At 59.2% G+C, this 57113-nt stretch carries 48 protein-coding genes, 1 tRNA gene, 2 rRNA genes, 1 other RNA gene and 1 riboswitch (2 of these 53 running past the window's edge); of the genes, 26 read left to right on the top strand and 26 right to left on the bottom strand.

The annotated features are described in order from the left end of the window. From CFBP4996_RS13525 to polA, 3 genes are all read right to left on the bottom strand, one after another. A protein-coding gene (locus tag CFBP4996_RS13525) for a sensor histidine kinase (protein ID WP_065654778.1) crosses the window boundary here: on the bottom strand, positions 1-220 show its start. 1583 nt of this gene lie to the left of the window's left edge; 220 of the gene's 1803 nt are visible here — the first part of the coding sequence; its start codon is at positions 218-220; its stop codon lies beyond the left edge, outside the window. Between the two features lie 186 nt (positions 221-406). Continuing rightward, positions 407-592, bottom strand: a complete 186-nt coding sequence (gene rpmF / locus CFBP4996_RS13520; protein WP_003507205.1) for a 50S ribosomal protein L32 — start codon at positions 590-592, stop codon at positions 407-409. 266 nt (positions 593-858) lie between these two features. Next, positions 859-3858, bottom strand: coding sequence for a DNA polymerase I (gene polA, locus CFBP4996_RS13515; protein WP_080852878.1), 3000 nt, complete (start codon positions 3856-3858; stop codon positions 859-861). 415 nt (positions 3859-4273) lie between these two features. On the opposite strand from polA, the gene CFBP4996_RS13510 reads away from it, so the two are divergent. Together CFBP4996_RS13510 and CFBP4996_RS13505 are read left to right on the top strand one after the other, a co-directional pair. Next, positions 4274-4708, top strand: coding sequence for a MarR family winged helix-turn-helix transcriptional regulator (locus CFBP4996_RS13510; protein ID WP_035259662.1), 435 nt, complete (start codon positions 4274-4276; stop codon positions 4706-4708). A 166-nt stretch (positions 4709-4874) separates the two neighbouring features. Then, positions 4875-6266, top strand: coding sequence for a dipeptidase (locus CFBP4996_RS13505; RefSeq protein WP_080852879.1), 1392 nt, complete (start codon positions 4875-4877; stop codon positions 6264-6266). Between the two features lie 403 nt (positions 6267-6669). Here the strand turns inward: CFBP4996_RS13505 and CFBP4996_RS13500 are convergent, their stop codons facing one another. Beyond that, a complete protein-coding gene (locus tag CFBP4996_RS13500; protein ID WP_003492998.1) occupies positions 6670-6879 on the bottom strand; it encodes a cold-shock protein in 210 nt (69 codons plus the stop codon). Positions 6880-7349: 470 nt separating this feature from the next. On the opposite strand from CFBP4996_RS13500, the gene CFBP4996_RS13495 reads away from it, so the two are divergent. The 3 genes from CFBP4996_RS13495 (at position 7350) to CFBP4996_RS13485 (ending at position 11269) form a co-directional block, all read left to right on the top strand. After that, a complete protein-coding gene (locus CFBP4996_RS13495) occupies positions 7350-7808 on the top strand; it encodes a YbaK/EbsC family protein (protein WP_003524322.1) in 459 nt (152 codons plus the stop codon). A 147-nt stretch (positions 7809-7955) separates the two neighbouring features. Continuing rightward, positions 7956-10250, top strand: a complete 2295-nt coding sequence (locus CFBP4996_RS13490; protein ID WP_080852880.1) for a transglycosylase domain-containing protein — start codon at positions 7956-7958, stop codon at positions 10248-10250. 290 nt (positions 10251-10540) lie between these two features. After that, positions 10541-11269, top strand: coding sequence for a sugar transferase (locus CFBP4996_RS13485; RefSeq protein WP_003524319.1), 729 nt, complete (start codon positions 10541-10543; stop codon positions 11267-11269). 96 nt (positions 11270-11365) lie between these two features. Here CFBP4996_RS13485 and CFBP4996_RS13480 read toward each other — a convergent pair whose 3' ends face one another. Then, positions 11366-11941: a c-type cytochrome gene (locus tag CFBP4996_RS13480; protein ID WP_059758943.1), complete on the bottom strand. Its 576-nt coding sequence runs from the start codon at positions 11939-11941 to the stop codon at positions 11366-11368. 149 nt (positions 11942-12090) lie between these two features. On the opposite strand from CFBP4996_RS13480, the gene CFBP4996_RS13475 reads away from it, so the two are divergent. Together CFBP4996_RS13475 and CFBP4996_RS13470 are read left to right on the top strand one after the other, a co-directional pair. Further along, positions 12091-12846 carry a 3-deoxy-manno-octulosonate cytidylyltransferase gene (locus CFBP4996_RS13475; RefSeq protein ID WP_080852881.1) on the top strand — a complete coding sequence of 252 codons (756 nt, stop codon included), beginning with the start codon at positions 12091-12093 and terminating at the stop codon, positions 12844-12846. Between the two features lie 11 nt (positions 12847-12857). Further along, positions 12858-13721: a prephenate dehydratase gene (locus CFBP4996_RS13470; RefSeq protein WP_003524315.1), complete on the top strand. Its 864-nt coding sequence runs from the start codon at positions 12858-12860 to the stop codon at positions 13719-13721. Between the two features lie 15 nt (positions 13722-13736). On the opposite strand, the gene nudC is transcribed toward CFBP4996_RS13470, so the two are convergent. Next, entirely contained in the window at positions 13737-14699 is a 963-nt protein-coding gene (gene nudC, locus CFBP4996_RS13465) for an NAD(+) diphosphatase (RefSeq protein ID WP_080852882.1), read from the bottom strand. After that, positions 14699-15127, bottom strand: coding sequence for an HIT domain-containing protein (locus CFBP4996_RS13460; protein ID WP_065654787.1), 429 nt, complete (start codon positions 15125-15127; stop codon positions 14699-14701). Before CFBP4996_RS13460 ends, nudC begins: the two co-directional genes overlap by 1 nt. A gap of 65 nt (positions 15128-15192) precedes the next feature. On the opposite strand from CFBP4996_RS13460, the gene ffs reads away from it, so the two are divergent. The 3 genes from ffs (at position 15193) to CFBP4996_RS13445 (ending at position 17592) form a co-directional block, all read left to right on the top strand. Further along, positions 15193-15289: signal recognition particle sRNA small type (ffs, locus tag CFBP4996_RS13455), an RNA gene on the top strand. An 80-nt stretch (positions 15290-15369) separates the two neighbouring features. After that, on the top strand, positions 15370-17244 hold the full coding sequence (locus tag CFBP4996_RS13450) for a DNA polymerase III subunit gamma/tau (protein ID WP_080852883.1): 1875 nt from the start codon (positions 15370-15372) through the stop codon (positions 17242-17244). Positions 17245-17268: 24 nt separating this feature from the next. Further along, positions 17269-17592, top strand: a complete 324-nt coding sequence (locus tag CFBP4996_RS13445) for a YbaB/EbfC family nucleoid-associated protein (RefSeq protein WP_003507179.1) — start codon at positions 17269-17271, stop codon at positions 17590-17592. Positions 17593-17649: 57 nt separating this feature from the next. Here CFBP4996_RS13445 and CFBP4996_RS13440 read toward each other — a convergent pair whose 3' ends face one another. Next, positions 17650-18285, bottom strand: coding sequence for an MOSC domain-containing protein (locus tag CFBP4996_RS13440; RefSeq protein ID WP_162935952.1), 636 nt, complete (start codon positions 18283-18285; stop codon positions 17650-17652). A 37-nt stretch (positions 18286-18322) separates the two neighbouring features. Between CFBP4996_RS13440 and recR the strand changes: the two genes are divergently transcribed. Together recR and CFBP4996_RS13430 are read left to right on the top strand one after the other, a co-directional pair. Continuing rightward, a complete protein-coding gene (gene recR, locus CFBP4996_RS13435) occupies positions 18323-18928 on the top strand; it encodes a recombination mediator RecR (protein WP_080852884.1) in 606 nt (201 codons plus the stop codon). 34 nt (positions 18929-18962) lie between these two features. Continuing rightward, positions 18963-20228 carry a lytic murein transglycosylase gene (locus CFBP4996_RS13430; protein WP_080852885.1) on the top strand — a complete coding sequence of 422 codons (1266 nt, stop codon included), beginning with the start codon at positions 18963-18965 and terminating at the stop codon, positions 20226-20228. A gap of 186 nt (positions 20229-20414) precedes the next feature. Here the strand turns inward: CFBP4996_RS13430 and CFBP4996_RS13425 are convergent, their stop codons facing one another. Continuing rightward, the gene (locus tag CFBP4996_RS13425; protein WP_003524308.1) at positions 20415-22043 is read right to left on the bottom strand and encodes an MFS transporter; all 1629 of its coding nucleotides are present in this window, start codon (positions 22041-22043) and stop codon (positions 20415-20417) included. A gap of 286 nt (positions 22044-22329) precedes the next feature. On the opposite strand from CFBP4996_RS13425, the gene rimP reads away from it, so the two are divergent. The 9 genes from rimP (at position 22330) to CFBP4996_RS13380 (ending at position 33858) form a co-directional block, all read left to right on the top strand. Then, positions 22330-22926 carry a ribosome maturation factor RimP gene (gene rimP / locus CFBP4996_RS13420; RefSeq protein ID WP_059758925.1) on the top strand — a complete coding sequence of 199 codons (597 nt, stop codon included), beginning with the start codon at positions 22330-22332 and terminating at the stop codon, positions 22924-22926. 64 nt (positions 22927-22990) lie between these two features. After that, positions 22991-24607, top strand: a complete 1617-nt coding sequence (nusA, locus tag CFBP4996_RS13415; RefSeq protein WP_059758923.1) for a transcription termination factor NusA — start codon at positions 22991-22993, stop codon at positions 24605-24607. Continuing rightward, entirely contained in the window at positions 24604-25305 is a 702-nt protein-coding gene (locus CFBP4996_RS13410) for an RNA-binding protein (protein WP_080852886.1), read from the top strand. The genes nusA and CFBP4996_RS13410 overlap by 4 nt, the downstream gene beginning before the upstream one ends. 102 nt (positions 25306-25407) lie before the next feature. Then, entirely contained in the window at positions 25408-28146 is a 2739-nt protein-coding gene (infB, locus tag CFBP4996_RS13405; RefSeq protein WP_080852887.1) for a translation initiation factor IF-2, read from the top strand. 274 nt (positions 28147-28420) lie between these two features. Continuing rightward, positions 28421-28837: a 30S ribosome-binding factor RbfA gene (gene rbfA / locus CFBP4996_RS13400; protein ID WP_080852888.1), complete on the top strand. Its 417-nt coding sequence runs from the start codon at positions 28421-28423 to the stop codon at positions 28835-28837. A 3-nt stretch (positions 28838-28840) separates the two neighbouring features. After that, entirely contained in the window at positions 28841-29788 is a 948-nt protein-coding gene (gene truB, locus CFBP4996_RS13395; protein WP_080852889.1) for a tRNA pseudouridine(55) synthase TruB, read from the top strand. A 225-nt stretch (positions 29789-30013) separates the two neighbouring features. After that, a complete protein-coding gene (gene rpsO, locus CFBP4996_RS13390; RefSeq protein WP_004439050.1) occupies positions 30014-30283 on the top strand; it encodes a 30S ribosomal protein S15 in 270 nt (89 codons plus the stop codon). Between the two features lie 276 nt (positions 30284-30559). Then, positions 30560-32707, top strand: coding sequence for a polyribonucleotide nucleotidyltransferase (pnp, locus tag CFBP4996_RS13385; protein WP_080852890.1), 2148 nt, complete (start codon positions 30560-30562; stop codon positions 32705-32707). A gap of 134 nt (positions 32708-32841) precedes the next feature. Beyond that, the gene (locus CFBP4996_RS13380) at positions 32842-33858 is read left to right on the top strand and encodes a class I SAM-dependent methyltransferase (protein ID WP_080852891.1); all 1017 of its coding nucleotides are present in this window, start codon (positions 32842-32844) and stop codon (positions 33856-33858) included. Positions 33859-33875: 17 nt separating this feature from the next. On the opposite strand, the gene CFBP4996_RS13375 is transcribed toward CFBP4996_RS13380, so the two are convergent. After that, positions 33876-34820 carry an AEC family transporter gene (locus CFBP4996_RS13375; protein ID WP_080852892.1) on the bottom strand — a complete coding sequence of 315 codons (945 nt, stop codon included), beginning with the start codon at positions 34818-34820 and terminating at the stop codon, positions 33876-33878. Positions 34821-35298: 478 nt separating this feature from the next. On the opposite strand from CFBP4996_RS13375, the gene CFBP4996_RS13370 reads away from it, so the two are divergent. Further along, positions 35299-36291 (top strand): adenosine kinase, encoded by a 993-nt coding sequence (locus CFBP4996_RS13370; protein ID WP_080852893.1) that lies wholly within the window; start codon positions 35299-35301, stop codon positions 36289-36291. On the opposite strand, the gene CFBP4996_RS13365 is transcribed toward CFBP4996_RS13370, so the two are convergent. After that, positions 36284-36817, bottom strand: coding sequence for an SH3 domain-containing protein (locus CFBP4996_RS13365; RefSeq protein ID WP_026363850.1), 534 nt, complete (start codon positions 36815-36817; stop codon positions 36284-36286). The two genes, CFBP4996_RS13370 and CFBP4996_RS13365, sit on opposite strands and share 8 nt — an antisense overlap. A 180-nt stretch (positions 36818-36997) precedes the next feature. On the opposite strand from CFBP4996_RS13365, the gene CFBP4996_RS13360 reads away from it, so the two are divergent. Together CFBP4996_RS13360 and CFBP4996_RS13355 are read left to right on the top strand one after the other, a co-directional pair. After that, the gene (locus CFBP4996_RS13360; protein WP_080852894.1) at positions 36998-38002 is read left to right on the top strand and encodes a 2-hydroxyacid dehydrogenase; all 1005 of its coding nucleotides are present in this window, start codon (positions 36998-37000) and stop codon (positions 38000-38002) included. 45 nt (positions 38003-38047) lie between these two features. Then, on the top strand, positions 38048-38737 hold the full coding sequence (locus CFBP4996_RS13355) for a hypothetical protein (RefSeq protein ID WP_080852895.1): 690 nt from the start codon (positions 38048-38050) through the stop codon (positions 38735-38737). A gap of 45 nt (positions 38738-38782) precedes the next feature. Here the strand turns inward: CFBP4996_RS13355 and CFBP4996_RS13350 are convergent, their stop codons facing one another. Genes CFBP4996_RS13350 through recF form a run of 3 tightly spaced genes read right to left on the bottom strand, consistent with a single transcriptional unit; the run spans position 38783 to position 41170 of the window. Then, positions 38783-39256 (bottom strand): GNAT family N-acetyltransferase, encoded by a 474-nt coding sequence (locus CFBP4996_RS13350; protein ID WP_080852896.1) that lies wholly within the window; start codon positions 39254-39256, stop codon positions 38783-38785. Next, on the bottom strand, positions 39253-40020 hold the full coding sequence (locus CFBP4996_RS13345; protein ID WP_080853282.1) for a molybdopterin-synthase adenylyltransferase MoeB: 768 nt from the start codon (positions 40018-40020) through the stop codon (positions 39253-39255). The genes CFBP4996_RS13350 and CFBP4996_RS13345 overlap by 4 nt, the downstream gene beginning before the upstream one ends. A 22-nt stretch (positions 40021-40042) precedes the next feature. After that, on the bottom strand, positions 40043-41170 hold the full coding sequence (gene recF, locus CFBP4996_RS13340; protein WP_080852897.1) for a DNA replication/repair protein RecF: 1128 nt from the start codon (positions 41168-41170) through the stop codon (positions 40043-40045). A 152-nt stretch (positions 41171-41322) separates the two neighbouring features. On the opposite strand from recF, the gene CFBP4996_RS13335 reads away from it, so the two are divergent. Next, on the top strand, positions 41323-42426 hold the full coding sequence (locus tag CFBP4996_RS13335) for an alpha/beta hydrolase (protein WP_080852898.1): 1104 nt from the start codon (positions 41323-41325) through the stop codon (positions 42424-42426). 29 nt (positions 42427-42455) lie between these two features. Here the strand turns inward: CFBP4996_RS13335 and nrdF are convergent, their stop codons facing one another. The 8 genes from nrdF to CFBP4996_RS13295 all read right to left on the bottom strand — a co-directional run bounded on the left by nrdF (position 42456) and on the right by CFBP4996_RS13295 (position 50604). Continuing rightward, a complete protein-coding gene (gene nrdF / locus CFBP4996_RS13330; protein ID WP_080852899.1) occupies positions 42456-43430 on the bottom strand; it encodes a class 1b ribonucleoside-diphosphate reductase subunit beta in 975 nt (324 codons plus the stop codon). A 16-nt stretch (positions 43431-43446) separates the two neighbouring features. Next, positions 43447-45609 carry a class 1b ribonucleoside-diphosphate reductase subunit alpha gene (gene nrdE, locus CFBP4996_RS13325; protein WP_233283550.1) on the bottom strand — a complete coding sequence of 721 codons (2163 nt, stop codon included), beginning with the start codon at positions 45607-45609 and terminating at the stop codon, positions 43447-43449. 11 nt (positions 45610-45620) lie between these two features. Then, on the bottom strand, positions 45621-46019 hold the full coding sequence (gene nrdI, locus CFBP4996_RS13320) for a class Ib ribonucleoside-diphosphate reductase assembly flavoprotein NrdI (protein ID WP_080852901.1): 399 nt from the start codon (positions 46017-46019) through the stop codon (positions 45621-45623). Between the two features lie 12 nt (positions 46020-46031). Then, a complete protein-coding gene (nrdH, locus tag CFBP4996_RS13315) occupies positions 46032-46253 on the bottom strand; it encodes a glutaredoxin-like protein NrdH (RefSeq protein ID WP_003524283.1) in 222 nt (73 codons plus the stop codon). Between the two features lie 256 nt (positions 46254-46509). Beyond that, a riboswitch (cobalamin riboswitch) is annotated at positions 46510-46732 on the bottom strand. A 133-nt stretch (positions 46733-46865) separates the two neighbouring features. After that, on the bottom strand, positions 46866-47495 hold the full coding sequence (locus CFBP4996_RS13310) for a nucleoside triphosphate hydrolase (RefSeq protein ID WP_080852902.1): 630 nt from the start codon (positions 47493-47495) through the stop codon (positions 46866-46868). Further along, the gene (locus CFBP4996_RS13305) at positions 47492-48274 is read right to left on the bottom strand and encodes an ATP-binding cassette domain-containing protein (RefSeq protein ID WP_080852903.1); all 783 of its coding nucleotides are present in this window, start codon (positions 48272-48274) and stop codon (positions 47492-47494) included. The genes CFBP4996_RS13310 and CFBP4996_RS13305 overlap by 4 nt, the downstream gene beginning before the upstream one ends. Then, positions 48274-49356, bottom strand: coding sequence for an ABC transporter permease (locus CFBP4996_RS13300; protein WP_003524280.1), 1083 nt, complete (start codon positions 49354-49356; stop codon positions 48274-48276). The genes CFBP4996_RS13305 and CFBP4996_RS13300 overlap by 1 nt, the downstream gene beginning before the upstream one ends. A gap of 225 nt (positions 49357-49581) precedes the next feature. After that, a complete protein-coding gene (locus CFBP4996_RS13295) occupies positions 49582-50604 on the bottom strand; it encodes a sugar ABC transporter substrate-binding protein (RefSeq protein ID WP_003524279.1) in 1023 nt (340 codons plus the stop codon). A 264-nt stretch (positions 50605-50868) separates the two neighbouring features. Between CFBP4996_RS13295 and CFBP4996_RS13290 the strand changes: the two genes are divergently transcribed. Further along, positions 50869-52101: an ROK family transcriptional regulator gene (locus tag CFBP4996_RS13290; RefSeq protein WP_020812694.1), complete on the top strand. Its 1233-nt coding sequence runs from the start codon at positions 50869-50871 to the stop codon at positions 52099-52101. Positions 52102-52157: 56 nt separating this feature from the next. Here CFBP4996_RS13290 and recQ read toward each other — a convergent pair whose 3' ends face one another. From recQ to CFBP4996_RS13270, 4 genes are all read right to left on the bottom strand, one after another. Beyond that, positions 52158-53966, bottom strand: a complete 1809-nt coding sequence (gene recQ / locus CFBP4996_RS13285; protein ID WP_080852904.1) for a DNA helicase RecQ — start codon at positions 53964-53966, stop codon at positions 52158-52160. Between the two features lie 176 nt (positions 53967-54142). Further along, positions 54143-54219: transfer RNA gene (locus CFBP4996_RS13280), tRNA-Met, on the bottom strand. Positions 54220-54319: 100 nt separating this feature from the next. Then, positions 54320-54434: ribosomal RNA gene (rrf, locus tag CFBP4996_RS13275) — 5S ribosomal RNA — on the bottom strand. A gap of 390 nt (positions 54435-54824) precedes the next feature. Next, positions 54825-57113 (bottom strand): 23S ribosomal RNA (locus tag CFBP4996_RS13270) (it continues 508 nt past the right edge of the window).

The raw sequence follows: 57113 nt of genomic DNA, 5'->3' as shown, positions 1-57113 counted from the left end.
GTTCGGCATCCTTGGGATGTGCGACCAGTTCCTCAATATCGTCGTGATCGGCAATCAGCGCCGGCAGCGGCTCGTAACGGTTCAAAAGCCCACCGAGGGCGGAAACGGCCAGCCGCAGCGTCGTGCGGCCCTGCTCGGACATTTCGCCGAAATAGCTTTCCGCGATGATACCGCCACCTCTCGTCACGGCGCCATAACCGAGACCGAGGCTGAGAAGCATCAATAAAATCCAGCGATATTTCACCGAAGCTCCCCTCCTGTGGCAGGCATCAAACCTGCTCTCCCTGAAAGAGTGTAGGAGGAGTGGCCGAATTTTCCAAGTGAGCGGAAAAGGCAGGTGGACGGTCCTGAAAACAAAAAACCGGCCACGAGGACCGGTTTTTTGCAAAGATGATTTCAGAAAAGCTTATGCGCTTTCCTTCGGCGTCAGAACCTGACGGCCGCGATACATACCGGTCTTCAGATCGATATGGTGCGGACGGCGCAGTTCGCCGGAGTTCTTGTCTTCAACGTAGGTCGCAGACTTGAGACCGTCAGCCGAGCGGCGCATACCGCGCTTGGACGGGCTTGTTTTTCTTTTTGGTACAGCCATTTTTGTTACTCCACTTAAGCGGCGAAACAACGGAACCGGCCAGAACCAAAGGCCGAATGTCGGATGTCTCGATATCGGAAATTTGGCGCGCTTATACATGCCCAAACGGGCTTTGACCAGCCCTGACGCGCATTTTTTCCGATTCAACGGAATCAGCGCGGCGAGCTGCCCTCAGGCATCGCATATCATGCCTCACCTCTTATCGAAAACGACACGCTCGTTGAAGTGGTTCATGTCCCGGAATTCCCAGAAAGCCGGCTCGCCAGTTAGTGCGCCTCATCCCAATTGTCAGCCGCGCGGGCATCCACTTTCAGCGGCACCCTCATGGAAATCGCCGGCATGGCCGCGTTTTCCATCACCGAGACGACGACCGGCAAGGTCTTTTCGATTTCCGCTTCCTCGACTTCGAAGATGAGTTCGTCGTGCACCTGCAAAAGCATGCGGGCGGAAAGCTTTTCCGCCTCCAGCGCAGGCTCGATACGAACCATGGCGCGGCGGATGATATCGGCGGCGGAGCCCTGGATCGGCGCGTTGATGGCCGCGCGTTCGTTGAAGGCTTTTACCGAAGGGTTGGAAGAGCGAATTTCCGGATAATGGGCACGGCGGCCGAAAATCGTTTCGACATAGCCGTTTTCGCGGGCGAAGGCTTTGGTTGCCTCCATGTAGTCGCGAATGCCGGGAAAGCGCTCGAAATATTTCTTGATATAGTCGCCTGCCTCCGAGCGGGCGATGCCGAGCTGGTTGGCGAGCCCGAAGGCGGAAATGCCGTAGATGATACCGAAGTTGATGGCCTTCGCGCGGCGGCGTACTTCCGACGGCATGCCTTCCACCGGCACGCCGAACATTTCCGATGCCGTCATGGCGTGAATGTCGATGCCGTTTTCAAAGGCGTTACGGAGCTGCGGAATATCGGCGACATGGGCCAGCACGCGCAGCTCGATCTGGCTGTAATCGGCCGACAGAAGCTTGTGACCGGGCGTGGAGATGAAAGCCGTGCGGATCTTGCGGCCTTCGGCGGTGCGGACCGGGATGTTCTGGAGGTTCGGCTCCGAGGAGGACAGACGCCCCGTGGTGGTGGAGGCAAGCGCATAGGACGTATGCACCCGTTTCGTCTCGGGATGGATATATCCCGGCAGCGCATCCGTATAGGTCGATTTCAGCTTCGTCAGCTGCCGCCAGTCGACGATCTTGCGCGGCAGTTCGGCGCCTTCCGCTGCGAGATCTTCGAGAACCTGCGCAGATGTCGACCATTGCCCGGTCTTGGTTTTGGAACCGCCCGGCAGGCCCATCTTGCCAAACAGAATATCGCCGAGCTGCTTTGGCGAGCCGATGTTGAAGCGCTCACCCGCCAGCTCGTAGATTTCCTCTTCGAAGGATGCAGCCTTCTGGGCGAGTTCGCCGGAAAGACGCGAGAGAATCTGCCGGTCGACGGTGATGCCGCGCTCTTCCATATGCGCCAGAACCGGCACGAGGGGACGCTCCAGCCGCTCATAAACCTTGGTCAGCCGTTCCGAGACAAGCCTCGGCTTCAGCGCCATCCAGAGCCGCAGGGTGACATCGGCATCTTCCGCAGCATAAGCGGTTGCCTTGTCGATATCGACAAAATCGAAGGTGACGCTCGACTTGCCCGATCCCGCCACGTCCTTATAGGCGATCGGCGTGTGGCCGAGCCAGCGTTCGGACAGGGAATCCATACCATGCGTTGCCTTGCCGGCCTCAAGGACATAAGAAATCAGCATCGTGTCGTCGAAGCTCTGCATGACGACGCCGTGGCGTTTCATCAGCAGATAGTCATATTTCAGGTTCTGCGCGACCTTCAGAACGGCTTCGTCCTCGAGCAGGTCCTTCAGACGCGCCAGCGCCTCGGCAAAGGGCACCTGCCCTTCGGCCAGTTTGATGCCATCGCTGAAGAGATCGCCGCCGGAACCGGTCTTGTGCGTCAAAGGAACATAAGCGGCCCGGATATCGGTGCCCGTGGCATCCTTGCCGTTGTCGGCAATGGCCAGAGAAAAACCGACAAGTTCCGCCTGCATCGGGTCGAGCGAGGTCGTTTCCGTATCGAAGGCGACAACGCCTGTCTCGCGGGCCGCCGCGATCCAGCGGTCGAGCGTCGCAAGGTCCCTGATCGTTAGATAAGCGGTCGTATCGATCTTGGCGGCGGAAAAAAGCGCCTGTCGCGCTGTGGCGAGATCAGCGGGCGCGCTGCCCTCCCCCGTTACTTTCCTTGCCGGAGCGGCAGGCGAAGCCGCAGCGCCCGTCGCATCAGCGGCCACTTCGCCAGCCTTCACGGCAGCGGCCGGCGCATCGAGATCGGGACCATGGGCATCGGCACCCCATTGTACCGGCACATTGGCAGGGTCGATGGCGGAAGCGTCGGTTTCGGTCGCCTCGGCCACCCGGCGTGTCAGCGTCGTGAACTCCATCGCCTTCAGGAAGGCGATCAGTTTCGGCCCGTTCTGCGGTTCGAGCACCAGCGCTTCGAGAGATTGATCCAGCGGCACATCGGTTCTGAGCGCCACGAGCTGTCTGGAAAGGCGGGCAAGCTCCGCATTGGCGATGATATTTTCCCGGCGCTTCTGCTGCTTGATTTCGCCTGCCCGCGCCAGCAGCGTATCGAGATCGCCGTATTCCTCCAGCAATTGCGCCGCCGTCTTCGGCCCGATGCCGGGAATGCCCGGAACATTATCGGTCGAGTCGCCGGTCATCGCCTGCAGGTCGATCATTTTTTCGGGGCCTACGCCCCACTTTTCGACAACGTCCGGAATGCCGATCTGCTTGTCCTTCATGGCGTCGTACATATGTACATTGGCCGTAACGAGCTGCATCAGATCCTTGTCGGAGGAGATGATCGTGACATCGGCGCCGATCGCCTCGGCCTGCCGGGCATAGGTGGCGATGATATCGTCCGCCTCGAAGCCTTCGGTCTCGATGCAGGGAAGGTTGAAGGCGCGCGTCGCCTCACGGATCAGGCCGAATTGCGGCACCAGATCTTCCGGCGGCGCGGTGCGGTTGGCCTTGTAGAGATCATAAAGTTCGTTGCGGAAGGTCTTCGACGAATAGTCGAAAATCACCGCAAAATGGGTCGGCGTCACGCCGACATCGGTATTGCGCGCATCCTTCAGCAGCTTCCACAGCATGTTGCAGAAGCCGGAGACGGCGTTGACCGGCAGCCCGTCCGACTTGCGGTTCAGCGGCGGGATTGCATGGAAGGCCCGGAAAATGAAACCGGAACCGTCAACGAGGAAGAGATGATCGCCTTTTTTCATGGGTAGCATGGATAGCGCGGGGCCGTTTTGACGTCTACCGAAACTTCGCACAACGCACCGTAAAGAGCGGGGAATGAGGCGGTACCACAGGCCTGCAAAATTCACCTGAACGTTACCGATTTGTAATCCGCCCTTCCCTTGAAAAGCCGCATTTGCAGACACATTTCATAAGGGACGGCGCCTGATCACGCCGTAGTCTGATAGCTGGCTCGTCCCCCGCCGCGTCAGACCGGACAAAGGCCTTTCCCCCTCTCCGGGCCTTTGTCCTCCAATATGACCGCCATGGCCGACCCCTCCCGGCCATGGCGGTTTTATTTTATGCGCCGTTTCAGGCTGGCATAAACATATCATGCGATATATATCGCGCTATCGACTTGCCGGGCTGAGCCGGCCGTGATGCTTTATGGGCGGAAAAATGGGATTTTCCCGGGACGAATCGGCAATCTATCTCGCTTCGAAAATGGCGCGGGAATTCACCATGGCGCTGCAGAAAAGAGCCGCCGCCCTGGGTTTCTCGCCCGGGCAATTCCCCATCCTCATCGAGCTCTGGCATGAGGACGGCCTGACCCAGAGACAATTGCTCGATAGAATCGATGTCGAACAGGCGACGCTCGCCAATACGCTCTCGCGCATGGAACGCGACGGGCTGATCGTCCGCAAATCCCATCCAAGCGACCGCCGCGCCCAGATCATCGAACTGACCCAGCGCGGCAGGGATCTGGAAGCCAACGCCATTGCCGCCTCCGAAGCCACCGAAGACGCGCTGCTCAAGGATTTCCGGCGCTTCGAGAGGCAACTGCTGCTGGAATATATGCGCCGGGCGATCGAAAGCGCCAAAAAAGCGAAATAGCATTTACAGCCCGAAACCGCTTCGCACTTTCCCTGAACTGCTCTATCGTTCCGGCGGCCGCACGTTTGCCGATTCACGACGCGCCGGCCCCCTTGTTTCCCGCGATGCGCGATGCCCGGATGTTTCGTCTTATCGCCGGGTCACGACAGACATGACAGGATCAGCGATGACAGACCTTTCCCCCATTCTTTCCACCGCCGACGATAATCTCACCTCCAGCCTTGAACGACTGTTCGAGCTTGTACGCATTCCGTCGATTTCGACGGACCCCGCTTACAAGGCGGAATGCCGCAAGGCGGCAGAATGGCTGGTCAGAACGCTTTCGGCGCTCGGCTTTACGGCCTCCGTGCGCGATACGGCCGGCCACCCCATGGTGGTGGCGCATCACGATGCGGCCACCAAGGACGCGCCGCATGTGCTTTTCTACGGTCATTATGACGTACAGCCGGTCGATCCGCTCGAGCTGTGGGAAAACGATCCGTTCGAACCCGCCGTCAAGGATATCGGCGCCGGTCGGCAGGTGATTACCGGACGCGGAACGGCAGACGACAAGGGCCAACTGATGACCTTCGTGGAGGCCTGCCGGGCGTACAAGGCTGTCAATGGCGGCCTGCCGGTGCGCGTCACCATTCTTTTTGAAGGCGAAGAAGAATCCGGCTCGCCGTCGCTGAAGCCTTTCCTCGAAGCCAATGCGGAAGAACTGAAGGCCGATTATGCGCTGGTCTGCGATACCAGCATGTGGGACCGGGATACGCCAGCCATTGCCGCAGCCCTTCGCGGCCTGGTCGGCGAAGAAGTCGTCATCACCGCAGCCGACCGCGATCTGCATTCCGGTCTGTTCGGTGGGGCGGCGGCAAACCCCATCCACATCCTCACCGATATTCTCGCCGGCCTGCATGACGCGACCGGCCGGGTAACTCTTTCAGGCTTTTATGACGGCGTGGAAGAAACCCCAGCCAACATCAAGGCCTCCTGGGAGACGCTGGGCCGCACGGCCGAAGCCTTCCTTGGCGAAGTCGGCCTTTCGGTTCCCTCGGGCGAAAAGGGCCGCTCCGTGCTGGAGCAGACCTGGGCGCGGCCAACGGCGGAAGTCAACGGCATTATCGGCGGCTATACCGGCGATGGTTTCAAGACCGTGATCGCCGCCAAGGCCTCCGCCAAGGTGTCCTTCCGCCTCGTCGGCGAGCAGGACCCTGCGGCTATTCGTGAAAGCTTCCGGGCCTATGTGCGCTCGAAGATTCCCGCCGATTGCTCCGTGGAGTTCCACGAACATGGCGGTTCGCCCGCCATCCAGCTGTCCTACGACTCGCCCGTGCTGACCAAAGCCAAAAACGCGCTTTCGGAAGAGTGGCCGAAACCAGCCGTCGTCATCGGCATGGGTGGCTCTATCCCTATCGTCGGCGATTTCCAGAAGATGCTCGGAATGGATTCGCTGCTTGTCGGCTTCGGACTTACCGATGACCGTATTCATTCGCCGAATGAAAAATACGACCTGCAGTCCTTCCACAAGGGCATTCGCTCCTGGGTCCGTATTCTCGACGCCCTCGCGGCGAAATAATCCTGAAAAAAAGAGGAGGTGCCGAATATTCGGCACCTCCTCGGCACATAAAACAAAAAGGCCGGGCAAGCCCGACCTTTCCATCCGTTTTCCGTCAATGCCAGTACATCCGTGGTCAAAGCGTTTAAACGGTCTGATGCTCCAGAGCGCGTCAAGGATATCGACGCTGCTTTCCGGCTCAGGATCGGCTGCTTTGGTTAATCTTTGGTTAACGCAACAGCAGCGGCACTTTTAAAAGCGCCATTCCCGGCAGTTCCGGTCCGGAGCACTGTTGAACCCTATATTGGTATGTGACCTGGCTTTTTCAAGGGCAACCGGTCCAGCCCCTTCCTGCAAAAGAAAAAGGCCGGAAAAATCCGGCCTTTCCATTCATGCGAATGACCCTTTCGGGCCAAAGCGCTTATCAGGCAGCAACGAGGTTGCCTGCGGACATCTTGCCCGAGCGACGATCCTGCATCAGCTCGTAGGAGAGCTTCTGGCCGTCGTTGAGGGCGGTCAGACCAGCGCGCTCAACAGCGGAGATGTGAACGAATACGTCCTGCGAACCGTCGTCAGGCTGAATGAAGCCGTAGCCCTTGGTTGCGTTGAACCACTTTACTGTACCAGTCGCCATAACGATTTCCTTCCGTTGGCAATTGTATTTGCACTGCGAGCAGTGCGGACTTGGGTCGAATTTGAAGGAAAAGATCGTCGTGAGCGTCTAAAAAGACGCCGAAGCTCTGGTCGTCAAACAAATATCGATGGCGAAGTACCTAGGTTGGAAGGGGCTGAAAGTCAAGTTTCTTTGAGCACGACCATCTGGCCAGGGTTCAGCGGGGAGCCAGACAACAGGAACGCCAAAAAGCAAAAACCCGGCGCGGGAGGAGGTGCGCCGGGTTCTTGAAACTGACTGACAATTGGGAGGAGGAGTATTGTCAGTCCAATCGGGCGACGCTGGGAGGAGGAGTGCGTCGCTTCGATGATTTGAAGATACAGGATCGCCGCTTAAAAAACAGACGTTTCATCGCAGCGCAGCATTGCGCATAATGCATAGCTATTTCAAGGTGACTTGAAGCTTCTCCGCGTAACGCCTAATAAATACGCATGTCTATCGAATCCGTCAGAGCCTTTTTCACCGAAAAGTCGCCCGAGGTCGCCGTGATCGAAACGGAAACGAGTTCGGCGACGGTTGCGTTGGCCGCCGAAGCGCATGGTGTCGACCCCGACCAGATTGCGAAAACCATCTGCCTGAAGGCGGGTGAAACCATTCTGCTCGTCGTCGCCGCCGGCACGAAGCGGCTCGACAACCGCAAATTCCGCGATCATTTCGGCGCAAAGCCGCGCATGCTCGGACCAGAAGAGGTGGTTGCGGTGACCAGCCATCCCATCGGCGGCGTGTGCCCTTTCGGCCTGCCCTCCCCGCTTCCGGTGTTTTGCGACGTCTCGCTGAAAAACTATCATGAGGTGGTTCCCGCGGCCGGCGCCACCAATGCGGCGGTGAAGATTTCGCCGGAGGTGATGGCCGAGCTGACGGATGCGGAATGGGTCGACGTCTGCCAATGACGCCGATTTGATCCGGCCAGGACTTAACCCCGCCTTAAATTGCCGCATTTAAACTCTTCATCCTGGATTAAGGATCGCGCAGGCATAGAAGCCTGAAAACCCGAACGGGATGCGCGCGGTTTCGCGAATAGGAGCGACTTCGGCTGGATGGCAGGCAAGGGTAAATCACGCGAACGGGTAGAACCCTCCTTCGGGGATTTCCACGAATCCGGTGATGACCTGCGCCTCGACGCCAGCGAACGCATCAGCGGAACCACAAAGCAGCAAGTCAGAAAACCGAAGCAGACATCCGGCCGCACCAAATCCAGGAAAAAAGAAAAGCGCACCCGCGGCTCCGGCCGCGGCGCGACGGGCTTCATTCGCTCCCTCGTCTATTGGTGCATCGTACTCGGCATCTGGGGCGGCATCGGTGTTGCAGGTCTCGTTCTCTATTACGGCGCGCGCATGCCGAGCGCCAGCAGCTGGTCCATTCCCGAACGCCCGCCGAATGTGAAGATCGTTTCGGTGAATGGCAGCGTGCTCGCCAATCGCGGCACCACCGGCGGCGAGGCGCTCGCGCTGGAAGATATGTCGCCCTATATTCCGCAGGCCGTCATGGCGATTGAGGACCGGCGGTTTTATTCGCATTTCGGGGTCGATCCGCTCGGTCTCGGACGCGCCATCGTCACGAATGTGCTGACGGGACGAACCGTGCAGGGCGGCTCGACGCTGACGCAGCAGCTCGCGAAAAACCTGTTCCTCTCGCCGGATCGAACGCTGGAACGCAAGGTTCAGGAAGTGCTGCTGTCCTTCTGGCTGGAGCATAAGTTCACCAAGGACCAGATTCTCGCGATGTATCTCAATCGCGTCTATTTCGGCTCCAATGCCTACGGTGTCGAGGCGGCCTCGCGACGCTACTTCAACAAGTCCGCGCGCGACGTCAATCTGGGCGAGGCGGCCATGCTGGCCGGGCTTCTTAAAGCGCCCTCGCGCCTTTCGCCGGCGCGCGATCCGCAGGCGGCGGAAGAACGGGCGCAGGTCGTGCTGCAATCCATGCGCGATGTCGGCTTCATCACCGACGATGAAATCAAGACCGCCATGTCGCAGCCGCCGACCAAGGCGAAACGTTTCTGGTCCGGCGCCGAACATTACGCCGCCGATATGGTGCTGGAGGAAGTGCGCAACCTCGTCGGCGAGGTCAAGCAGGACATTGTCGTCGATACGACCATCGACCCCAATCTCGAGCGCGACGCCGAAAAGGCGCTGACCCACGTGCTGCAGGGTGACGGCAAGAAGCAGGGCGCTTCGCAGGCGGCGCTGGTTTCCATCGATGGCACGGGCGCGATCCGGGCCCTGGTGGGCGGGGCGGATTATGCCGAAAGCCAGTTCAACCGCGCCACCAAGGCAAAACGGCAACCCGGCTCCGCATTCAAGCCCTTCGTTTACGTCGCCGCACTCGAATCCGGGCTCACCCCCTATACCATCCGCAACGACGCGCCTGTTCGTATCGGCAACTGGACCCCGGAAAATTACGAGAAGAAATATCGAGGCGAAGTGACGCTCGCCACCGCGCTCGCCAATTCGCTGAACACCATTGCCGCGCAGCTGGTGATGGAAGTGGGTCCCGATCGTGTGACCCAGGTGGCGCATCGCATGGGTATCGAATCCGAACTGCAAAACAATGCCTCCATCGCGCTCGGCACCTCGGAAGTGTCGCTGATGGAGCTGACGGCCTCCTACGCCCCCTTCATGAATGGCGGCTACAAGGCGACGCCGCATATCGTCAAACGCATCACCGATGCGGATGGCAAGGTGCTTTACGAAAACAAATACGACAATCCGCCGCGCGTCCTGAGCGAAGAGATCGCCGCGACCATGAACAGCATGCTGTCGCGCGTCATCACCGAAGGCACCGGCAAGGCGGCACGGCTGCAGGGCTGGCAGGCGGCAGGAAAATCCGGCACGACGCAATCCTTCCGCGACGCCCTTTTTGTCGGCTACACAAGCAACCTGACCACCGGCGTGTGGTTCGGCAATGACGACGGCACATCGATGAAGAAGGTCACCGGCGGCGGGCTTCCCGCAAAGGCCTGGAAAGATTTCATGACCGCCGCCCATTCGGGCCTCTCGCCCTCGCCGCTCTTCGGGCTTGGCGCAGGCGGCGTGCCGCCGCTTGGGGAAATGCAGCAGCCGGCGCCGGAAAGCGCGCCCTCCTCCATCGGCGATATCATTTCCAATGCGCTCGGCGGCGGAACGGTGGATACGCGCGCCTATCCCGAAGCCCCGGTTGCGCCGAATCCGAATCAGCCCGGTGCACCGATGCCGCCGGCAAATATCCCTTCCCGCGATATCGAACCCGGCTATTCAGCCGGCAACGGGCCTGTACCACCCGCCGATATCGGCGGTCAGGCGCCATCCGGACCGAAGCAGACGACCCTGCTCGATATTCTGATGGGAAACTGACGGCTTAGAGTGGTCGAAAGACGCTGCTCTCAGGGCCGATGGCGATTTCGCCAGTACTGCACGAAAATTCCCGATTTTGCAGGATTTGGTTCCATGGGACAGGCCGTCTCCGCAGCCACGAGCGGAGAGGATGCCTCCCCTGCAACATCCGCGTGCAGTCGCATTAACCGTAGATTGCCATTTGCGCCGGGGCGGTTACATTTCGGATGACTTTTTACGGTAAATGAATTATTAATCGTTCATATAAATTAATTTTCTTCTATCAAAATAACTTTTCAGGGCTTTATATTATGCTGGGTACTAAAGGCTCATCGCATGCCGTTTTTTACGGTGCCTCCTATTCCGCAGCCACCACTTTCGAATCGCCGGAAACGCAACCTTCCTCTTCGGAAAAAACCGTCTCCGCATTCCTGCGCGGCCAGTTCGCGCTCAAAAGAACGATTGACATCGCAGGGGCGTCCATCGCCCTTGTCGCACTCGCGCCGGTGCTGCTCACCGTGGCAGTGATGGTCAAACTCGACAGCAAGGGACCGGTCCTGTTTTCGCAGGTCCGCTGGGGCATGAACGGGCGGAAAATCCGTGTCTATAAATTCCGCTCCATGAGGACCGATCTTTGCGACGCCACCGGCGTGGCGCAAACGGTGAAGAACGACCCCAGAATAACCCGGATCGGCGCGGTTCTTCGCCGCACGAATATCGATGAACTGCCGCAGCTTCTGAATGTGCTGAAAGGCGATATGTCGCTGGTCGGGCCCCGCTGCCATGCCATCGGCATGCTGGCGGCCGGCCGTCTTTATGAGGAGCTGGTGCCGCACTACCATATGCGGCACCGGGTGCGGCCGGGCATTACCGGCCTTGCCCAGATGCGGGGGTTGCGCGGCCCGACGGATCGCAGCGACAAGGCGCGCGCCCGAATCGTCTCCGATCTTTATTACGTCGACAATTTTTCGCTCTGGCTGGATATCAAGATCATGGTCGGAACGGTGATTTCCGAATTGCGCGGCGGCAAGGGGTTCTGATTTTTCAGGCGCCATTGCCGCAGCCGCAATCCGGCGCTGCAAAAATAAAAAGCCCGGCAGCGATGCCGGGCTTTTTTCATGAGATCATCGTAACGATCAGTTTGTCGGCGCGGGAGCCGCAGCGGGATCCGGAAGCGGTGCCGGGTTTGCCGACAGCGTCCGCAGATAAGCGATGAGATCGGCGCGTTCCGTCTCCTTCTTCACGCCCGCAAAGCCCATGGCCGTGCCGGGAACGTGTTTCTTGGGAGCTTCGAGGAAGAAGCTGAGATGATCGTAATCCCAATGCACGGAACCGCCCTTGGAGAAATCCTTCATCCCTGCGGAGTAGCTGAAACCTTCATGGCTGGCGATCGGCCGGTTGACGATATCGAAGAGATTGGGGCCGACCTTGTTTGCACCACCACTCTCTCCGGTATGACAGCTCGTACACTTCTTGAAGACCGTCTCGCCCTTGGCGGCATCGGCGCTGGCAAGCAATTGTGCGATCGGCGTCGCCGCGGCAGCGGCTTCTCCGCCGGCTGCTTCGCCGCCACCCTCTGCCGCAGCGATGGCATAACCTTCCTTTTCGGGCGCAGGCGCATGGAAAATGCCCTCAGACGCAATCGACACCGACATCAGGACGAAAACCGTGCCAAGCAACGCCCCAACGCCCATATTTACATAAGAATTCATCTATATGCGCTCCCTCGCATCCGCTTGATATAACGGGCATCTTGAAATTGCTCGAAAGCTATGGCTTTTGCACAGCCTGCGCAACTTGAATAATGCTCCCCACACCGTGACGTTTTGACACTTTTCGGGCGGGATTTGAAGGGTGTCGGATGAAGAATCGGGATTTCGAGAAAGCTGTCGTCCTCATACCGGCGCGGATGGCATCCACGCGCCTGCCGGGCAAGCCGCTCGCCGACATCGGCGGCAAGCCGATGATCGTGCAGGTGGCGCTGCGCGCACGCGAGGCCGGCGCAGAGCGAATCGTTGTAGCCGTCGACGACGAACAGGTGTTTTCGGCCGTCAAAAATGCCGGTTTCGACGTGATGATGACGCGCGACGACCACCAGTCCGGCTCGGACCGCATTTTCGAAGCGCTGCAAAAGGCCGACCCCTATGGCAAGGCGGAATATGTCATCAATGTCCAGGGCGATCTTCCGACCATCGAAGCGGAGACGATCCGCGCTTCGTTGCGTCCACTGGAAAATGCCGCCGTCGATATTGCGACACTGACGGTCGAAATCACCGACGAGGAAGAAAAAACCAATCCGAACGTGGTGAAAGTGGTGGGCAGCCCGCTTTCCGAGTCGCGATTGCGCACGCTTTATTTTACCCGCACCACCGCCCCTTATGGCGATGGCCCGCTTTATCATCACATCGGACTTTATACCTATCGCCGCGCCGCGCTGGAGACATTCGTGAGCCTGCCGCCCTCGCCGCTGGAAAAACGCGAGCGGCTGGAACAGCTGCGCGCGCTGGAAGCGGGGATGCGCATCGACGCCGAAATCGTCAGTTCCGTGCCGCTCGGGGTCGATACGCCGCACGATCTGGAAAAAGCCCGCAAAATTCTCGCAAGCAGAACCCTCTAACGGACAGTCCCATGACCTTGAGCACAAATCGCATTGCCTTCCAGGGCGAATTCGGCGCGAATTCCGATATGGCCTGCCGCGACATGTTCCCGGATATGGAGCCTTTGCCGTGCCCGACATTCGAGGATGCCTTCAACGCCATTGAAAATGGCGAAGCCGATCTCGGCATGATCCCGATTGAAAACACGCTGGCCGGCCGCGTTGCGGATATTCATCACCTGTTGCCAGAATCGCGCCTGCACATCATCGGCGAATATTTCATGCCGATCCGCTTCCAGTTGATGGTGATGCCGGGCGTGAAGAAGGACGAGATCCGCACCGTCCACAGCCACATTCACGCGCTTGGCCAGTGCCGGAAAATCATCCGTTCCAACGGCTGGAAGCCCGTCATCGCCGGCGATACGGCGGGCTCCGCGAGACTGGTGTCAGAAAAGGGCGACCGCAGCATGGCGGCGCTTGCGCCGCGCCTTGCCGCCAATCTCTACGGCCTCGATATTCTCGCTGAAAACGTCGAGGATTCGGAAAACAACGTGACGCGTTTCGTTGTGCTTTCCCGCGATGAAAACTGGGCCAAGCGTCAGTCGAGCGACGAAATCGTCGTCACCACCTTTGTCTTCAATGTCCGCAATATTCCGGCCGCGCTCTACAAGGCCATGGGCGGCTTTGCGACCAACGGCATCAACATGACGAAGCTCGAAAGCTACCAGCTCGGCGGCAAATTCGTGGCGACGCAGTTTTATGCCGATATCGAAGGCCACCCCGATGACGAGCCGGTGCGGCATGCGCTGGACGAGCTGCGCTTCTTCTCCGAAAAAGTCCGCATTCTCGGCGTCTACAAGGGCCATGCGATGCGCGGCAAGCTCAACCAGGGTTGAGCCTGCCGAACGCGATTATTTCGTCCATTCCACCCAGTCGCGCATCAGCCGATGCGCGATGGCGCCACCGGGAGGCGCGGAAAAGCCCTCACCCGTTGCCGTCTCCAGCATCTTGGCGACTTCCGCCCGTGTGAACCAGCGGCAATCCTCCAGTTCGATCTCATCGCGGGCAATATCGAAAGACAGTGCCTCGGCATAACAGCCAATCATCAGCGTATGCGGCATCGGCCAGGGCTGCGACGCGTGATAACGCACGCGGCCGATCTCGACGCCGGATTCCTCATGCGTTTCGCGGCGTACGGCCTGCTCGATGGTTTCGCCCGGCTCCACAAAACCGGCGAGGCACGAATACATGCCCGGTGCAAAATGCGCACCGCGGCCAAGCAGGCAAAGATCACGCTCGATATCGATCGTCATCATGATGACGACGGGATCGGTGCGGGGAAAAATCGTGTGATTGCAGGCGGCGCAGATACGCTTGTAGCCGCCGATGCGCAGCTCCATGGTGCCACCGCACTTACCGCAAAATCGATTGTCGGCGTTCCAGTGGGTGAGGCTGACGGCCTGGGCAACCTCGCTCAGCAATTCCTCATCGAGAAGATGGTCGCGATAAAGAGTACGGGCGTCAGCAAGCTTGTAGTGACTTGCCAGCTGATCCTCGGCAACGGCAACCGGCACCGCAATTCTCGGCTCGCCGGTTTCGCGATATCCGAGCAGCACGGCATTGTCGAAATCCGGCTGCAGTTCGGCCAGCTCATAGGCGGAAAACAGGGGGTCGATGACCTGCTCGTCATGCTTCAGGACAAGTCGGTTGCCCGAGAAAGCGAAAATATGGGTGCCATCGATTTTCAGCGCGTCGGCAACGCACTCTTCCGACCGTTTTTCGGCGAAACGGTCGAGGGCGTTCTTGGAAAAGGCTGTCAGCAGGCTTGCTTCGGGATGGGGGGCAGTGGTTTCAAAAATTTTCATGGAAATCATCAGAGCGCGCCGGAGATTTTTTTCATCAAACTTTCCTTTTCGCCCGCGGCATAGGGCACAGGCGTTCCGTGACCCCAGATGGGACCCGGCCAGCAGGTGTCGCCTTCATTGCGGGCGATAATGTGGACATGAAGCTGCCGGACGATATTGCCCAAAGCACCGACATTGATCTTGGTGGCTCCGGTGATTTCTTTCAAGGCAGACGCGACGAGATTGGTCTCGAATGTCAGCACGGCCTGATCAAGCGGGGTGAGATCGAACAATTCGCTGACGCCGTCTCGCTGCGGCACGAGCACCAGCCAGGGCCAGCGGTTGTCGTTTTGCAAACGCAGTTCACATAGTCCCAAACGCGTCACAAGCACGCTGTCGCGCGCCAGTCTGTCATCCAGCCGGAATGTCTCCAAGGTGTCCTCCATGTTTGTTTTCATTGTGATAGCAGTTTTTTGAAGGCTTGGCTTGCATTTGCTTTCGATATTGCCGATATGTGGCCCCGGGAGGTTGGTGGTGGACGAGCCACTCGCCAACCGGGTCAGGTCCGGAAGGAAGCAGCCCTAACGAGCCCGGCACGGGTCGCCGTGCCAGCCTCCCACCCTTTTTTAAAAGACGTGCTCAGCTTTCGCCGGGCCAGTTCAGCGCCCCAAGACAACTGGCAAAACAAACTGGCGAGGCAATGAGCGACACCGTACCCACCACATCAAGCGAATCCCAGGTCGGGACCGGCTATCGGGTACTGGCGCGCAAATATCGCCCCAAGGATTTTTCCGATCTGATGGTCGGCCAGGAGCCGATGGTCCGCACGCTGACCAACGCCTTCGAGACCGGCCGCATCGCGCAGGCCTATATGCTGACCGGCGTTCGCGGTGTGGGAAAGACGACCACGGCCCGCATTCTCGCCCGCGCGCTGAATTACAAGACCGACACCATCGACAAGCCGACCATCGACCTGCGTATCCCCGGCGAACATTGTCAGGCGATCATGGAAGGCCGGCATGTCGACGTGATCGAGATGGATGCCGCCTCCCATACCGGTATCGACGATATTCGCGAGATCATCGAACAGGTGCGTTACCGTCCGGTTTCGGCACGCTATAAAGTCTATATCATCGATGAAGTGCACATGCTCTCGACGCAGGCTTTCAACGGTCTTCTGAAGACGTTGGAAGAGCCGCCGGAGCATGTGAAATTCATCTTTGCAACCACCGAAATCCGCAAGGTTCCGATCACCGTTCTGTCGCGGTGCCAGCGTTTCGATCTGCGCCGCATCAGCGCCGCCGATCTGGTCGGCCTGTTCACCGCCATTGCCGGCAAGGAAGGTTTCGAAGCCGATCCGCAGGCGCTTTCGATGATTGCCCGCGCTGCCGAAGGTTCTGCGCGTGACGGCCTTTCCCTGCTCGATCAGGCGATTGCCCATGGTGGAGGCCGCGTGGAGGCCGAAGCGGTGCGCGGCATGCTCGGCCTTGCCGACCGTGCACGTATCGTCGATCTTTTCCAGCATGTCGTCAAAGGCGATGTCGCCGCCGCCCTTTCGGAATTCAACGGGCAATATGAGGCGGGCGCAAACCCTGTCGTCGTATTGAACGATCTTGCCGATTTCACCCATCTCGTCACCCGCATGAAATATGTGCCTGACGCGGCGGAAGACCCCTCGCTTTCCGAGATCGAGCGCGTGCGCGGCGCGGAATTTGCCGAGACGATTGCGGTAACCGCGCTTTCGCGCATCTGGCAGATGCTGCTGAAAGGCATTCCGGAAACGGAAAATGCTTCGCGCCCGGCCGGTGCGGCCGAAATGGTGCTGATCCGGCTTTCGCACGCCGCCAATCTGCCCGCACCTGAAGATGCCGCGCGGCGCTTGGCGGAGCTTTCGAACGGTGACGGCGGTTACGCCAATGGCGGACCTTCGGGCGGCGGCAATGGCGGCGGTGCCCGCGCCTATTCGTCGGGACAGGCCGTGGCCGCGGGAAGACCTGTCGATCTTCCCGCCCAGCGCCAGACAACACCGCAGACCTCCGCCGTGCTGCGCGCCGTTCCGGACAGCCGCCCGCAGGAGATGCAGGTCGCGGCACCGAAAACCGAAGAGCGGCCGGAGCCGAAGGTTCCCGTCACTTCGGTGCAGGATATTGCCGATCTCTGCCAGAAGAACCGCGATCCCGTCATGCGGGCGAAGGTGCGAAACTTTGTGCGGATGGTGCGGCTGGAGCCCGGCCGGCTTGATATGCGCCTCGGCGAAGGCGCGCCGGGCTCTCTGCCGGGTGAGCTTGGCGTCAAGCTCAAGGAATGGACCGGTATCCACTGGATCGTCAGCCTCAGCAAGGAACAGGGCGAGCCGACCCTTGTTGAAGCGGAAGGCAATGCCCGCGACGCCCGTCTTGTCGATGCGCGTCAGGATCCTGACGTTGCCGCCATTCTGGCGCAGTTTCCCGGTGCAAAAATCACCGACGTGCGCATCCGCGCCGCCGCACAGGAGGAGGCTGAAGAGATCGCGCCGCCATCGGTTGCAGAATCGAGCGAAGGCGACATCCTTCCCGGCGACGACATCGAGTTTTAAACAAAAAGAACAGGAGATTGGCACATGCGTGACATCATGGGCATGATGGGCAAGGTCAAGGAAATGCAGTCCAAGATGGAGAAGGTGCAGGAAGAAATCGCCGCCCTTGAAGTCGAAGGCAGGGCCGGCGGTGGTCTTGTGACCGTCATTCTCAACGGCAAGGGCGAAATGCGCGGCCTGAAAATCGATCCTTCGCTGTTCAAGGAAGACGAGGTGGAAATCCTCGAAGACCTGATCGTGGCTGCCCACAAGGACGCCAAGGAAAAGGGCGAAGCACAGGCGCAGGAAAAGATGGCCGGCCTGACCGCGGGTCTGCCGCTGCCGCCCGGCATGAAGTTCCCGTTCTGATATAATCCGACCGAAGAGGATGGCGTGATGCACGCCGTCCTCGCGTCAAGACAGGGTCTAGGCTTCCAGCATCGCGCGGAACCGGCTTGCAAGCGGCGTTTCGAGATAGGCCGCGCGTTCAGCCATGTCGAGCTGCATGGGACGGAAGCGCTGTAGAATAGTCGGTATCGGCAGTTTCGTTCCCTGATAGGGTGCGAAGGCGATATCCTCCCCGGCGGCGAGCATTCCGCCTTTCAGCACCCGGCAATAAAAACCCGGCTGGCCCGCCTGCCGGAAGCGCGGTCCGAAGTCCGGATAGCCGATGCGGGCTGACAGGGTGGCGCAGGGAATGCGGGCGGCGGTTACCTCCAGCACGACTTCGCTGGCCGAGAACCTGTCGCCGACATGGAGTTTTGCGCTGTCGACCCCCTCCAGCACGAGGTTTTCGCCGAAAAATCCGGGTTCGACGACAAAGCCCAGAGAGCGGGACCAGAAGTCGAGATCGACGGACCCCATGACGTAAATCGCCTGATCCGGCCCGCCGTGGTGTTTGCGATTGCAGACGGCATCGCTGACGATACCTTCGGCATCCACCATGACCGGGCCGTGGACGGGATGCTTGAAAATACCCGTCTTCATCGTCTTTCCCGGCAGGCTTTTCGCCTCGCCCCGGCACACCGCCCGTATTTTCATGGACTGCCCTTTGCGCTTCATGATTCCCGTTTCCCGATTTATGCAGTAGAAAACGCTCATGGCAAAACGAGTCACCGGTCCCGAAATCGAAAAACTGATCCAGCTTCTGGCAAAAGTGCCGGGGCTTGGCCCCCGCTCGGCGCGGCGGGCGGCGTTGCATCTCATCAAGAAGAAGGAACAGCTTCTTGGGCCGCTGGGCCATGCGATGGGCGAGGCCTATGACAAGGTGAAGATCTGCTCCTGCTGCGGCAATGTCGATACAATCGACCCCTGCACTGTCTGCACCGACGAGCGACGCGACCAGTCGGTCATCATCGTGGTGGAAGACGTGTCGGATCTTTGGGCGCTGGAGCGGACGGGCGCGATGAACACCGCCTATCATGTGCTGGGCGGCACGCTCTCGCCGCTCGATGGCGTCGGTCCGGAGGATTTGAACATCAAGGGCCTGATCGACCGCGTCAGCGTCGGTGGCATCCGCGAGCTCATCATCGCTGTCAATGCGACGGTGGAAGGACAGGCGACCGCCCATTACATTACCGACCGCCTTTCCGGTCTCGACATCAAGATCACCCGGCTTGCGCATGGCGTGCCGGTGGGCGGTGAGCTCGATTATCTCGACGAGGGCACGTTAACGGCGGCACTCAGGGCCCGCACGTCGATCTGAAGCCTCCCTCCCCGTCATTCAAAGAGGAGACCGAATGCGAAACCATTTTGCCCCGAAGGCACTGGCTGCACTTCTTTCCGTTTTTTCAGCAACGACGGCTTTTGCGCAGTCGGCACCGACAGGTGCAGCCGCAGCCCGATACGACGCCGAATTTAACGTCTGGCTGAAAAAGGAAATCTGGCCTGAAGCCCGCAAGGCCGGCATTTCGCAGAAAACACTTGAGGCCACGCTCAGCGGTCTTTCCATCAGCTGGAACCTGCCTGATCTCGTCATTCCCGGCCAGAAGCCCCCGAAAGAACAGAGCCAGAGTCAGGCGGAATTTTCCTCGCCGGGGGCCTATTTCTCCGAAAAACGGCTGCAGGGATTGGCGGGCACCGGCCGCTCGCTTGCCGCCACCCATGCGGCGACGCTGCGCAGGATCGAGGCGAAATACGGCGTGCCCGGCGATATCGTCGTTGCGATCTGGGGCCGCGAATCCGGTTTTGGCCGAGCGAAACTGCCGCATTCCGTGGTCGATGTGCTGGCCACGAAAGCCTATATGTCCACCCGCAAGGAGATGTTCCGCACCGAGCTGATCGATGCGCTGAAGATCGTCGAAAGCGGCGATATCGCAGCCTCGCGCATGATGGGCTCCTGGGCCGGCGCGCTCGGCCAGCCGCAATTCATGCCGTCGAGCTATCTCAAATATGCCGTGGATTTCGATGGCGACGGCCATCGCGATATCTGGAATTCCGTGCCGGATGCGCTGGCATCCATAGCGAACTATCTTTCCCAGCGCGGCTGGCAGCGCAATCGCGACTGGGGTTTCGAAGTCTCGATCCCGGCCAATGTCTCCTGCGCGCAGGAAGGACCTGATCTTGCCCGGCCGGTGGCCGACTGGGCGAAGATGGGCATTACCCGCATTTCCGGAAAAGCCTTTCCGTCCAATGACCTATCCGCCGATGGCATGATGCTGGTGCCGGCCGGACGGCACGGGCCGGAATTCGTGGTGACGCCGAATTTCTACGTCATCAAGGAATATAACAATTCCGATCTCTATGCGCTGTTCATCGGCAATCTCGCCGACCGCATCGCCCATGGGGCGGGCCCGTTCAAGGGTGAATGGGGTAATGTCGGATCCATGCTGCGCTCGGATGTTCTCGCCATGCAGAAGGCGCTGGTGGCCAAAGGTTACGATGTCGGCAAGGCAGATGGGCTGGCCGGTTTCAAGACGCGCCGCTCGCTCGGGGACTGGCAGGCGAAAAACGGGCTTTCACCGACGTGTTTTCCAGATGCAAGCCTGAAGGCTAAGCTGAAATAGCACGTTACGGGCGACGTCGGAAAACCTCTCCGTCGTCATGCTCGGGCTTGTCCCGAGCATTTGCAACCGATTGATTTAACGATACGTGGTTGGATCCTCGGGACAAGCCCGAGGATGACGTCGAGGGTTATGGCAAGGGCCATCAACAGCCTTTTTACCTGACCCGTTTCTGCCTCTCCCAGCCTCTCAATGCTGATCGGTATGGGGCTTGTGGAAGATATCGTCGGTCGGCGGAATGGTCTGCCGCTCGATCATCCGGTGCACGCGTGGCCGTGTCTTGCCGCGATGAAGCTCGAGCAGCCGGTCCCAGGCTTCCGCATCCGCCTGGGTGCGGCGGTGGTTGTGGCGGACATATTCCACCCAGGTCGGCACATGGTAGCTTTCGGTCCAGATATCGGGGTTTTCCAGATCACGCATCAGGTTCCAGTTGCGGGCACCGTCCCGGATGCGGATACGGCGGCGCTCGGCCATCAGCGGCAGGAATTCGCCGAGGTCCTCGTCGTGGATTTCATAGTCGATGAGGATGGCGATGGGGCCGCTGCGCGGCTTGATATCCAGCCTCAGCGGCGGCTCCACGAAACGGTTGAGCGGATCGAGGTTGAGCGAAGCGAAGGCTGGCATGGCGAGCTTGAGGCCGACGACGACGCCGAGCAACATCAGCGCGCACGAACAGAGCAGCGAATAGGAAATGCCGTAATCTTCCGCCAGCTCGCCCCACAGCCAGCTACCGACCGCAATGCCACCGAAGGTGAGCGTCTGGTAGAGCGAGAGCGCCCGGCCAACCACCCAGCGCGGGGTGGAGAGCTGGACGATGGTGTTGAAGAGCGACAGCGCCAGAACCCAGCAGGCGCCGGCAACGGTCAGCACCAGCGACGTGACGATCGCACTCGTGCTCACCGCTGTTACGCCAGCGCTGAAGGCGAAGCCTAGAAATGCGACGCGCACGATCCATTCGCTGGACAGCACCTCGCGCAATCTGGCGCTGATCAGGGCACCGCCAATGGCGCCGACGCCGAATGCACCCAGCATGACGCCGTAGGTTAAGGGGCCGCCTTCGACCAGATCGCGGGCGACGATGGGCATCAAGGCAAGGATGGCGCTGGCGGAAAGGCCGAAAAGGAAGCCGCGCACCAGCACCTTGCCGATGTTGGGCGACATCGCCACATAACGCATGCCGGCCGAAATGGCGGCCAGAAGCTGCTCGCGTGGCAGGGTCGAGGCATATTTGGGCGGCTGCCAGCGAAACAGGGCGTAGATCAGCGTGAAATAGCTCAGCGCATTCACGAAAAACGCGGCAGCTGCACCGGCGGCAGCGACGATGATGCCGCCGATGGCCGGGCCGACGCTGCGGGTGATGTTGAAGCCGACGCTGTTCAGCGTCACGGCGGCGGGCAAATCCTCGCGCGGCACCATTTCGCCGACGGAGGCCTGCCAGGACGGATTGTTGAGCGCCGTGCCGCAGCCGATCATGAAGGTGAAGAAGAGCAGAAGCCACGGCGTGAGCCAGCCGGACCAGGCAAAAACCGTCAGCAGCACGGAGGCCGTCAGCATCAAAAGCTGCGCCGAAATCATGATGCGGCGGCGGTCGAAACTATCGGCCAGTGCGCCTGAAATCAGCGAGAACAGCATGATCGGCAAAGAGGTGGAGGCCTGCACCAGCGCGATCATGTTTTCCGAACTTGAAAGCGACGTCATCATCCATGCGGCGCCCACCGCCTGGATCAGTCCGCCGAAATTCGAGGCAAGGCTGGCGATCCAGATTCGTCTGTAAGTCAAATGCCTTAAAGGCGCGAGTGGCGATTTACGGTCAGGCACGCTCTGTCCACTTGATGCAACTGCGATTTGTCAAACGGCAACTATAGACAGTGCCGGCAATCATGCCAGCCTTTCCGACATGGTAAGGGTGAAAATGTGGCCGAGCCGTCACTGAAACGCAGACGCCCGCGAAAACCTTGCAATCCTGCCCCGATGGGTCTATATGAGCCCTGAAATTCTTGATCGCTTGATGAAGAGTGGGGCCGCAAGGCTCCGCTCTTTTTCGTTAGGCGAACCGGAAACCACGGGCAGAAGGCCCGGTGAACATCAAAGACCGGAAGGCCAGATGGCAGACACCGCACATGAACCGCGACTGATAACCGAAACGGGCATCGACCAGCGTATTGCCGAGATCATCGAGCCTGTTTTGACGGGCATGGGATATCTTCTGGTGCGCGTGCGGCTCTCAAACCAGAACGGCATGACCCTGCAGATCATGGCCGAGCGCGAAGACGGCACCATGACCGTCGAGGACTGCGAAGCCGTCTCCATGGCGATTTCACCGGTTCTTGATGTGGAAGATCCGGTCGATAAAGCGTATCATCTCGAAGTTTCCTCGCCCGGCATCGACCGGCCGATGGTTCGCAAATCGGATTTCACCCGCTGGCAGGGTCATCTGGTGAAGGTCGAAACCTCCATTCTGGTCGAGAACCGCAAGCGGTTTCGCGGCAAGATCGTCGAGGTCAATGCGGACGGCTTCAAGCTGGAACGCGACCAGATCGCCTATGGCGAGGAACCGACAGTCATCATTCCGTTCAGCGCGCTTTCGGATGCGAAGCTCATTCTGACGGACGATCTTATTCGTGATGCGCTGCGGGCGGACAAGGCGGCCAAGGCCGCCGCCGCAAACCAGAACGACGAAAACGAAGCAGACGAAGACTAATTCCAACGTAAAGCCCGGAAACAAGGGCGAACCCCGCAATCATGCGACTTACGGAGATAGAAAAATGGCAGTGAGTGCTAACCGGCTTGAGCTTCTGCAGATCGCCGATGCTGTGGCGCGCGAAAAGGTCATCGACCGCGAAATCGTGCTTGCCGCAATGGCCGACGCTATCCAGAAAGCCGCCCGCTCGCGCTATGGTTCGGAAACCAACATCCGCGCCGACATCAACTCCAAGACCGGCGAAATCCGCCTGCAGCGTCTTCTGGAAGTTGTCGAGGCCGCTGAGGATTATTCGACCCAGATCCCGCTGGAGCTGGCCCGCGACCGCAACCCGGACGCCAAGCTCGGCGACTTCATCGCCGATCCGCTGCCGCCGATGGATTTCGGCCGCATCGCCGCCCAATCCGCCAAGCAGGTCATCGTGCAGAAGGTGCGCGAAGCCGAGCGTGACCGCCAGTATGACGAGTTCAAGGACCGCATCGGCGAAATCGTCAACGGCACCGTCAAGCGCGTCGAATATGGCAATGTCATCGTCGATCTCGGCCGTGGCGAAGGCATCATCCGTCGTGACGAGATGATCCCGCGGGAAAACATGCGTTACGGCGACCGCGTGCGCGCTTACGTCTACGACGTTCGCCGCGAACAGCGCGGCCCGCAGATTTTCCTGTCGCGTACCCATCCGCAGTTCATGGTGAAGCTCTTCACCATGGAAGTTCCGGAAATCTACGACGGCATCATCCAGATCAAGTCGGTTGCCCGTGACCCGGGTTCGCGCGCCAAGATCGCCGTCATCTCCAACGACTCGTCCATCGATCCAGTCGGCGCCTGCGTCGGTATGCGCGGTTCGCGCGTGCAGGCCGTTGTCGGTGAACTCCAGGGCGAAAAGATCGACATCATTCCGTGGAGCCAGGAACCGGCCTCCTTCATTGTCAACGCCCTGCAGCCGGCGGAAGTCGCCAAGGTCGTTCTGGATGAAGAATCCGAGCGCATCGAAGTGGTGGTTCCGGACGAGCAGCTGTCGCTCGCCATCGGCCGCCGCGGCCAGAACGTGCGTCTGGCATCGCAGCTGACTGGCTGGGATATCGACATCATGACCGAGCAGGAAGAATCCGAGCGCCGCCAGAAGGAATTCAACGAGCGCACGGCCCTGTTCATGGAAGCCCTCGACGTCGACGAGATGGTCGGTCAGGTTTTGGCCTCCGAAGGCTTCGCGCAGGTCGAAGAACTGGCCTATGTCGATCTCGACGAAATTTCCTCGATCGACGGTTTCGATGAAGACACCGCCGATGAAATCCAGACCCGCGCCCGCGAATATCTGGAGCGCCTGGAAGCCGAAATGGACGCCAAGCGCAAGGAACTCGGCGTTTCCGACGAGTTGCGCCAGATTGACGGCCTGACCTCGCAGATGATGGTGGCGCTGGGTGAAGACGGCATCAAGACCATTGAGGATTTTGCCGGTTGCGCGGCGGACGACCTGGTCGGCTGGAGCGAGCGCAAGGACGGCGAGACCAAGAAGTTCGAAGGCATCTTCTCCAAGCTCGATGTTTCGCGCGTCGAAGCCGAGAACATGGTGGTGCAGGCCCGTCTTCTGGCAGGCTGGATCACCGCCGAGGAGCTTGCTTCCGCAGAGGAAGCCGATCCTGAGGCTGCCGAGGAGGCGGATACCGCCGAACAGGAATGATATCGCAGGCGCATGAGCCGGATGAGCTGCCCGAAACGGATGATGACGGGCGGCTCAAGGGCGACGTCAATGGACGTATGTGCATTGTGACACGGCAAAGCGGATCGCCCGATGAGCTGATCCGCTTCGTCGCAGGGCCGGACGGCAGCGTCGTTCCGGATCTGAAACGCCAATTGCCGGGGCGCGGCTGCTGGGTAACACCCGAGCGCGCCCTGATCGAGAAAGCCGTCGCGAAGAAGCTCTTCGCACGGGCTCTCAAACGCGACGTCAAGGCCGGGCCGGAGCTTCTTGCTCTTCTCGACCGGCTGATGGCGCAGCAGCTTGCAGGCATGATGAACATGGCGCGCAAGGCGGGCCAGTTCATCAGCGGCGCGATGAAAGTCGACGCCGCCGTCCGTTCGGGGAATGCGATTGCCGTGTTCCACGCGACCGATGCTGCGGCAGACGGCGTGAGAAAACTGGACCAGGCCCGCAAGGCCTGGGCGCTCGGCAGCGATGCCGGCAATGAAATTCCGTCCTTCCGGCTCTTTAGCGGCGCCGAAATGGACGAGTTGATGGGCCAGAATGCTTTTATCCATGCCTGCGCGCTTGCAGGGCAGGCGGGTGAGGGTGTAGTGAAGCGCGCAACGATGCTTGAGCGGTACCGCCTTGGCGGTCGATCTCAGGCGGAACGCGACGCTGCCCGGACAGAACAATGACGCGGTTGCCCGATATGAACGGTCGCCGCGTTCCGATGCAGCAATTGAACGACGAGACCTGATGAACGTCATCCGGTTCTCGTCCGAAGGAACGGGAACGGAATGACCGACAACAACGACGACAAGACACTTAACGCACAGCCTAAGAAGACTCTCACCCTCAAGCCGGGCGGGATGAATCAGGGCACCGTGCGGCAGGATATGGGTCGAGGTCGCACGAACGCGGTTGTCGTGGAAACACGCAAGCGCCGCCCCATGCGTCCTGAAGACGAGAAGCAGGTTCATTCGGTTGCAGCGCCCGCTCCGAAGCCGGCCGCTCCTGCCCCCGCGGCAGCACCGCGTCCGCAGGCGCCGCAGCAGCGCATCCACCAGCCCAGCGGCCAGCAGCAGCGTCCGGGTTCCTCCCAGCCGCAGCAGCGTTCCGGCTCGTCCGCACCGCAGCAGCGCCAGCCTGAGCGTCCGCGCGGCAACGTCCTGCACGACCTGTCGGCAGGCGAGATGGAAGCCCGCCGCCGTGCGCTGATGGAAGCACAGGCCCGCGACGTGATCGAAGCCAAGCAGCGTGCTGAAGACGAAGCGCGCCGCAAGGTGGAAGAAGAGCGCCGCATCGCCGCCGAAAAGGAAGAGGCCGCACGCCGTGCCGTCGAAGAGGCCGCAGCCGCCAAGCTGGCCGCAAGCCAGCCCGCCGTGGAAGCAAAGCCGGAACCGGTCGATGAAAAGCCGGCTGCAGCCGCCCAGCCCGTGCCGCGCGCCGAGGCTCGTCCTCAGCCCGCCGCTGCCGCCCCTGCTCGCACAACTCCCGAAACCGCTGCTCCGCGCGGACGCCGTACCGATGGCGACGACGAGGACGATCGCGGTGCACGCCGTGGCAACCTGCCGGTCCGTGGCAAGGTCGCCGCACCTGCACCGGCAAAGCCGGCTGCCCGCCTGAAGACGGAAGAAGAACGCCGTCGCGGCAAGCTGACCGTCACCTCGTCCAACCTGGATGAAGACGGCACGCCGCGCGGACGCTCCATGGCATCCATGCGCCGCCGTCAGGAAAAATTCCGCCGCAGCCAGATGCAGGAGACCCGTGAAAAGGTCATGCGCGAAGTGATCCTGCCGGAAACCATCACCATTCAGGAACTGTCGCAGCGCATGTCCGAACGCGCCGTCGACGTCATCAAGTTCCTGATGAAGGAAGGCCAGATGATGAAGCCGGGCGACGTGATCGACGCCGATCTGGCGGAACTGATCGCCGTCGAATTCGGCCACACCGTCAAGCGCGTTTCCGAATCCGACGTGGAAGAAGGCATCTTCAACCAGGCAGACGACGAAGGCGAAATGCTGCCGCGTCCGCCGGTTGTCACGATCATGGGCCACGTCGACCACGGCAAGACCTCGCTGCTCGACGCCATCCGTCAGGCGAATGTGGTCGCAGGCGAAGCCGGTGGCATCACCCAGCATATCGGTGCGTATCAGGTCGAAAAGAACGGCCAGAAGATCACCTTCATCGACACCCCCGGCCACGCCGCCTTCACGGCCATGCGTGCCCGCGGTGCGCAGGCGACGGATATCGCCGTTCTGGTGGTCGCCGCAGACGACAGCGTGATGCCGCAGACGATCGAGTCCATCAACCATGCCAAGGCGGCCGGTGTTCCGATCGTCGTTGCGATCAACAAGATCGACAAGCACGAGGCAAACCCCGAAAAGGTTCGCCAGCAGCTCCTGCAGCACGAAGTGTTCGTGGAATCCATGGGCGGTGAAGTGCTTGACGTGGAAGTCTCCGCCAAGAAACAGCTCGGTCTCGACAAGCTGCTTGAAGCGATCCTGCTGCAGGCTGAAATTCTCGACCTCAAGGCAGATCCGAACCGTACCGCAGAAGGTACCGTCATCGAAGCGGAACTCGACCGCGGCCGTGGTGCCGTCGCCACAGTTCTCGTGCAGAAGGGTACGCTGAAGCCTGGTCAGATCATCGTGGCCGGCGACCAGTGGGGCCGCGTTCGCGCCCTCGTAAACGACAAGGGTGAACACGTCAAGGAAGCCGGTCCGGCCATGCCTGTCGAGATTCTCGGTCTTTCCGGTACGCCGTCTGCCGGTGACCGTTTCGCGGTTGTCGAAAACGAAAGCCGTGCTCGCGAGATTTCCGAGTACCGCCAGCGTCTGGCACGCGACAAGGCTGTCGCACGTCAGACGGGCCAGCGCGGTTCGCTGGAACAGATGATGAGCCAGCTGCAGACTTCGGGAATGAAGGAATTCCCGCTGGTCATCAAGGCAGACGTGCAGGGTTCGGTCGAAGCCATTATCGCTTCGCTCGACAAGCTCGGCACCGATGAAGTCCGCGCTCGTATCGTTCACTCGGGCGCTGGCGCCATCACGGAATCGGATATCTCGCTTGCCGAGGCATCCAACGCCGCGATCATCGGCTTCAACGTTCGCGCCAACGCACAGGCACGTACGGCTTCCGAACGCGCCGGCATAGAGATCCGCTACTACAACATCATCTACGATCTGGTGGATGACGTGAAGGCAGCGATGTCGGGCCTGCTGTCGCCGGAGCGTCGCGAGACCTTCCTCGGCAACGCGGAAATCCTCGAGGTGTTCAACATCACCAAGGTCGGCAAAGTCGCGGGTTGCCGCGTCGTCGAAGGCAAGGTGGAACGTGGTGCGGGTGTGCGTCTGGTACGCGACAACGTCGTCATCCACGAAGGCAAACTCAAGACCCTCAAGCGCTTCAAGGACGAAGTGGCAGAAGTGCCGGTCGGTCAGGAATGCGGTATGGCCTTCGAAAACTACGAAGACATCCGCGCCGGCGACACCATCGAGTGCTTCCGCGTCGAGCACATCACCAGAACGCTCTAAGCGTCCGGTTGAAACGTACATAAAAATCGCAATTGGGCGCCGGCAAGCCGGCGCTCGATTCTTTATAGCGCCCTCAATCACTCGAAGCGTGCAAAGGTCGCCGTAACACCAGAGCGCCGCTGGTCGTTTCAGACGCAGTCCGGACGCTCTAACACTTTGAAACTGCGCATCGTTCGCATCGGAAATAGATTTCGATTTTCGGACCTATGCGCTAGATTTGCACACACCCTCCTCGTCCGAAAAGATTGGGGGGAAATGTGCAGGGGCAAAAGAAATGGCAAAAGCAACATCATCGGCTCCTTCGCAGCGTATGCTGCGCGTCGGCGAACAGGTTCGCGCGGCCGTGACGCAAATCCTGCAACGCGGCGAAGTTCGCGACGATCTTATTGAAAAGACCGTCATTTCAATCTCGGAAGTGCGTATGTCGCCCGATTTGAAGATCGCGACAGCCTACGTAACGCCGCTTGGCGTTGCCGATCACACCGGCACCATCGATGCACTCAATCGTCATGCCAAGTTCATCCGCGGCCGTCTCGGGCCCCAGCTTCGGCAGATGAAATACATGCCGGAACTGCGTTTCCGCGACGATACGAGTTTCGACAACTACCAGAAGATCGACGCACTCCTGCGGTCACCGGAGGTGCAGCGCGATCTTGGACCTTCGAACGAAAAAGACGACGAACAGAACTGAAGCATGTCCAAACCACGCAAACAGCAGAACCGCAAACCCAAGGGCCGTCCGATTTCCGGTTGGCTCATTCTCGACAAGCCGCTGGATTTCGGCTCCACCGAGGCCGTTTCCAAGATCAAGTGGCTGTTCAATGCCCAGAAGGCGGGCCATGCCGGCACGCTCGATCCGCTTGCTTCCGGCATGCTGCCGATCGCGCTTGGCGACGCCACCAAGACCGTCCCCTATGTCATGGACGGCCGGAAAATCTACGAATTCACCGTGACCTGGGGTGAGCAGCGCTCGACCGACGATCTGGAAGGCGAGGTGGTCGAATCCTCCGAAGCGCGCCCGGACGAACAGGCAATCCGCGATATCCTGCCCAATTATACCGGCGTGATCCTCCAGACACCGCCGCAATTTTCCGCCATCAAGATCGCCGGCGAGCGCGCCTATGATCTGGCGCGCGACGGCGAGACGGTGGAAATTCCCGCGCGTGAGGTGGAAATCCATCGCCTGACGCTGCTTGCCTGTCCGGACGCCAACACCGCGCATTTCGAAGTGGAATGCGGCAAGGGTACTTATGTACGGGCACTGGCGCGCGACATGGGCCGCGATCTCGGCTGCTTCGGCCATATTTCGGAACTGCGCCGCACCATGGTCGCCCCCTTCGGCGAAGATATGATGGTGCCGCTCGAAACCTTGACGGCGCTGGAAGCCGTGGAGGATCGCGACGAGCGACTGGAGGCGCTGGATGCCTTCCTGATCGACACGGCCGAGGCGCTTTCCGCCCTTCCCCGCCTCATCATCAACGACGACCAGGCACACCGGCTGAAGATGGGCAACCCCATCCTGCTGCGCGGGCGCGATGCACCGGCCAACCATCCGGAAGCCTATGCCACTGCGCATGGCAAGCTCGTCGCCATCGGCGAAATCGGCGAAGGCGAATTCCGGCCGAAGCGTGTTTTCGGCTGAAACGGGCTCTATCTATTTGTTTTACGCGTTTCCGGACGGAAAACCGCTTCGCACTTTTCCTGGAAACGCTCAAGGAGGCGCTGTCAATCGCCTCTTTCAATTGCACCCGGAATAGTTTATAGGCAGCGCCAGCTTGGGCTTTGCCTATGCTGCTGAATGGCCTGAGCTGGACGACATCCCGGCTTTAGGCGTCCCATTTTTCCTTAAAACAGAAAGGATCGTCCGATGTCGATTACTGCAGAGCGCAAAGCCGCCCTCATCAAGGAATATGCCACGAAGGAAGGCGACACCGGTTCGCCGGAAGTTCAGGTCGCAATCCTCACCGAGCGGATCAACAACCTGACCGGTCACTTCAAGGACCACAAGAAGGACAACCACTCCCGTCGTGGCCTTCTGACGCTGGTTTCGAGCCGTCGTTCGCTTCTCGACTATCTGAAGAAGAAGGACGAAGCCCGTTACACCAAGCTGATCGGTGCTCTCGGCATTCGCCGCTAATAACTTCTCCGGCGGGTTTCGCAACGATGCCCGCCGGTTTTTATATCCGGCCTTTGAGGCCAAAGAAATTTCCGGGCGTTCGCCGCAAATGTGGCCCCGGACGATAAGGGTGACCCGGATGGGCCGGTGCCGCCTTTTTCAACCGCAGACCTGTCATGGGGCAGGATTGCCGGATGCTTCTTTGGGAAGCCTCCCGCTGTCTTGCCCGTGATTGAGTCACAGCGCTGCTTCCGCCGGTACGACGCCGGAGCGGGCAGCCACAACCAAGGACAAGATATGTTCAATCAACACTCCGTGGAAATCGAATGGGCAGGCCGCCCGCTGAAGCTCGAGACCGGCAAGGTTGCCCGTCAGGCTGACGGCGCCGTCATCGCAACCTACGGCGAGACGATGGTTCTCGCGACCGTGGTTTCCGCAAAGTCTCCGAAGCCCGGTCAGGACTTCTTTCCGCTGACCGTCAACTATCAGGAAAAGACCTACGCAGCCGGCAAGATCCCCGGCGGTTATTTCAAGCGCGAAGGCCGTCCGAGCGAAAACGAAACGCTGGTTTCGCGCCTGATCGACCGCCCGATCCGCCCGCTTTTCCCTGAGGGCTACAAGAACGACACGCAGGTTGTCGTCACCGTTATCCAGCACGATCTGGAAAACAACCCGGACATTCTGTCGATGGTCGCCACTTCGGCTGCGCTGACCCTTTCCGGCATTCCGTTCATGGGTCCGATCGGCGGCGCACGCGTTGGCTACATCAACGGTGAATACGTTCTGAACCCGCATCTGGACGAGATGGAAGAATCCACGCTCGACCTGGTTGTCGCCGGTACCTCCGACGCCGTTCTGATGGTTGAATCCGAAGCCAAGGAACTCAACGAAGACGTCATGCTCGGCGCCGTCATGTTCGGTCACAAGGGCTTCCAGCCGGTTATCGACGCGATCATCAAGCTCGCCGAAGTTGCCGCCAAGGAACCGCGCGAATTCGAACCGGAGGATTTCTCCGCGCTCGAAAACGAAATGCTGGCGCTCGCCGAAGCCGAACTGCGCGATGCCTACAAGATCACCGAAAAGGCAGCCCGCTACGCCGCCGTCGACGCCGTTAAGGCGAAGGTGAAGGCACACTTCCTGCCGGAAGAAGGCGAAGCCAAGTACACGCCGGAAGAAATCGGCGCTGTCTTCAAGCACCTTCAGGCGAAGATCGTTCGCTGGAACGTTCTCGACACCAAGAGCCGTATCGATGGCCGCGACCTGTCGACCGTTCGTCCGATCATCTCGGAAGTTGGCCTTCTGCCGCGCACCCACGGTTCGGCACTGTTCACCCGCGGTGAAACCCAGGCGATCGTCGTTGCGACCCTCGGCACCGGCGAAGACGAGCAGTATGTCGACAGCCTCACCGGCATGTACAAGGAACGCTTCCTGCTGCACTACAACTTCCCGCCCTACTCGGTCGGCGAAACAGGCCGCATGGGTTCCCCGGGCCGTCGCGAAATCGGTCACGGCAAGCTCGCATGGCGCGCTATCCGCCCGATGCTGCCGACTGCGGAACAGTTCCCCTACACGCTACGCGTCGTTTCCGAAATCACCGAGTCCAACGGCTCCTCGTCGATGGCAACCGTTTGCGGCACCTCGCTCGCACTGATGGACGCCGGCGTTCCGCTGGCCAAGCCGGTTGCCGGTATCGCCATGGGCCTCATCCTCGAAGGCGAGCGCTTTGCGGTTCTCTCCGACATCCTCGGTGACGAAGACCACCTCGGCGACATGGACTTTAAGGTTGCGGGTACGGCCGACGGCATCACCTCGCTGCAGATGGACATCAAGATCGCCGGTATCACCGAAGAGATCATGAAGATCGCTCTGGAGCAGGCTCAGGGTGGCCGCAAGCACATCCTCGGCGAAATGGCCAATGCCATCACCGAGAGCCGCAGCCAGCTCGGCGAATTCGCACCGCGCATCGAAGTGATGAACATTCCGGTCGACAAGATCCGTGAAGTCATCGGTTCCGGCGGCAAGGTCATTCGCGAAATCGTCGAAAAGACCGGCGCGAAGATCAACATCGAAGACGACGGCACCGTCAAGATCGCGTCTTCTTCCGGCAAGGAAATCGAAGCGGCCCGCAAGTGGATCCACTCCATCGTTGCGGAACCTGAAGTCGGCCAGATCTACGAAGGCACGGTTGTGAAGACCGCTGACTTCGGCGCTTTCGTCAACTTCTTCGGCGCCCGTGACGGCCTCGTCCACATCTCGCAGCTCGCTTCCGAGCGTGTCGCCAAGACCTCTGACGTCGTCAAGGAAGGCGACAAGGTCTGGGTGAAGCTGATGGGCTTCGACGAGCGTGGCAAGGTTCGCCTGTCCATGAAGGTTGTCGACCAGGCAACCGGCAAGGAAGTCGCTGCCGACAAGAAGAGGGAAGACGGCGAAGCCGCTGCCGAATAAGGCCGCGCCGCCAGACCCTATCGAGGCGCGGGTTTTGCCCGCGCCTTTTTTTCGTTTTGTTATCGTTTGCTTTTTCGGGAAAACCGGTTTCCACTTTTCCCTGACAAACTTCATCCTACCTCGAGGACGCTCCCATGAGCCGTGACGCCGTGAAAACCCTTTTCCATCCCTTCGCCTCGGACATGCTTGCCATGCCGAAACAGGGAGAACGCGTTCTGTTTCTGGGAGCGGAAGCCGGTCCCCGGCTGGACGGTTTTGACGCGGAGATCGTCGCGGTTCAGCATCTACGGCCGCTTTATCGTGCTCTGCAGGCTCAGGGCGCTGAGGTGACACCGGATATTTCGGGCGAGGACTACGATGCGGCGCTGCTGCTCTGCGGCAAACATCGCGGCGAGAATGAAAACCGCGTCGCCGAAGCGCTTTCGCGCGTGAAGGCGGGCGGCCTGATCGTCGCGGCCGGATCGAAGGAAGACGGTATCGTGACGCTGCGCAAGACGCTGACAAAGCTTGGCATCGAAGCGGAATCGACGCCGAAGTATCACGGCGTCGCCCTCTGGTTCAAACGGCCGGACGATGTTGCAGCCGTCGTATCGAAGCTTGCTCAAAAGCCCGTCACGGTCGAAGGCCGCTTCACCGCCCTGCCCGGCATGTTCTCCCATGACCGCGTGGACGACGGCTCGGAACTGCTCGCATCGCGCCTGCCCACAGATTTTGACGGCAATGCCGCCGATTTCGGCGCGGGCTGGGGTTATCTCTCCGTCATGCTGGCCGAGAAATCGCCGCGCACGGCCCGTATCGATCTGTTCGAGGCGGACTGGAACGCGCTGGAATTCGCCAAGACCAATCTTCTCGAAAACAATCCACGGCTGACGGCGCGCTTCTTCTGGCAGGATCTGGCAAACGAACCGCCGAAGGAAAAATACGATCTCATCATCATGAACCCGCCTTTCCATGCGGCGGGACAGGCAGCAGAACCTGCCCTCGGCCAGGCCTTCATCAAGGCTGCCGCCGGCGCGCTGCGCAGCGGCGGCAAGCTGCTGATGGTCGCCAATCGCGGCATGCCCTATGAGCCGGTGCTCGCGGCGGAATTCCGCACCAGCACTGAGGTGTGCCGTAACGCCCGCTTCAAGATTCTGAGCGCCCAGAAATAATCAACTCGGCAGAATAATCAGCTCAGCAGCCATGCCCACAGCGACACGGAAAGAACGCCGGTCGCCGTGGAAATGCTGATGGTGGAGGCCGCAACGCTGTGGCCGATGCCAAAGCGGTTGGCGATCAGCCAGGCATTCACGCCCGTCGGCACGGAAGATGTGAGCACAAGCGCTGCCGTCCATTCCCGGCTGAGGCCGAGAAAGTGACCCATGGCCCAGACACAGGCCGGGAAAAACAGCAGCTTGAATACCGTCATGGTGACGGCAATGCCGAGATTGCCGCGAATGGTGTATTTCGTCAGCGCCATGCCGAGCGAGATAAGCGCTGCCGGCCCCGCCATGGAGGCGATCTGATCGACCACGGTTTTCAGGATGGGCGTCAGCGCCACGCCGGAAACATTGGTAGAAAGCCCGATGAACAGGCCGATCACCAAAGGATTGGTGATGAGGTTGCGGCCCACCTGCTTGAAGACCGCCGCCATGCTTCGCTTTTCTCCGCCGACCGCCTTGTGCGTGGCGTTTTCCATCAGGATCGTCCCGGCGATCATCATCACCGGCAGGTGGATGGCCAGCAGAATGGAGAGAGCCACCAGCCCCTCATCCCCGACGGAGCGCCCGACCAGCGGCAGGCCGATGAAGATATTGTTCGCAAATGCCGAGGAAATGCCGGCAATGACGGCGATGCGGACATCCTGCTTGAAGACATAACGGGTGACGATATGCCCGATCGTCCAGGTGACGGCCACGCCGGCGAAATAGGTGATCCAGAGCCGGAAGGGCGAAGCACCGTGAAAATTCGCTTCCGCAAGTGTGCGGAAGATCAAGGTCGGCACGGCGATCTTGAACACGAAATCGCTGAGGATATCGCCGGCATCGGCCCTGAACAGACCGGCCTTGACGGTGAGCCAGCCGATCAGGATGAGAATGAAAATCGGGGCGACATTCGCGGCAACGGCAGACATGGAGGGAAAGCTTTCGCGGCTTTTGCGGGAGATACTCCGCTTTAGAGCCTTTTCCACGGGAATGGAATCGCGAAAACGCTCCCACTCTTTGTTTTCGCCAAATGGGCGCCCAAGAAGGAGGAGGCCGGTGAGTCGCTTCGGGCAGAAAGCGCATCTTGGCCTGTAAAATTCGCAAGATCGAACGTTGCCCAAAAGAAAAAGCGGGGTCTCCCCCGCCTTTTATGTCCGTTATATGCCGCCAGTACATCCGTGGCGGAGATAACGGTTGAGCCAGAAGACCATCATGTCTTCCATTCCGGTATGCATTCACACACCTTTTGCTCTGACAAATGAAATAGCTTAACCACATTACAGGCAGATGACGCGTTTTCGCTCCTCGCGGAGAACCGCATATTTTCTGTTTGGGCTTTTCTTGCCGCCAGAAATGTTTAAGACCTTTCGAAAAATACGCACACACCGTGCGAAACGGATAGGGCCTATGACGAAATTCGACGTACTGACTGTCGGCAATGCCATCGTCGACATCATTTCCCGCTGCGACGATAGCTTTCTCAACGACAATGCCATTACCAAAGGCGCGATGAACCTCATCGACGCGGAACGGGCCGAGTTGCTTTACTCGCTGATGGGACCGGCTCTCGAAGCCTCTGGCGGCAGCGCTGGCAACACGGCGGCGGGTGTGGCCAATTTCGGCGGCAAGGCCGCCTATTTCGGCAAGGTTGCTGAAGACCAGCTCGGCGAAATCTTCCAGCACGATATCCGCGCACAGGGCGTCTATTTCGAAACCAAGCCGGAAGGCACTTTCCCGCCGACTGCGCGTTCGATGATCTTCGTGACTGAAGATGGCGAGCGTTCGATGAACACCTATCTCGGCGCCTGCGTCGATCTCGGTCCTGAAGACGTGGAAGAAGACGTGGTGGCGGATACGAAAGTCACCTACTTCGAGGGTTACCTTTGGGACCCGCCGCGGGCCAAGGACGCCATTCGCGAATGCGCCCGCATTGCGCATGAGAATGGTCGCGAAGTCTCCATGACGCTTTCCGACAGCTTCTGCGTCGGCCGCTATCGCGACGAATTCCTCGACCTGATGCGTTCCGGTACTGTGGACATTGTTTTCGCCAACAAGCAGGAAGCGCTTTCGCTTTACGAAACCGACGATTTCGAGCTTGCGCTGACCAAAATCGCAGCCGACTGCAAGATCGCAGCGGTGACGATGAGCGAGGAAGGCGCCGTCATCCTGCACGGCACGGAACGTGTGAAGGTCGAAGCCTATCCGGTGCACGACGTGGTCGACACGACGGGCGCCGGCGATCTTTTCGCTGCGGGCTTCCTGTTCGGTTATACGCAGGACCGGTCGCTCGAAGATTGCGGCAAGCTCGGCTGCCTTGCGGCTGCCGCCGTCATTCAGCAGGTCGGGCCGCGCCCGATGTCATCGCTCAAGGCGCTAGGCGAGAAGCACGGCCTTATTTAAAGGCTTCACCAGGGTAAGCACCCCAGATTTCGCCCTGCGAAACCCAGCCCGAGGCTTGGCCGGCCTCGGCGCGGCACCAGTCGCCATTGCATTCGCCGATTCTGAAGACGACGCCCGGCTCAAGCCGTGCCACGACGGAAGCGCCCGACTGCGCCTCACGGCGCATGTTCACGTAAACTTCCTTGCCCTTGCCACGCATCCACGGAGCCGCAACGGCCGTGCGCTCACCGGAAAGCAGAGCCTGGTTGACCCAGCCTTCCGTGCCGTCGGCATCGCGGATGCGCCGCCAGTTTTCATATTCCTGAATGATTTCCACCGGCATTCCCGATTTGAGATACATCCATGACACGGCATAATCCGTGCTCGGTCCGATACGCATATTGACGCGCTTGGATTTCAGGCTGACAAAACGCGGCAGCGGCAGGCCGCTTGCGCCTTTGGCGGCACCCTGCGCCATGGCGTCGGTTGCCGCACCGAGGAGGCCCAAAGACAATGCAATGCAAACGATAGAAACCACACTGCGCATGCCCATTTCCGTTTCCCGCCTTCTGCAAACCGGATGATATTTAAGGAGGCTCGCTTCCACATGCCTCAAGCTTCAGCGAGTTTTATTTGTCTTCGCCGGTGGGTCTGGTAGAAACGCCCTGATTGAAAGAAATTATCGCTCTTTCTGGTTAATGACTTCTGAACAAGGCAGCGGCAAACGATGACCCACAAGAAGAGACCGACAGTCTATATCACCCGCAAATTGCCTGACGTCGTCGAAACCAGAATGCGCGAACTCTTCGATGCCGAACTGAATATCGACGATACGCAGCGAAGCGAAGACGAGCTTGTGGCCGCCTTGCAGCGGGTCGACGTTCTGGTACCCACCGTCACCGACCGCATCACCGCCGCGATGATCGAGAAGGCCGGACCGCAACTGAAGCTGATCGCCAGCTTCTCCAACGGTATCGACCATGTGGATGTGGATGCAGCCGCCCGAAAGGGCATTACCGTCACCAATACGCCCAACGTGCTGACCGAGGACACCGCCGACATTACGATGGCACTGGCGCTTGCCGTGCCACGCCGCATGATCGAAGGCACACGGGTGCTTGACAATGGTGCGGACGAATGGCTGGGCTGGTCGCCCACATGGATGCTCGGGCGGCGCATTTCCGGCAAGCGTATCGGCATTGTCGGCATGGGTCGCATCGGAACGGCGGTGGCGCGACGCGCCAAAGCCTTCGGGCTTTCCATTCATTATCACAACCGCAAGCGCGTCAATCCGGCGACGGAAGCGGAGCTTGAGGCGACCTATTGGGACAGTCTCGACCAGATGCTGGCGCGGGTGGATATCGTCTCCGTCAATTGCCCCTCGACGCCCGCAACCTATCACCTGATCTCAGCCCGGCGGTTGGCGCTGATGCAGCCGACCAGTTACATCGTGAATACGGCGCGCGGCGATATCATCGATGAGGCGGCCATGATCCAGTGCCTGCGCGAAGGCAAGATCGCCGGCGCCGGTCTCGATGTCTATGAGAATGAGCCCGCGGTGAATCCCAAGCTCATAAAGCTCGCCAAGGAAGGCAAGGTCGTGCTGCTTCCGCATATGGGCTCTGCGACGATTGAGGGCCGTATCGAAATGGGTGACAAGGTCATCATCAACATCCGCACGCTGTTCGACGGCCACCGTCCGCCGAACCGGGTGCTGCCGGGGCGGAACTGAGCCGGTTCGGGCCGCCATCTTTCGATCATGGGGAGGGAGAGTTCAATGGGTATCCGGGCGAAGTTCTTGGCGCTGATCTCCGTTCTGCTCATGCTGGTCGGCGGTCCGGCCTGGGCCGCTTCACCTTCCCCTGAAGAGACTGCGGAACTCTATTATCGCGCCTGGCTGAATTTTGATCGCACCAGCATGTCTCGCCTGAACAGGGAATGGGGGGCTTCGGGTGGCGGCCGGCGCTACACCGATATGGAACTGGTTGCGGACCCGGTCGCGTGGCAGCGCAAGAACAGGGGCATGCATTCACCCAAGGGGACGACGAACGAACAATCGGAACAGTTTTCAAGGCTCTGGGTGGCAAGTACCGAGCGGGTGCGTTGTAAGGCGGAACCTGCGCGTCTCGGTGCCCAAACGCCCACGGGTGTTGTTGTGGCGCGAATCAAGATGAACTGCTCTCTGCCGGATGTCGCGCCAGCTTTCCAGCGACTGAAGGCCAGCGCAAATGCGAATGAGACAGGCGATAGAACGCGCATGCCGTCCGCAAGACTGATGAAGCAGATGGTGGAAGCCACGAAGGCGGCTCCTCTCACCCACAAGGTCAGCACGGAAATCCAGCTCTTCAGCGGGCCTGACAAAGCTGTGTGGCGGGTCGGGTCGGCAGAAAACCAGCCGCAGACCGGCATTGACCGCATCTCCTCCGTTTTTCTCTCTCAGATGGTGCAATCCGGCCTTTTGCAATAGGCTCTGCGATGGCGAAGGACACAGTGGGGTCGGCTGAAGGCAATTTTAGCCGAGTAACTTGGTCATCTCGATCGAGGTCGTGCGCTCGTAACCGGCATGGGCGTTTTCAGCAGTCTTGACGAAACCCCAGGCGGCGAATCTGGCGTGATTGGCGATGAGTTCGATGCGGGTTTCCAGCCGCAGCGCCGGCAGCGCCAGTTCACGAGCCAGCGCTTCGGACCTCTGCACAAGCATCCTGCCGATGCCCTTTCCCTGTGCTTTCGGCGAAACGCATAACTTGCCCATATAAAGACAGGCCGGCTCCGGTCTGCAAAACAGGCAGCCAACAATCTCATCGCCATCAATCGCCACGAAAGCGATCTCCACCCTCGCCTTCTCCGCCAGATTTTCCAGCGTCAGGCGATGAGCCGACGACGGCGGGTCGATAACGCCATCCATATAAGCAAAGGAGGACATGATAAGCGCCAGCAATTCCTGCCAGCGATCGAACTCCTCCCCGATCCTGACGATCTCCATCATGGTTTTTTTCCCGCTGACCGCCGCTTGTATCGCACGGTTTCGAAACGGGCCGAGAGGGCGTCGTAGAGGAGCAGGCGGCCGATCAGCGGCTCGCCGGCACCGGTGATAACCTTGATCGCCTCCATGGCCATAAGCGTGCCGATAACCCCGGTCAGCGCGCCGACAATGCCGGTTTCCGCGCAATTGGGAATGAGGCCCTGCGGCGGCGGTTCCGGAAACAGGTCACGATAGCCGGGCAGCAGAGCGCCCTCGGCATTCGTCTCATAGGGTTTCAGCACCGTCACCGAACCATCAAAACGGCCGACAGCCCCCGTTACCAACGGTCTTTTCGCAGCCTCCGCCGCATCGGCGGCGGTATAACGCGTATCGAAATTATCCGAGCCGTCGATCAGGAGATCGAAGGATCGCAGATGGTCATGCGCCCAGACCTGCGAAAAGCGCTCTTCATAAACACGCGTACGGACATGCGGATTGAGCCGGGCGATGGCCTTGCACGCGCTCTCCGTCTTCAGTTCCCCAATCGTACCTGTATCGTGGATGACCTGTCGCTGCAGATTGGACAGGGAAACCACATCGTCATCAATCATGCCGAGCGTGCCGACACCGGCGGCGGCAAGATAGTGCAGGACGGGAGCACCGAGGCCGCCGGCCCCGATGACCAGCACACGCGCCGCCTTCAGCCGCTGCTGGCCCACGCCGCCAATTTCCGGCAACAGGATATGGCGCTTGTAGCGCTCGATTTCTTCCGGGCTCAGCGGGTCCATGTCGCCCTCCATCTCTTAGCCGTCATGCGGTAATGCTCCCGTTGGATACATTGAAGAATTGCGCCCTGTCGCCAAGGGCGGAGAACATCGCCGTATCCGTTCCGGTCATAAAACTCTGGCCGCCAAGCGCATGAATGAGATCGAACAGAGCCGCCCGCCTGCCCTCATCCAGATGGGCGGCAATCTCGTCCAGCAGCAGAACCGGCGCATGACCAGTCATATTGGCGGTCAACTGCGCATGCGCAAGCACCAGCCCCACCAGCAGCGCCTTCTGTTCCCCGGTTGAACAGCGTTCGGCCTCCATATCCTTTTCCGCATGGCGCACGAAGAGATCGACGCGGTGCGGCCCATCCAGTGTGCGGCCGGCAGCGGCATCACGATACCGGCCATCGCGCAACATAAGCCTGTATTCATCCTCCAGATCGACGGCGGGACGATTGAGCCCATCGTCCATGAAACCGGAGAGCGAAAGCGCCGCGGAAGGGAAAGCGGCATTGCCCGCCCGCCCCTCGATCAGGCTCTTCAAGAGGCCGAGCATCTCGTAACGGGCGACCGCCATGGAGATGCCGAGTTCGGCCATCTGCTTTTCGATGCCGTCCAGCCAGACCGGATCGAAGCGGCCTTCCGAAAGCAGCCGGTTGCGGCTGCGCATGGCCTTTTCGAAATCGCTTGCCCGCCGCCCATGGGCAGGATCGAGCGACAGCACCAGCCGGTCGAGGAAACGCCGGCGGTCCGAGGACGAGCCGGTAAAGAGGCCATCCATGGCCGGCGTCAGCCACAATACCCGCAGATGGTCAGTCAATTCATCGACGGATTTCACCGGCGTGCCATTCAGTCTCAGGCGACGCGACACCACCTCGCCATCCCCTTCAATTCCCGTACCGATAGCGACTTCGCCATCCATGCCCTCGACATCGGCGAAGATCGAGAAACCGGTGGCTTCGGCCCCTACCCGCGTCACATCAGACAGGGTGGCGCGGCGCAGGCCCCTTCCGGGTGAGAGAAAGGAGACGGCCTCCAGGAGATTGGTCTTGCCGGAACCATTGTCGCCCGTCAGCACCACATGGCGTTCATCGAGCGTGAGTGCAGCCGCCGCATAATTGCGGAAGTCCGTAAGTTTCAGCCGTAAAAGCGACACCTTGTTCGTCATGTGTACGGCCTAAAACGAAGAGGGACGGATAGCAAGGTGGGGAGCGTCCGTCCGCACCGAAGACAGCCGCTAGAGTGCAATTCATTCTTCAGTAGCAACTTTTTTAGTCGCCGGTTATTTATGAACCGGTCCTCATCATCGGTAGCCCATTCATGCGCCTGATCTTTTCTCTCTTTCTCACTCTCGGTCTTCTCTCCTCCTGCGCAGGCCGACCGGGGGCGGATGTGCTGGAAGCCGTCAACACCAGGACCCACGGCACGAAAATCGTGACCGCCTTCGTGGCGAGCACGCGGGAGAAAAACACGGACGCGAAAAAGGGCTTCGGCACGGCGCGGGCAATGGAGCCGAACTACGCCAGTTTCGATATTTCCATTCCGCCCACCCATAAAAGCGGAAAAATCGAATGGGCCAGCGGCAAGCCCGACCCGAAAAAGGATTTCGTCGTTACCAGGGCCGATATGCTGACGAAGACGCGCTTTAATGCCGATCTTGGCGACATAGCCCGCTCCGGCAAGCAGATCGCACTTTTTGTACACGGCTATAATTACAGTTATCAAGAAGCCCTGTTCCGCGCGGCGCAGATGGCAGCGGATGCCAATATGAACGGCGTGCCGCTGGTCTTTTCCTGGCCGTCGCAGGCCACTGTTGCCGGCTATGTGGCCGACAAGGAATCGGCCACCTTTTCACGCGATGCGCTCGCTACAATGTTGATCGATCTCACCCGGCAGACGCCGAAAAAAAGCGTCGTCGTGTTCGGGCATAGCATGGGCGGCTGGCTGGTCATGGAGGCGCTGCGGCAATTGCGCTTCCAGGGCAGAAACGATGTCATCGCCAAGCTGCAGGTGGTGCTGGCTGCGCCCGATATCGATGCCGATGTCTTCCGCAAGCAGATCGAGGTTGTCGGCCGGCTCAGCCCGCCGCTCACCGTTCTCGTTTCAAAGGACGACCGCGCGCTCAAAGCCTCTTCCATCCTCGGTGCGGACGTTACCCGCATCGGCGCGCTGGATGTCACCGACCGCCAAGTGCAGGAGGCCGCCCTCAAGGAGGGCGTGCAATTCGTCGACATCTCCAACCTGAAGGCGTCGGACCCGCTCAACCACGACCGCTATGCGGCGCTGGCCTCCATGGTGCCGCAACTTGAGGCAAGCAGGCGCGGGGGTGATATCAACAGCGCCGGAGCCTTTGTTTTCGATGCGATCGGCGCCACCGTTGCCAGCCCCTTCCGCCTTGCGAGCCAGGTGGTGAACCCGCAATAGCTTTTGCGGGTCCTGCCGACAAACCGGCCTCAGAAATCCCAGTCTTCGTCTTCGGTCGCAACCGCCTTGCCGATGACATAGGAAGAGCCGGAGCCGGAGAAGAAGTCGTGGTTCTCGTCGGCATTGGGCGAGAGCGCCGAGAGGATCGCGGGGTTGACCCGGCAGGCCTCGGCCGGAAACAGCGCCTCATAACCCAGATTCATCAGGGCCTTGTTGGCGTTGTAATGCAGGAACTGCTTGACGTCCTCCGTCAGGCCGACGCCGTCATAGAGGTCTTCGGTATATTTCGCTTCGTTGTCGTAAAGTTCGAGCAGGAGATCGAAGGCGAAATCCTTGATCTCCTGTCTCTGCGTTTCGCTGAGACGCTCCAGCGCCCGCTGGAACTTGTAGCCGATATAATAACCATGCACGGCCTCATCACGGATAATGAGGCGGATCAAATCCGCCGTGTTGGTGAGCTTGGCGCGGCTTGACCAGAACATCGGCAGGTAAAAGCCGGAATAGAACAGGAAACTTTCCAGAAACACGCTGGCGATTTTTTTCTTCAGCGGATCGCCGCTGTCATATTCCCGCATGATGAGCGCGGATTTGCGCTGCAGGAATTCGTTTTCCTCCGACCAGCGATAGGCGTCGTCAACGTCAGGGGTGAGGCACAGCGTCGAGAAAATCGATGAATAGGAGCGAGCGTGCACCGCCTCCATGAAGGAGATGTTGGAAAGCACCGCCTCCTCATGCGGCGTTGCCGAGTCCTCCATCAGGCGCACCGCGCCGACACCGTTCTGGATGGTGTCGAGCAATGTCAGCCCGGTGAAGACACGGATCGTCAGTTTCTGTTCTTCCGGCTTCAGCGTTCCCCAGGAGGGGATGTCGTTGGAGAGCGGCACCTTTTCCGGCAGCCAGAAATTCGAGGTCAGTCGGTTCCAGACTTCGAGATCCTTGTCGTCCTCGATGCGGTTCCAGTTGACCGCGCGGATGCGGGACGCGGGTTTTACGGCGATGTTCATTCTCTTGTCCCTCAAATCAGAGCGTGCAGGAAACGCAGCCCTGAACCTGCGTGCCTTCCAGCGCCATCTGGCGCAAACGGATGTAATAGATGGTCTTGATGCCCTTCTTCCAGGCATAGATCTGCGCCCGATTGATATCGCGTGTCGTTGCCGTATCGCGGAAGAACAGCGTCAACGACAGGCCCTGGTCGACATGCTGGGTCGCGGCCGCATAGGTGTCTATGATCTTTTCAGGACCGATCTCGTAGGCATCCTGATAATATTCGAGATTGTCGTTCGAGAGATAGGAAGCCGGGTAATAAACGCGACCGATCTTGCCCTCTTTACGGATTTCGATCTTCGAGACGATCGGATGAATGGAAGAGGTGGAGTGGTTGATATAGGAGATCGAACCGGTTGGCGGTACGGCCTGAAGGTTCTGATTATAGAGACCAGATGCCATCACGTCCTGCTTCAACGCTGTCCAGTCTTCCTGCGTTGGAATGGCGATGCCGGCTTTTTCGAACAGCTCACGGACCTTTTCCGTCGCGGGCAACCATTCCCGGTCGGTATATTTGTCGAAATAGTCGCCCGAGGCATATTTGGAGTTCTCAAAGCCCTTGAAGCTCTGGCCCCTTTCCACCGCCAGCCGGTTGCTGGCGCGGATAGCGTGATAGGTCACCGTGTAGAAATAGATATTGGTGAAATCGACGCCTTCTTCGGAACCGTAGAAGATGCGCTCACGCGCCAGATAACCGTGCAGGTTCATCTGGCCAAGCCCGATGGCGTGGCTGGCATCATTGCCCTTTTCCACGGATGGCACGGAGGAAATATGGCTCATGTCCGACACGGCCGTCAGCGCCCGGATGGAGGTCTCGATGGTCTTGCCGAAATCGGCGGAATCCATCGCCGAAGCAATATTGAGCGAGCCGAGATTGCAGGAAATATCCTTGCCCATATGGCTGTAGGAGAGATCGGCATTGAACTCGCTTGCCTCGCTGACCTGCAGGATTTCCGAGCAGAGATTGCTCATGCTGATGCGGCCGGCAACCGGATTGGCGCGGTTCACCGTATCTTCGAACATGATATAGGGGTAACCGCTCTCGAACTGGATTTCGGCGATGACCTGAAAGAATTCGCGCGCCTTGATCTTCTTCTTGCGGATGCGGCTATCGGCAACCATTTCCTGGTATTTTTCGGTGACCGAAATTTCGGTCAACGGCACGCCATAGACACGCTCCACATCATAGGGCGAGAACAGGTACATATCCTCATTGTTCCTGGCGAGCTCGAAGGTAATGTCAGGGATCACCACGCCGAGCGACAGGGTCTTGATGCGGATTTTCTCGTCGGCGTTTTCGCGCTTGGTATCGAGGAAGCGCATGATATCCGGGTGGTGGGCATGCAGATAGACCGCGCCGGCACCCTGGCGCGCGCCAAGCTGGTTGGCATAGGAAAAACTGTCCTCCAGCAGCTTCATGACGGGAATAACGCCGGACGACTGGTTTTCGATCTGTTTGATCGGCGCTCCGAATTCGCGAATATTGGTCAGGGACAGCGCCACGCCGCCACCGCGCTTGGAAAGCTGCAACGCCGAATTGATGGAGCGGCCGATGCTTTCCATATTGTCTTCCACACGCAGCAGAAAACACGAAACCAGTTCACCACGGCTCTTTTTGCCGGCGTTGAGGAATGTCGGCGTTGCCGGCTGGAAGCGGCCTGAAATGATTTCATCGACCAGATCGCGGGCAAGCTGCTCATCGCCACGCGCAAGGGCCAGCGCCACCATGCAGACGCGATCCTCGTAACGCTCCAGATAACGTTTTCCGTCGAAGGTCTTCAGCGTGTAGGAGGTGTAATATTTGAAAGCGCCGAGAAAGGTCGGGAAGCGGAACTTCCGGGCATAGGCCTCGTCATAGAGGTCGCGGACGAAATTGAAGGAATACTGGTCCAGCACTTCCTGTTCGTAATATCCCTCCGTCACCAGATAATCGAGCTTTTCCCTGAGGTTATGAAAAAAGACGGTATTCTGGTTGACGTGCTGGAGGAAATATTGCCGGGCGGCCAGGCGATCCTTGTCTAGCTGGATCTTTCCGTTCTCGTCGTAAAGGTTCAGCATCGCGTTCAGCGCGTGGTAGTCCAGAGCCGCATCGAGCGGTTTCTGGGATGCGGCTGCCGGCTGTTTAGCGTCCTTGCGCATGGCGCTCGAGGTCAGCGTGTCCAAAATCGTTCCAATCCATGTTTGACGTTGGCGACATCTTCCTCCGTGCCGAGAAGCTCGAAGCGATAGAGAAACGGCACGGCGCATTTGCGCGAGACGATATCTCCGGCGGATGCGAAAGCTGCGCCAAAATTCGTGTTTCCCGCCGCGATGACGCCGCGAATGAGATTTCGGTTGGAGGGCTCGTTCAAAAACCGGATGACCGGTTTCGGGACGGCCCCTTTGGTGCCGCCGCCCCCATAGGTGGGGGTGACCAGCACATAGGGCTCCGACACATGCGGCACATCCTCGTCGGCACCCAACGGCAGGCGAAAGAGACGCCGCCCCAGTTTCAGAAGGAAACGATGGGTGTTTTCAGAGCGGCTGGAATAATAGACGATCAGGCCCATCGCCCCGTCGCCTCAGCTGATCGAGCCGATCATATCCGGCCGGAAACCCGCCCAATGCCGTTCACCGGCGACGACCACGGGAACCTGCATATAGCCGAGGCCACGGACATGATCGAGCGCATCCGCATCTTCGGAAATATCGACGATCTCATAGGGGACACCGATGCGGTCGAGGGCGCGGTAAGTGGCAGTGCACTGGACGCAGGCGGGCTTGCTGTAAACGGTGACGGTCATAATTTCCTCTTTCGAAGCCGGTTTCGGACACGGCTCAACATTGCCGATTGCAATCGCAATCGGGCGGCGATGGATCTGTCATTAGGGTGGGCGTGCGCGGCTTTTAGCCGCGTAAAATCACTCTCTACGCCGACGAGCGCAGCAACTCAAACAAATGCACTGGCATGACTTCACCCCGAAGCTTGTTCTGGAGGGGGCAGAAAAGGGCGCACGCAAATCATTTGCGTCATACACCTTCCTCCGGACACCCCGCCCGTGGACGTTTGCGCTCAAGGCAGGTCTCCTGACTTGCGGGTCACAACATCTATTCCGGCCTTCCCGGAGCTTTCAGCCCCAGTGACCCAAATCGGAACGATGCTCACCGCTTACAGTTGCGGGGGCAGTTTCGGCCTTGCTCCACCATATGGCGTTACGCACCGAATTCCCGTCTTAGCTCCCGACCCTTGCGAATCGGAAGAACCTCGAACACCACATATAGTATATGAGGAAATTTTCGCGTCAATGAATAGACACACAAAAGCCCCACCCTGTGGATCAAAAAGATTCAACACATGGTCAACGAAGGCTTAACGGCACATGCATGCCGCCGCTCAAAGAGAGAAAAGCGTTAATCTATTCCCAGATATCGATGCGGATATCGGCGGGACGAGCGTTTTCGATCACCCTTTTTCCGTTTGGAAGATCGTTTTCGAAAAGCTTGGCGTGGATCTCAGCCTCGTCGAGACCATAGCCCTGCCACCTTTTCCGCAGCCTCTCCTCCAGCACCTCGACGGACGGCCCGACAAAAATGGTGAGGTCGAAGCTTTTGGAAAGAGTTGTCCACGGCGCCTCGTCCAGCAGCAGATAATTGCCTTCAGCGAGGATAAAGCGTGTTTCCGGCGCAATCGCACGAGCAGACGCTATGGCGATTTCACGGGAGCGGTCGAAAACCGGAACAAGCACCTCCTGCCCGCCCTTGCGGACGGCGCAGACGATATCGAGAAAACCGCGCACGTCGAATGTTTCCGGCGCGCCTTTTCGCGGCAGCAGCCCCCGCTCTTCAAGAATGCCATTGTCTATATGGAAGCCATCCATGGGCAGGACGGCGGCCGTTTCGCCCCGTGCCAGCAAAGCATCACAAAGGGCATCCGCCAGCGTGGATTTGCCGGCCCCAGGGGGACCGGCAATGGCGACGATAAAACGGAATTTACCTTCTGCCCGCCGAAGAACGTCTTCGGCGATCGTTTCAAGCTTCAGCGTCATGCGGCAAGCGTTTCCTTCGGCGCTTCCTTGGCGCCAGTCATGAAGGCGACGGCGTCGGACATGGAGTAGTCCTTCGGATTTATGACACACAGGCGCTTGCCGAGCCGGTGGATATGGATGCGATCCGCGACCTCGAAGACATGCGGCATGTTGTGCGAGATGAGGACGATCGGCAGGCCTCTCGAGCGCACATCCAGAATAAGCTCCAGAACACGCCGGCTTTCCTTCACGCCGAGTGCCGCCGTCGGCTCGTCAAGAATGACGACCTTGGAGCCGAAGGCCGCTGCACGCGCCACAGCCACACCCTGACGCTGACCGCCGGAGAGGGTTTCCACCGCCTGGTTGATGTTCTGGATCGTCATCAGGCCGAGTTCCGACAGTTTCTCGCGGGCGAATTTTTCCATGGCCGGGCGGTCCAGCGCCCGGAACAGGCTGCCCTGAATGCCGGGTTTGCGGATTTCACGGCCGAGAAACATATTGTCGGCTATGGAAAGCGCCGGCGACAGCGCGAGGTTCTGATAAACCGTCTCGATGCCAGCCTTGCGCGCCTCTATCGGCGAGCGGAACTGGACGGGTTTGCCTTCCAGCCGGATTTCCCCTTCATCGGGTGTCACCGCACCGGAAATCGCCTTGATGAGAGAAGATTTGCCGGCGCCGTTATCACCGATCACCGCCAGGATTTCGCCCGGATAGAGATCGAAATCGGCATGATCGAGGGCGGTCACACGACCATAGCGCTTGACGAGATTGCGTGCTGTGAGAATGGGTTCTTTTGCCATCAGCCTGCTACCTTTCTGATCCACTGGTCGATTGCGACAGCCATGATGATGAGGACGCCGATCAACAGATAGGTCCATTGCGGGTCTGTTCCGATAAGCCTGAGGCCAAGCGAAAAGACGCCGACGATCAGGGCGCCGAAGATCATGCCCATGATGGAGCCGCGCCCGCCGAACAGCGACAGGCCGCCGATAACCACCGCAGTGATGGATTCGATATTGGCGAATTGACCGGCGGTCGGCGAAACCGAGCCGATGCGGCCGATCAAGGCCCAGCCGGCAAAGGCGCAGATGAGGCCGGACAGTGTGTAAACGGTGGTCAGCATGCGCTTGACGTTGACACCGGCTAGTTCGGCGGCATCCGGATCGTCACCGACAGCATAGAGGTGGCGACCCCAGGCGGTGCGGTTCAGCACATACCAGAGAAGGGCGACGAGCAGGACCATGGCGATGACGCCATAGGTGAAGACCGCGCTGCCGACTCGGATATTGGCGCCGAAGAATTGCAGGATCGGCGCCTGCTGGGCGATATCCTGGGCGCGGATCGTCTCGTTTGCGGAATAGAGGAAGTTGGTCGCCAGTACGATCTGCCACATGCCGAGCGTGACGATGAAGGGCGGCAGGCGCATGCGCGAGACCAGAATACCGTTGATGAAGCCGCAAAATGCGCCGACGGCAAGGCCACAGAGAATGGAGAGTTCCGCCGGCAAGCCGTAACGGAAGGTGAACTGTCCCATGATGACGGAGGACAGGACCATGATCGCGCCAACCGACAGATCGATGCCCGCCGTCAGGATGACCAGCGACTGCGCCGCGCCGACAATACCGACGATGGCGACCTGCTGCAAAATAAGGGTCAGCGTGAAGGCCGAGAAAAACTTGCCACCGAGAAGCAGGCCGAAAACAATCAGCGACAGCACCAGAACGATAAGCGGAACGGCCGCCGGGCTGGAGTGGAGAAAGTGCTGCAGTTTTTCCAGCACACTCTTGTCGTGCGTATCGAAAGCGGCGACCTGCGTCGAACTTCCCGAAAGCACTTTTTCAAATTCATTATGCGGCTGAGCCCGCACCGGCTGATCGCTCATGGATTTTCCTCCCGATCGCTCTATCGCACCAGCCCTGACACCGGGTCTATCTCCAAAGAGAATGATGCGTAGATTTCAAAGTGTTGTGAAGCGGCCTATATCATCCCCGCAGGACGCGTGACGCGCTCGTTTGTTCCTTTGTCCGATCCCCCGGATCGTGCCTGATATTCATTCTGGTCCAAGGGCGGGGGCACGAATGCCCCCGCGGGTTTCAACGGTGAGGCATCAGCCCCAGCACTTGTTGAGACCTTCCTTCGTATCGATCGAGTCGAGGCCCTTGACCGGCTTGTCGGTTACCAGCGTCACGCCGGTATCGACGAAGTTCTTGCCTTCGGTCGGCTTCGGCTTTTCACCCGTGTCGGCAAACTTCTTGACGGCTTCGACGCCGAGAGCCGCCATCAGCAGCGGATATTGCTGCGAGGTCGCGCCGATCACGCCTTCCGCCACGTTCTTGACGCCCGGGCAACCGCCATCGACGGAAACGATCAGAACATCCTTTTCACGGCCGACCGCCTTCAGCGCCTCATAAGCGCCGGCTGCTGCAGGTTCGTTGATGGTGTGGACGACATTGATGGTCGGGTCTTTCTGCAGCAGATTTTCCATCGCCGCGCGGCCGCCTTCTTCGTTACCATTGGTGACATCATGGCCGACGATGCGCGGATCGTTTTCATCGCCGATCTTGTTGATGTCCTTCACGTCGATGCCAAAGCCCTTCATGAAGCCCTGGTTGCGCAGCACATCCACGGTCGGCTGGGAGGGGGTCAGGTTGAGGAAAGCGATTTTCGCATCCTTGGCCTTGTCGCCGAGGCTGCCGGCAGCCCATTTGCCGATCAGCTCACCGGCCAGAAGATTGTCGGTGGCGAAGGTGGAATCGGCGGCATCTACGGGTTCGAGCGGCGTATCGAGGGCGATGACCAGAAGACCGGCGTCACGCGCCTTCTGCACGGCCGGAACGATGCCCTTGGTGTCCGATGCGGTGATCAGGATACCCTTGGCGCCATCGGCGATGCAGGTCTCGATGGCGGCGACCTGGCTTTCGGAATCGCCGTCGATCTTGCCGGCATAGGATTTCAGCGTCACGCCAAGTTCTTTAGCCTTGGCGGTCGCGCCTTCTTTCATCTTGACGAAAAAGGGATTGGTATCGGTTTTGGTGATGAGGCAAACCGAAGTATCGGCCGCAGACGCAACGGAAGCGAAAGAAACGCCAAGCGCAAGCGCGCCCAGAAGAGCGGAAACAGTGGTCTTCATGAGATCCTCCCAATGGATATTTGAGCACCGTGACGGTTACCCGACGATCCCGTCTCCTCCGAGATCGACGACCGTTGGCTCAGATGGAACCACCAAAGGAAACGCCTGTCAATAAATAAATCCGATTGAATTATTAATTCCCTATGGCATTCTAATATGCGGCAGGGAGGAATATCGCCGCGTCGTTTAACGTTGCGATAGCAAGATTGCCATAAAGCCTGCTTTATCGGTCGCGGCGGATAGGGCGGGCGGGAGGATGACACTATGAGACAATCTGTCGAGACGGCGCCGCCAGCGCCGCCCACCACCATGGATATAAGCGGCGGCGCCAACCAGATCGGAGTGCGCGCTTATAATGAGCGGCTTGTGCTGTCTCTCGTTCGCCGTCACGGCGGACTGTCAAAAGCCGAGATATCAAGACTTTGCGGCCTTTCAGCGCAGACCGTCTCGGTCATCATGCGCTCGCTTGAAAAGGACGGGCTTCTCATTCGCGGTGAAAGGTTGCGCGGCAAAGTCGGCCAGCCATCGACGCCGATGCGGCTTAATCCCGACGCCGTCTTTTCTTTCGGTGTGAAGATCGGCCGACGCAGCGTCGATCTCGTGCTGATGGATTTTGTCGGCCGGATCAGGCTCAAGCTGCGCAGAACCTATCCCTACCCTCTTCCGGAATGGATACTACCCTTTGTAATCGACGGCATAACGGAACTCGAATCGAAGCTTTCCCCTGCCGAGCGGGAGAAAATTGCCGGCGTCGGCATCGCCGCTCCATTTGAATTGTGGAACTGGGCGCAGGAAGTGGGCGCTCCACAGATTGAAATGGAGAGATGGCGGGGTGTCGATATCCGGTCGGAAATTGCCGAAAACGTCAGCTATCCGGTTTTTCTGCAGAACGACGCGACCAGCGCCTGCGGCGCCGAACTGGTTTTTGGCGCAGGCCAGCACTATCCGGATTTTCTTTACGTCTTCATCGGCTCCTTCATAGGCGGCGGTGTCGTTTTGAATTCGGCGCTATTTTCCGGAAAGACGGGAACGGCCGGCGCCATCGGCCCCCTGCCGGTGCAGGGGCAGGATGGCAATACCGTCCAGCTTCTGAAAATCGCGTCGATCTTCGTTCTGGAAAACATGCTGCGCGAAAAGGGTATCGATCCGCGTCCCCTTTGGTTTTCTCCGGACGAGTGGATCGATTTCGGCGAGCCGCTGGAAAGCTGGATCAGGAAAACCGCCGCGGCGCTGGCGCAGGCCGTCATTGCCGCCGCCTCCATCATCGATTTTTCGAGCGTCATCATCGATGGCGGTTTTCCCGACTGGGTCAGAACCAGAATCGTCGCCGCCACCCGCCTAGCCCTTAAACACCACGATCTGCAGGGTGTCACGGTGCCTGACATCATCGAAGGCGCGGTCGGTAGCCAGGCCCGGGCAATCGGCGGCGCGAGCCTGCCCCTGTTTTCGCGCTATCTCATCGATCAGAACGTTCTATTCAAGGACACGACCGGCTGAGCCTTCGCAACGTTCCGCCAGCTTTATTACTCGGCTATTAATTTGGATATCTGCGGTCATTCGCCAGCGGCGTGCTGCAGGATCGCCGCCAGAAAAGCAGGTCCGTATCGCTCGAGCTTGGTGTCGCCGACGCCGGGAATCCCAGCCATTTCCTTCGCCGAGGCTGGTTTTATCGTCGCAAGTTCTATGAGGGTCTTGTCGTGGAAAATGACATAGGGCGGAACGTTCTGTGCCCGGGCAATTTCCATGCGCTTCGCACGCAGCGCCTCAAAAAGACTGCGATCCGATTCCGGCAAGACCGCCGATACCGCGTTACTGGGCATCTGCTGCCGTGCGGAGCGGGGAGCGGATGGTATCCTCAGCATCAATGCCGGTTTTTCGCGCAGGAACCGCCGTCCATCCTCGGAGATGGACAGGCCGCCATGTCCGGACAGGTCCACTTCAATCATACGTAACGCAACCAGCTGACGCAGGATGGCGCGCCATGTGCGGTTGTCGTGCTCCTTGCCTATCCCGTAGGTGGTAATGCGGTCATGGCCGAAGCGGGAAATCCGCTCGTCCTCGACACCCAGCAATACGCGGATGACATAGGCCTGGCCAAAACGTTCACCCGTGCGATAAATACAGGACAGAAGTTTCTGCGCGGCGATGGCCCCGTCAAACAGGTCCGGCGGCTCGGCGCAGGTATCGCAATTGCCGCAGGGCTCGCACCGGTCGCCGAAATAGGAGAGCAGAACCTGCCGGCGGCAACTCGCCGTTTCTGCGAGGCCGAGCAGCGCATCGAGCTTCTGGCGCTCCATATATTTGCGTTGGTCCGCGGCATCAGATTCTTCGATGAAACGATTGCGCAGGGCAATATCTTCATAGCCATAGAGCATGAGCACGTCCGACGGCAGACCATCACGACCGGCTCGGCCCGTTTCCTGATAATAGGCCTCGATGCTGCCGGGCAGGTCGATATGAACCACGAAGCGCACATCCGGCTTGTCTATGCCCATGCCGAAAGCGACGGTCGCGACAATGATGACCGCCTCGCCGTGCTGGAAACGGGTCTGGTTCTCCTCGCGGGCAGCCTTGTCCATGCCAGCGTGATAGGGTAGCGCATCGCGACCCTCCTCCCGCAGCCATGCCGCCGTTTCGTCCACTTTGCGTTTGGAAAGGCAATAGACGATACCGCTCTCATCGTCGCGATCCTTCAGAAAGCGCTTCAGCTGCGCGCGCGGATTATCCTTTTCCATAATCGCATAGCGGATATTAGGCCGGTCGAACCCGGCAATGAAGGCATCGTGCTCTTCAATCCCCAGGTGACCGAGAATTTCAGCGCGCGTGGGCTCGTCCGCCGTCGCCGTCAGCGCCATGCGAGGCGTATCGGGAAAACGCTCGATCAGCGTGTCTAGCTGGCGGTAGGGCGGCCGGAAATCATGCCCCCACTGAGACAGGCAATGGGCCTCGTCGATCGCGATCAGCGACAGGTCGATGGATTGCAACGCATCGAGCACATCCGGCTTGAGCAGGGTTTCCGGCGCGGCATAAAGAATATCGACCTTGCCGGCCCGCATGTCTCGCCAAAGCGCGCGCCGCTCTTCCGGAGAAAGATCGGAATTGAGAGCTTCGGCCCGCACGCCGGCCTGACGCAGGGCAGCGACCTGATCGACCATCAGTGCGATGAGCGGCGAGACGATCAACCCCATGCCGTCACGCGCAAGCGCCGGGATCTGGTAACAAAGCGACTTTCCACCGCCCGTCGGCATCAAAACGAAGGCATTGTTTCCCGCCATTACATGCCGAATGATATCGGCCTGCCTTCCGCGAAACGCATCGTAGCCATAGACGGTCTTGAGGATATGCAAGGGATCAGCGGTCACGGCGGTTTATCCGAAGTGGAATGATTGTGCATCATCACGGTTTTGCGGTGCATGGCAATGCCGAAGATGGAGTTGGCCGTGGCAGTAGGTAGCGTGATTGATCTCGTGAGCAACCACATCGAATGCAAAAAGGGCTCCGCGTTGTTTCGGAGCCCTTTGACAGTCTTGAAGATATTTGGTTGCGGGGGCAGGATTTGAACCTGCGGCCTTCAGGTTATGAGCCTGACGAGCTACCGGGCTGCTCCACCCCGCGTTGATGGTTTTATTATAGCATAAAGGCCGCTGTTGCGGCCTTTTGATTTGGGCTTTGTGCCCCTTTTGTGATTGAGAAGATTTTGTGTTGCGTTTTGCAGACCTGGCAGCGACCTACTCTCCCGCGTCTTGAGACGAAGTACCATTGGCGCTGGGGCGTTTCACGGCCGTGTTCGGAATGGGAACGGGTGCAGCCGCCCCGCGATAACCACCAGGTCGGCAAAACGCAACATATGATCCATGCGTTTCGCATGGATCATATGATTGCTTGTTTATTGGTGTACCTTATCCTGTTCGCTTGACGCTCACAGGGGACACCAATTGGCCATACGGTCACCTCGCATATGAGGCAACGTCTGATCCAAGCGATCACAGACCATGTTTTCACATGGAAACTGTTGTTTCGAGAAGCTGGAGAGCTGAACGCTCTATTTAATTTACACGTCTTTCTGTGACCTGTCGGTATTCCACCTTTGCTCAACAATGAGCATGGCAGCCATACAGACCAGAGGTCGTCGCGCCCTGTGGCGCGGCCCGTCCGGAGCCCTTCGGGCGTCAGGACAGAACAGATCATCAAGCTTGGCTTGATGAACATATTCAATGGGAACGAAGAAGTCGATCGAGCTATTAGTAACGGTAAGCTTCACACATTGCTGTGCTTCCACACCCGTCCTATCAACGTGGTCGTCTTCCACGGCTCTGATAGGGAACACTCGTTTTCAGGTTGGTTTCCCGCTTAGATGCCTTCAGCGGTTATCCATTCCGTATATAGCTACTCTGCTATGCCCTTGGCAGGACAACAGATCCACCAGAGATACGTCCATCCCGGTCCTCTCGTACTAGGGACAGATCCTGTCAATATTCCTACACCCACGGCAGATAGGGACCGAACTGTCTCACGACGTTCTGAACCCAACTCACGTACCGCTTTAAATGGCGAACAGCCATACCCTTGGGACCTGCTCCAGCCCCAGGATGCGATGAGTCGACATCGAGGTGCCAAACAACCCCGTCGATATGGACTCTTGGGGGTCATCAGCCTGTTATCCCCGGCGTACCTTTTATCCGTTGAGCGATGGCCCTTCCACACGGGACCACCGGATCACTATGACCGACTTTCGTCTCTGCTCGACTTGTCAGTCTCGCAGTCAGGCTAGCTTATGCCATTGCACTCGACGACCGATTTCCGACCGGTCTGAGCTAACCATCGCGCGCCTCCGTTACTCTTTCGGAGGCGACCGCCCCAGTCAAACTACCCACCATACACTGTCCCGGATCCGGATAACGGACCGCGGTTAGACATCCACGAAGATAAGGGTGGTATTTCAAGGATGGCTCCACAGAAACTGGCGTCCCTGCTTCAAAGCCTACCACCTATCCTACACATGCCTTGGCGAATGCCAGTGTAAAGCTATAGTAAAGGTGCACGGGGTCTTTCCGTCTGACCGCAGGAACCCCGCATCTTCACGGGGAATTCAATTTCACTGAGTCTATGTTGGAGACAGCGGGGAAGTCGTTACGCCATTCGTGCAGGTCGGAACTTACCCGACAAGGAATTTCGCTACCTTAGGACCGTTATAGTTACGGCCGCCGTTTACTGGGGCTTCAGTTCAGAGCTTGCACCCCTCCCTTTAACCTTCCAGCACCGGGCAGGCGTCAGACCCTATACGTCGTATTGCTACTTCGCAGAGCCCTGTGTTTTTGATAAACAGTCGCTACCCCCTGGTCTGTGCCACCCCATCATACTTGCGTACAAAAGGGTCACGCTTCTTCCGAAGTTACGCGTGCAATTTGCCGAGTTCCTTCAACATAGTTCTCTCAAGCGCCTTGGTATACTCTACCTGACCACCTGTGTCGGTTTCGGGTACGGTCTATACGGTGGAGCTATTTCCTGGAACCTCTTCGCCGCCCAACCAATCCAATAAGGTTGAACAACACACGAGATCCGTCACTACCACCAGGCCCACGAATATTAACGTGGTTCCCATCGACTACGCGTGTCCGCCTCGTCTTAGGGGCCGGCTAACCCTGCTCAGATTAACTTTAAGCAGGAACCCTTGGTCTTTCGGCGAGGGAGTCTCTCACTCCCTTTATCGTTACTCATGTCAACATTCGCACTTCCGATATCTCCAGCAGCCCTCACGGGTCCGCCTTCACAGACTTACGGAACGCTCCGCTACCACTTGCACAAAGTGCAAATCCTCAGCTTCGGTGCATGGCTTTAGCCCCGTTACATTTTCGGCGCAAAGACCCTTATTTAGACCAGTGAGCTGTTACGCTTTCTTTAAATGATGGCTGCTTCTAAGCCAACATCCTGGTTGTTTTGGGATCCTCACATCCTTTCCCACTTAGCCATGACTTGGGGACCTTAGCTGGAGGTCAGGGTTGTTGCCCTTTTCACGACGGACGTTAGCACCCGCCGTGTGTCTGCCGACTAGTACTCCTCGGTATTCGGAGTTTGGTTAGGATCAGTAAGACGGTGAGTCCCCATAGCCCATCCAGTGCTCTACCCCCGAGGGTATTCGGTCGACGCTCTACCTAAATAGATTTCGCGGAGAACCAGCTATTTCCGAGTTTGATTGGCCTTTCACCCCTAGCCACAAGTCATCCCGAACTATTGCAACAGTTATGGGTTCGGCCCTCCAGTTGGTGTTACCCAACCTTCAGCCTGCTCATGGCTAGATCACTCGGTTTCGGGTCTAATGCAACTAACTCAATCGCCCTATTCAGACTCGCTTTCGCTGCGCCTACACCTACCGGCTTAAGCTTGCTAGTTACACTAAGTCGTTGACCCATTATACAAAAGGTACGCCGTCACCCTTGCGGGCTCCGACTGTTTGTAGGCATCCGGTTTCAGGTTCTATTTCACTCCCCTCGTCGGGGTGCTTTTCACCT

The sequence above is a fragment of the Agrobacterium leguminum genome, assembly GCF_005144435.2.
Taxonomy (GTDB): Bacteria; Pseudomonadota; Alphaproteobacteria; order Rhizobiales; family Rhizobiaceae; genus Agrobacterium; species Agrobacterium leguminum.
This window is presented reverse-complemented; position numbering and strand designations above follow the sequence as displayed.

What these genes read in the sequence shown, in the direction of transcription:
- CFBP4996_RS13345 (WP_080853282.1), bottom strand. Translation starts at nt 40,020, where the DNA reads ATGGACCCGCTGAGCCCGGAAGAAATCGAGCGCTACAAGCGCCATATC.
- recR (WP_080852884.1), top strand. Translation starts at nt 18,323, where the DNA reads ATGGCAAAACGAGTCACCGGTCCCGAAATCGAAAAACTGATCCAGCTT.
- CFBP4996_RS13310 (WP_080852902.1), bottom strand. Translation starts at nt 47,495, where the DNA reads ATGACGCTGAAGCTTGAAACGATCGCCGAAGACGTTCTTCGGCGGGCA.
- nrdE (WP_233283550.1), bottom strand. Translation starts at nt 45,609, where the DNA reads ATGCGCAAGGACGCTAAACAGCCGGCAGCCGCATCCCAGAAACCGCTC.
- nrdI (WP_080852901.1), bottom strand. Translation starts at nt 46,019, where the DNA reads ATGGGCCTGATCGTCTATTATTCCAGCCGCTCTGAAAACACCCATCGT.
- CFBP4996_RS13335 (WP_080852898.1), top strand. Translation starts at nt 41,323, where the DNA reads ATGCGCCTGATCTTTTCTCTCTTTCTCACTCTCGGTCTTCTCTCCTCC.
- CFBP4996_RS13480 (WP_059758943.1), bottom strand. Translation starts at nt 11,941, where the DNA reads ATGAATTCTTATGTAAATATGGGCGTTGGGGCGTTGCTTGGCACGGTT.
- CFBP4996_RS13410 (WP_080852886.1), top strand. Translation starts at nt 24,604, where the DNA reads ATGATATCGCAGGCGCATGAGCCGGATGAGCTGCCCGAAACGGATGAT.
- CFBP4996_RS13365 (WP_026363850.1), bottom strand. Translation starts at nt 36,817, where the DNA reads ATGCGCAGTGTGGTTTCTATCGTTTGCATTGCATTGTCTTTGGGCCTC.
- CFBP4996_RS13380 (WP_080852891.1), top strand. Translation starts at nt 32,842, where the DNA reads ATGAGCCGTGACGCCGTGAAAACCCTTTTCCATCCCTTCGCCTCGGAC.
- rbfA (WP_080852888.1), top strand. Translation starts at nt 28,421, where the DNA reads ATGGCAAAAGCAACATCATCGGCTCCTTCGCAGCGTATGCTGCGCGTC.
- CFBP4996_RS13295 (WP_003524279.1), bottom strand. Translation starts at nt 50,604, where the DNA reads ATGAAGACCACTGTTTCCGCTCTTCTGGGCGCGCTTGCGCTTGGCGTT.
- rpsO (WP_004439050.1), top strand. Translation starts at nt 30,014, where the DNA reads ATGTCGATTACTGCAGAGCGCAAAGCCGCCCTCATCAAGGAATATGCC.
- nrdH (WP_003524283.1), bottom strand. Translation starts at nt 46,253, where the DNA reads ATGACCGTCACCGTTTACAGCAAGCCCGCCTGCGTCCAGTGCACTGCC.
- rpmF (WP_003507205.1), bottom strand. Translation starts at nt 592, where the DNA reads ATGGCTGTACCAAAAAGAAAAACAAGCCCGTCCAAGCGCGGTATGCGC.
- nusA (WP_059758923.1), top strand. Translation starts at nt 22,991, where the DNA reads ATGGCAGTGAGTGCTAACCGGCTTGAGCTTCTGCAGATCGCCGATGCT.
- CFBP4996_RS13460 (WP_065654787.1), bottom strand. Translation starts at nt 15,127, where the DNA reads ATGAAAACAAACATGGAGGACACCTTGGAGACATTCCGGCTGGATGAC.
- CFBP4996_RS13445 (WP_003507179.1), top strand. Translation starts at nt 17,269, where the DNA reads ATGCGTGACATCATGGGCATGATGGGCAAGGTCAAGGAAATGCAGTCC.
- rimP (WP_059758925.1), top strand. Translation starts at nt 22,330, where the DNA reads ATGGCAGACACCGCACATGAACCGCGACTGATAACCGAAACGGGCATC.
- CFBP4996_RS13375 (WP_080852892.1), bottom strand. Translation starts at nt 34,820, where the DNA reads ATGTCTGCCGTTGCCGCGAATGTCGCCCCGATTTTCATTCTCATCCTG.
- CFBP4996_RS13500 (WP_003492998.1), bottom strand. Translation starts at nt 6,879, where the DNA reads ATGGCGACTGGTACAGTAAAGTGGTTCAACGCAACCAAGGGCTACGGC.
- CFBP4996_RS13370 (WP_080852893.1), top strand. Translation starts at nt 35,299, where the DNA reads ATGACGAAATTCGACGTACTGACTGTCGGCAATGCCATCGTCGACATC.
- CFBP4996_RS13360 (WP_080852894.1), top strand. Translation starts at nt 36,998, where the DNA reads ATGACCCACAAGAAGAGACCGACAGTCTATATCACCCGCAAATTGCCT.
- CFBP4996_RS13475 (WP_080852881.1), top strand. Translation starts at nt 12,091, where the DNA reads ATGAAGAATCGGGATTTCGAGAAAGCTGTCGTCCTCATACCGGCGCGG.
- polA (WP_080852878.1), bottom strand. Translation starts at nt 3,858, where the DNA reads ATGAAAAAAGGCGATCATCTCTTCCTCGTTGACGGTTCCGGTTTCATT.
- CFBP4996_RS13300 (WP_003524280.1), bottom strand. Translation starts at nt 49,356, where the DNA reads ATGAGCGATCAGCCGGTGCGGGCTCAGCCGCATAATGAATTTGAAAAA.
- infB (WP_080852887.1), top strand. Translation starts at nt 25,408, where the DNA reads ATGACCGACAACAACGACGACAAGACACTTAACGCACAGCCTAAGAAG.
- recF (WP_080852897.1), bottom strand. Translation starts at nt 41,170, where the DNA reads ATGACGAACAAGGTGTCGCTTTTACGGCTGAAACTTACGGACTTCCGC.
- CFBP4996_RS13290 (WP_020812694.1), top strand. Translation starts at nt 50,869, where the DNA reads ATGAGACAATCTGTCGAGACGGCGCCGCCAGCGCCGCCCACCACCATG.
- CFBP4996_RS13485 (WP_003524319.1), top strand. Translation starts at nt 10,541, where the DNA reads ATGCTGGGTACTAAAGGCTCATCGCATGCCGTTTTTTACGGTGCCTCC.
- nrdF (WP_080852899.1), bottom strand. Translation starts at nt 43,430, where the DNA reads ATGAACATCGCCGTAAAACCCGCGTCCCGCATCCGCGCGGTCAACTGG.
- CFBP4996_RS13510 (WP_035259662.1), top strand. Translation starts at nt 4,274, where the DNA reads ATGGGATTTTCCCGGGACGAATCGGCAATCTATCTCGCTTCGAAAATG.
- CFBP4996_RS13450 (WP_080852883.1), top strand. Translation starts at nt 15,370, where the DNA reads ATGAGCGACACCGTACCCACCACATCAAGCGAATCCCAGGTCGGGACC.
- CFBP4996_RS13430 (WP_080852885.1), top strand. Translation starts at nt 18,963, where the DNA reads ATGCGAAACCATTTTGCCCCGAAGGCACTGGCTGCACTTCTTTCCGTT.
- CFBP4996_RS13470 (WP_003524315.1), top strand. Translation starts at nt 12,858, where the DNA reads ATGACCTTGAGCACAAATCGCATTGCCTTCCAGGGCGAATTCGGCGCG.
- pnp (WP_080852890.1), top strand. Translation starts at nt 30,560, where the DNA reads ATGTTCAATCAACACTCCGTGGAAATCGAATGGGCAGGCCGCCCGCTG.
- CFBP4996_RS13350 (WP_080852896.1), bottom strand. Translation starts at nt 39,256, where the DNA reads ATGATGGAGATCGTCAGGATCGGGGAGGAGTTCGATCGCTGGCAGGAA.
- CFBP4996_RS13440 (WP_162935952.1), bottom strand. Translation starts at nt 18,285, where the DNA reads ATGAAGCGCAAAGGGCAGTCCATGAAAATACGGGCGGTGTGCCGGGGC.
- truB (WP_080852889.1), top strand. Translation starts at nt 28,841, where the DNA reads ATGTCCAAACCACGCAAACAGCAGAACCGCAAACCCAAGGGCCGTCCG.
- CFBP4996_RS13490 (WP_080852880.1), top strand. Translation starts at nt 7,956, where the DNA reads ATGGCAGGCAAGGGTAAATCACGCGAACGGGTAGAACCCTCCTTCGGG.
- CFBP4996_RS13505 (WP_080852879.1), top strand. Translation starts at nt 4,875, where the DNA reads ATGACAGACCTTTCCCCCATTCTTTCCACCGCCGACGATAATCTCACC.
- CFBP4996_RS13495 (WP_003524322.1), top strand. Translation starts at nt 7,350, where the DNA reads ATGTCTATCGAATCCGTCAGAGCCTTTTTCACCGAAAAGTCGCCCGAG.
- nudC (WP_080852882.1), bottom strand. Translation starts at nt 14,699, where the DNA reads ATGATTTCCATGAAAATTTTTGAAACCACTGCCCCCCATCCCGAAGCA.
- CFBP4996_RS13305 (WP_080852903.1), bottom strand. Translation starts at nt 48,274, where the DNA reads ATGGCAAAAGAACCCATTCTCACAGCACGCAATCTCGTCAAGCGCTAT.
- CFBP4996_RS13355 (WP_080852895.1), top strand. Translation starts at nt 38,048, where the DNA reads ATGGGTATCCGGGCGAAGTTCTTGGCGCTGATCTCCGTTCTGCTCATG.